The organism is Mycobacterium sp. (assembly GCF_052145595.1).
In the GTDB taxonomy this organism is placed as follows: domain Bacteria; phylum Actinomycetota; class Actinomycetes; order Mycobacteriales; family Mycobacteriaceae; genus Mycobacterium.
Map to the genome: position 1 here is coordinate 57672 of NZ_JBKQOI010000133.1, position 47487 is coordinate 105158.

The window sequence follows — 47487 nt, forward strand, 5'->3', positions numbered from 1 at the left end:
TCCGAAACACCTTGGAAAACGCGGCGCTGCGTCGCAAAGTCGCTATCTCAACCCGCTTTTCGACCGATTCGCTCGAAGTGTCGAAGTGCCTCGTCGGGGCGGGACTCGGATACGCGGTGATGCCGCTGGCGGCGTGTGTCGCCGACGCCGAAGCGGGCCGACTGCGCTACGCACCTATTTATGAGCCCCAAATCACCCATCAGATCGGGGTGGCCGCGACCACTGCGCTGGAGCTTCCCCGCGAGCTTGCCACGAAAATCGGCGTCCTCATGCGAGAAGAGGTCGAGAGGCTCACCAAATCTGGCTTCTGGCCCGCAAGCTTCGCGCCGGCGTCGTCGTGGGATCCGAACTTCGCAGAGCCCCCCACCGTAGGTCAAGCGTAGCGTCGGCGTGGCGCTGTAGGACTGCCGAGGAGACATCATGGATGTGACTGTCGTCGATGCGGGACCCCACCAAGTGAGCCGGTCGGTCGAAGTCGCCGCGCCGGCCGCGGAGCTGTATGCGTTGGCCGCCGATCCCCGGCGCCATCGCGAACTGGACGGATCGGGCACCGTTCGCGACAACATGAGAATTCCGGCGGAACTGGTTGTGGGATCGAAGTTTTCGACGAAGATGAAAATGTACGGCCTGCCGTACCGCATCACGAGTACGGTAACCGCCCTAAAGCCGAACGAGGTGGTCGAATGGCGCCATCCCGTGGGCCACCGCTGGCGTTGGGAATTCGAGGCGCTCTCACCGACGCTGACGCGAGTCACCGAGACCTTCGACTACAGCAACGCCGGTGCGATCAAGAACAGGCTGAAGTACTACGAACGGATCGGTGCCCGCAAGGCCAACGCGTCCGGCATCGAGGCGACGCTGGCCAAGCTGCGTGATCGCTACGCCGGGCGGTAGGTGATCACCCGTCGGTTGGGTCGGAGGCATCCCAGTCGACCAGGCCCGAAACCCAGTGAGTCACTTCTTCGGCTTGGTCGTTGCGGTGCAGGTGGCGCGGGGGCTGAGCGAAGGTGGCGTAGGGACGGCAGCGGATCACGACACGGTTTTCTCGCTCCGACATTTCTTTTACGTAGGGGCGTGCCTCCTCGCCGAGTGGTTGGCCGGACATCCGACCGGCAACCGCCATCATCACGTCGACCACCAGATCACGGTCGTGGTCGAGGGTCGCGTCCGCGTAAACCTGCAGGTAGGCAAAGGGCCACCGCTCATCCAGGACGCACAGACTGACCTTGCCGTCGCGCTCGACGACGCGGGCTTTGCCGCGGCCGGCCATGGTGGAAACCAACAGCTCGTCGGTGTCGGTGGGGATGTAGTAGACGACCGACATTGCGGGTCCGTCGTTGCGGCGGCGGTAACCGAACACGCACGTGCGGTGGGTACGGACGAATTCGCGTCGCTCGGAGGGAAGCATGTCGCGGTCGGTCGGAGCCGTGTAGGGCTCTGATGCCAGGGGCAGGAGCATGGCGGGATGTCCTTGCTATCAGAGGTGTTGACCCAGGTTACAATTAATGACTACAGTGTGTCCGTAAATGGGTCAGGTGTCAAGGCGGCGAGTGTGCACGACTTCGGAGGTTCTCTTGAGCGATGTGACCGGACAGCCGCCGTCGGGCCGCTCCCGCGGGCGTCCGGCCCTGCCCCTGGACCGGATCCTCGCGGTAGCCCTCGAACTCGTTGACGAGCACGGGGCCGACGCACTGTCGATGCGTTCCCTGGCGCAGCGCCTGGAATCAGGAACCGCCACGCTGTACCGTCATTTCGCCAACCGATCGGAATTGGTGGCCAAGATGGTCGACCGCATGCTCGGTGAAGTCGCCCTCGACCCGCCGACAGTTGCGGCGCTGCCCTGGCAACAAGCCTGTACATCGTTCGCGCAGCATATGTTTGACGCGCTGGGCCGCCATGGCAATGTCGCACCCTTATTGATCGGGCACGTGCCGATGGGGCCCAACGCGCTGGCCCAGCGTGAACAAATTCTGTCCGTCCTTCTCGACAACGGATTTCCACCGGTGGTCGCCGCCCACGCCTACGCAACACTGGCCCGCTATGTACTCGGCTTCGCGATCCAACTCTCCGGCTCGCCGGCGGCCGGACAGGACGCCGAACTAGCGGCCGCATTCCATGAGCTTGATCCGTCCCGCTATCCCGCGACGGTCGCGGTCGCCGACGACCTTCCCGTTCCGTTGGAAGATGAATTCGCTTACGGGTTGCGACTCATCGTCGCCGGACTCGAGCGATTGCGTGGCTGAACGCGATCGCGGCGTCAAGCCGGAAATTCAGACCCCGCGCCGCGTCACGTTGAGGAGGACCTTATCGGTCAGCAGGTGCAGGCTGGCCCAGCCCTCGTCGATCGGAAGGCCGCCGATGAGCGGGTTCATCACGACTTCCTTTCTGCCACCGCGGATCTGGTCGATCAGCTGTTCGGGGGTGAGGATCTCGACACCGTTGAGACGGCGTAGATCCTGGATCGAGGCGGCGGCGGCTTCATTGGGCCGAGGTACGCCGGTGCGCTTCCAGGCGCTGTATTCGGCCGCTTCGTTCATGATGAAATCGCCGTAGCGAGACCAAGCTTCGTCGGGATCGGGGTGCAGCAAGGTGACGGTGCTCCCGTTTTCGGGGTGGTAGACGAAGCCCATCTTTCCATGCCTGCGCAGCTCCTGCTCATACATCGCTTCGACGTCGGGCATGGCCATCGGCGGAGAGAACGGTAGTCCGAAGCGCGCCGCGCGCCGGGCCGCCGCAGCGGTCATACCGCCGACGAAAAAGATCGGATGCGGACGCGTATGCGGCTTCGGCGTGACGTTGATCAGCGTGCCTTCGTGTTCGAAGGGCTGATCGCTCCACGCCTTGAGCAGCACCGTCAAACATTGGTCCATCAAAGCGCCCCGCTGTGCCCAGTCCTTGCCGGCCGCGTGGTACTCCTCGGGCCGGTAACCCATGCCGGCGACGAAACTGAAGCGGCCGAGGGCGAGGTTGTCCAGCACGGCGATGTCCTCGGCGAGCCGAACCGGATCGTAGAGCGTGACGATCAGCGCGTTAATGCTGATCCGCACGTTGCGCGTTCGCCCGGCGATCGCGGCGGCCAGAATCAGTGGCGACGGAAGCCAACTCGTGGCCGCCAAATGATGTTCTTCTCCGCTGACGGCGGTGAATCCGTGCTTATCAACAAACTCCGCCATGTCCAACGCGGCCAGGTAACGGCTCCCGTGGCGCGCCGTCGGATCGGCGATGTTGGTCATGTTCAGCCGCAGCGCGGTGAGCAGGCTCATCGTGGTACGCCGGCCGCGCGCACGAACAGCGTTCCCCTGATCAATTCCTTGGCCGAGCCCAATGTGGCCGCGTAGGCATTCGGTGGCAGGCTGGCCGCCCGCTCCGTCAGACCGCGGGTCAGCGCGTAGATGGCATCGACGGCGGCGCCCGGGTTGGTGTCGGGTGGCAGCGCACCCTGCGATCGAGCGTCCTCGATGATTTCATTTATGATGTCGCGCAACGCTTTTAGCCCGGCGTATTTCGGCCGGCCGCTGCGCGCGGTGCTTTCGGCGCGGACCGCCCGGTCGAACGCGGCCAGGTGGGGATATTCGTGCATCAACCGGTCCGACTCGTCCAACACCGCCGCGATGCGGTCGACGACGTCATCGGCTCGCGCCGCGGCGGCCCGCAGCCGAGGGAATGCAATCTCGTCGATCTCGCTGACGGTCGCGTTGAGCAACTCGGACTTGTTCGCAAAGTAGTGATACAGGCTGCCGCTGGTCATGTCGGCGGCCTTGGCGATCTCGCGGATCGTCGCCTGCGAGTAGCCCACCTCGGCCACGCAGCGCATGGCCGCGGTGATGATCCGAGCGCGGGTCTGCTCACCATTGGCGCCCACCGGCCGGCCCAACTGAGACGGCGTGACGGTCATGCCGCGCGGTACCCGCCGTCGGTCTGTGGACGTCGCACCGCACACCTCCGCGCCAAAGGCAAAAGCTAATTGATCGCTCGATTATATTCGATCGTGTCGGTGACGTGCCGTCGCGGGCATCGAGGGCCGACGGACAGGACGCGCGAGTGAGGACAACGCAATGCCGCGGGCGCAGCTAGGTCGCCCGGTCGGCGCCAGCGGCGAGGAGACCCGCCAGCGGATCATCGTCGCCACCATGCGCTGTGTGGCCAAAGTGGGGTACGCCCGGGCGACCATCCGTGAGATCGCCCGCACGGCAAAGGTGACCAGCGCCAGCCTGTACAACTACTTTCCGAACAAGTCGGAGCTGATCAAGGCGGCGATCGCGGCGAGAACCGACGTCGCCTTGCCGCGGCTGCGTGGGGCCGCCGCCCGCCCCGGCGACGTCATCGACCGAATCGAAGCGGTGCTCGACGAATCGGGCCGGTTGATGCGCGAGTACCCCGACCTCGCCGCCTTCGAGTGGGCGATCCGGGCCGAAGGCGCGGCCGCCTTCGATTCTCAGCTGGCGGGCAGCACAGGGTTTCAGGCGTTCCGCGCAATCATTGAGAGCATCGTCGACGATGCCTACCACCAGGGCGATCTCGCTGACCGCCCGGATCGGCGGGGCGCTGTCGAGGCGATCTATTCGCTCATCTACGGCTTGACGGAGCTGGCGGCCACCCTGCCGCCGGAGGACTACCAGGCGGCGCTCGGCTCGGCCAAGCACCTGGTCCGGGGAACGCTGTTCGGCCGGTCATAGCGACCACCAGGCGGATCATGAGCGGCGCATTCCCTTGATATGATCAAACGATTGATTATATAGTCGGGGTCGCGGAGAGGAAGTCGAGACCTTGACCGAGACCGTTGGCGTGACGTTCGACGTTGACGCGCTGCGAAGCAAGTACGCCGAAGAGCGGGAACGGCGCCTGCGCCCGGACGGCATCGCGCAGTACGTGGAGACGACGGGTGCGTTCGCCCGGTACGCCGAAGACCCTTGGTTAGACGGGGACTTCACCCGCGGACCCCTCACCGACGAGATTGACGTGGCGATCGTCGGCGCGGGTTTCGGCGGGCTGTTGACCGGAGCGCGGCTACGTGAGCTCGGTGTCGAAAGCGTGCGATTGATCGACAGGGCCGCCGACGTGGGTGGCACCTGGTACTGGAACCGGTATCCGGGGATTGCCTGTGACGTCGAGTCTTACGTGTACATCCCATTGCTGGAGGAACTCGGCTACATTCCCGCCGAAAAATACGCCAAGGGATCGGAGATCTTCGCGCACTGCCAGCGCATCGCGCAGCACTACGACCTGTACCGCGACGCCTGTCTGCGCACCGATGTGCATGAAATCCTTTGGGATAGCCAGGATTCCCGCTGGATAATCCGCACGAACCACGGCGACGAGATGCGGGCGAAATTCGTCTCCATGGCAAACGGGTACCAAGCCAAACCCAAGCTGCCCGGCATCCCCGGTCTCGGCTCTTTCCGCGGGCAGACGTTTCATACCAGCCGGTGGAACTATGCCTACACCGGCGAAAGGCTGGAGAACCTGGGCGGTGAGCGCGTTGGCATCATCGGCACCGGTGCCACGGCGATCCAGTGCGTGCCCCACCTCGCCGCGGCGGCAGAGCACCTCTACGTCTTCCAGCGCACGCCGTCATCGGTAGACGTGCGAGCCAACCGGCCCACGGATCCGCACTGGGTCAACACGTTACAGCCGGGCTGGCAGCGCAGGCGCATAGAGAACTTCCAGATCCTCACGGCCGGCGGGCAGGCCCAGGAGGATCTCGTCGCGGATGCCTGGACCAGCATCACCCGCAAGCTTCCGGTTATGCGCCACGACGGCGTCGCCTCACCGGCTCGCGACATTGAACTCGCCGACTTCGCCAAGATGGCGGAGATCCGCGACCGAGTCGATGAGATCGTCACCGATCGCGCCACCGCCGAGGCGCTCAAACCCTGGTACGGCTACTTCTGCAAGCGGCCCTGCTTTCACGACGAGTACCTGCAAACGTTCAACCGGGACAACGTCACGCTCGTCGACACCCGCGGTCGCGGGGTGGAACGCATCACCGAGGCGGGCGTGGTCGTCGACGGAGTGACCTACGAACTGGACTGCCTCATCTTCGCGACGGGTTTCGAGGTGGGCACCGACTACTGCCGGCGTACCGGATTCGAGCTGATCGGCCGCGACGGCGTGACGCTGACCGACCGGTGGCACGACGGCGTGCGTACGTTTCAGGGCCTCTGCGCCAACGGTTTTCCGAATTGCTTCATCGAAAGCATCGCGCAGGCCGGGCTCACGGTGAACTTCCCGTACCTGCTGGACGTTCAGGCAAGCCACGTCGCATGGATCATCGCATGGGCGCTTGCGCGCGGCGTCACAGAGGTTGAGGCGTCACCCAGCGCCGAAGCCGCGTGGGTGGACACCGTTGTGGCCCGGTCGGCCGCAACCGCCGAGCGGGCCAGCACCTGCACCCCCGGCTACTACAACCGCGAAGGGAAGGCCGACGCCAAGACCCGGCAGGGCAGCTTCTTCTTCGGTGCGCCAACCGAGTACGCCGACATCCTGCAGGCGTGGCGGGCAAAGGGCGACATGGAAGGGCTCGAGATCCGCGCTGCGGGGGCCCGTCCGTGACGAGCCGTCAGGCCCGTCGTCGCTACGCCGCCGGCCGGCTGCGAGCGGCGACGCGACGTAGGCGCCCACCGAAGGTGGCAATCATCGGCGCCGGCTTCGGCGGGCTGGGCGCCGCGGTGGCGCTGCGCCGCGCCGGCATCGAGGACCTGGTGGTCATCGAGGCCGACGACGGCGTCGGAGGCACATGGCGGCGAAACACCTATCCCGGGGCCGCGTGCGACATCCAGAGCCACCTGTACTCGTTTTCGTTCGCGCCCAACAAATCCTGGAGCCGCACCTACGCCCGGCAGCCCGAGATTCTGGCCTACCTCGAGTCGGTGGCCGACGACTTCGATCTGCGCCGCCATCTGATGCTTAACACCAGAGTCGGCTCGGTCCGGTGGAACCCGGACACCTGCAGCTGGGATTGCCAGGTAGACCGTGCCGGGCACGCGGAGACCGTGACGGCTGACGTCGTCGTCTGCGCCGTCGGGCTATTCGGATCGCTGAAGCTTCCCGATATCGCCGGCCTCACCGACTTCAGCGGCGCGCTCATGCACACCGCGCAGTGGGATCACGGCGTCGACCTGGCGGGCAAAAGGGTGGCGGTGATCGGCACCGGTGCCAGCGGAGTCCAGGCCGTTCCGGAGCTGGCGAAGATCGCCGAACGCGTGACGGTCTTTCAGCGGACACCGCCGTGGATGGTGCCCAAGGACGACCGGCCCTACAGCGCAACCGAATTGGCGCAATTCCGGCGCTATCCGTTGGCGGTCCTGCGCACCCGCTGGCAGATCTGGAAATTCCAGCACGACAACACCGCTACTTTTGCCGACGACCCGATTGTCACCGCCCGCAGTCAGTTCGCGACGTCGTTTCTGGAACGCACCGTGCCCGACGAGCGGCTTCGTCGCATGCTGATACCGGACTATCCGTTCCGCTGTAAGCGGGTGCTGTTGGGCGACGAGTATTACCGGGCACTGCAACAAGACAATGTCGAGCTGGTAACCGAGCCCATTGACCGGATCACCGAGACCTCGATCATCACCGCCGCCGGTCGGGTGGTCGACGCCGATGTGATCGTGCTGGCCACCGGATTTGAGACCTCGCGCTACCTGTCCGGGATCGACGCCATCGGGACCGGGGGCCAGCGGCTGCACCAGCGCTGGGGCGACGACCCCAGCGCCTACATGGGCGTGGCCGTCAGCGGGTTCCCCAACTTCTTCATGCTCTACGGCCCCAACACCAACCAGGGCGGCAACTCGATCGTCTACATACTCGAGGCCGGCGCGCGACTGGTGGCCAGCGCCGTGAGCCGGCTGGCGCGTCGAGGCGGATACCTCGATGTGCGCCCGGAAGTCGAGAAGCGGTACAACGAGGCTCTTTCCGCGGATCTCGAGCGCACCATCTGGACCCAGTGCGACAGCTACTTCCGTTCTCCTACGGGTCGCATCGTGACCCAATGGCCTTACACCGAGCTGGAATACGCTCGCCGGACCTGGCGGCTGCGGCCGGGAGAATGGCTTCACCACACCGGCATGACGCCGGCAAGTGGGCGGCCGGCCAAGGTGACGCAGGACGCGCTTGCCAGGAGAGCTGACTAGCCCTGGCCTAAATCGATTACGCCGCGGATCAATCGGCGAGCGGCCGGGGCGGCGTAGGCATCGTTGATTGATTATGGCCGACTCGCTATCGGACGGGATCTTCGGCAACATCGATATCACCGCCTGCGGCCGCTGCGCGCAGTTGGTGAAAATCGTCGAGCGACTTGTCAGCGTAGGCGTAGGACCACTCGGCGACCGCGTCGTGCAGGGCGTCGTTGGTTCCGGCGTATCCCCGCAGTATCGACGCATTGGCGCTCTGCGAGTGGGCCCGCGCCAGCAAAACCGCACAGGCCGTGACGTATTCGCGGAATGTGGAGGCCGACATGCCTTCGGTGTCGACGGTGCCCTTCATGTCGTGGAACTGACGAACGTAGTAATCGCGGCCGTCCTTGCGTGTCGTTCCGAGGAATACATCCGACATCGCCTGCAGGATTTGCTGCCCATCAGTGACGCGGACGCCCTGGCCTTTTGCCCCGACGGCCGCGGCCAGCGTATCCGGCTGGCGCCAACCGCCGTATTCCTCGAGCACCGATCGAACGGCCTCTTTGATCTGCAGGATCAGCGGCGTGTCGTTGGGGCCGACCAGGATGACCAAGTAACAGCGGGTACCGACACTGCCGACGCCGACTACCCGCAGGGCGACATCGGTGACGCGAAAGTGCGACAGCAAGAGCGCGACGTCGGCGGGAACTGCGGCCAGATACTCCTGAATCGACTCCACCAACGGGGCTTCGGTTTCCTCGTCGACGTGCTGAAGGACGGGAGGCGCTTCGCGCAGGCGCGGGGTTCCGTCCGCCCCAATCTCCATGATCTGCTTGAAGACCCGTGCTGACGTTCGAGTGCGCGCCCGGGAAATCGTTTTCTGAGTCACGGCCTGCAGCCCCTTGGACACCTTCCCGGTGTAGTGCTCGGGCTCCACCCGCAGGTAGTAGCGATCCAGAACATTCATCTCCTCGAGCATCGCCTCAAGACTGGTTTGATAGCCCACCAGTGCTTGTTCGACACATCGTCGGATGGCCTTGGCCGGGTATCCGGCATGGCGGCCCCCGATGATCGCGCTGGTGATCAGGCGTTTGACGTCCCACTCCGCGGGTGCGACCGCGGCCTCATCGAAGTCGTTCAGGTCGAAAACGATCGACCGATGCGGGGCGGCGTACAGGCCGAAATTCGAGACATGAGCATCACCGCAGCACATGATTTCGATCCCGCTTGATGGGCTTGCGGCGAGGTCGGCGGCCATGACCGCCGCAGAACCTCGGTAAAAAGCGAACGGGTCCGCGAGCATCCGGGCGAACCGAAGCGGGACGAGTTCGCTTAGCCGCCCAGCATTTTGGGCGACGAGAATTTCCGTCGACGTTCGCGCAGAGGGGGTCAGCTGTCCGAGGGAGCGCCGCGGGACCGTCTTTCGCAGTGACCGCCCGCGCGCCACATCCTCGCCCGGAACTTCGAGCTCGATCAGGCGGTCACGCAACACCCGTTGCGCCATCTGGTCAGCATACGCAGGGGAGTCGCGGCTGCGAGGGACTTTCGATGCTTCCACCACGGTGTTATTTATCATCAGAGTGATTCTCATGGCTGTGGCCAGGTGGCCCGTTCGTTAACATCTTTGAAAATGTTGAGTGCCAGACGAAATAGTCCGGAGTATTGCCGTGAGAGGACGCCTGGATGCTAAAGGGGCGTCCGACACTCAAGCGTTCCCGCCCCCTGTTACGCGTTAGCTGGCTCAGCGTCGTTGGCGTTGTTGCCATCGTCTTTGCCGTAACAGCGATCGTCATCAAGAACAGTCCTGGCGCCGGGTCCAACCAAATCCTGAACGTCTCCTACGACCCGACACGCGAGTTATATGCGGCGATCGACAAGGCGTTCATCCCGCAATACCGCGCTCACACCGGAATCGGCTTGGACATCAAAGAGTCTCACGGCGGTTCGGGGCGCCAGGTAAGCAGTGTTCTCGACGGCAGCCAGAAAGCCAGCGTGGTGTCGCTGGCGCTGATCAGCGATATCCAGACCTTGAGCAAGCGGGGGCTCATCGCCCCCAACTGGCAGCAGCGTCTACCGAACAATTCGGTGCCTTACACGTCGACCATTGTCTTTGTCGTCCGGAAGGGCAATCCCAAAGCCATCCACGACTGGCCCGATCTGATCAATCGTGACGTCGCCGTGGTGACACCCAATCCGCGCACCTCCGGCAACGGCCAATTGAGCGTCCTTGCCGCGTGGGGCTCGGTCACGACGCGCGGCGGCAGCCAGGCCCAAGCGGCCGGCTACGTTAGGACGTTGTTGCAGCACGTGGCGGTCTCCGACGCCGGTGCCCGCGGCGCGGCCACCAGTTTCGCTCTGGCGAAGATCGGCGACGTCCAGCTCACCTGGGAGAACGAGGCGCTGCGCGAGGTCGCGGCCAATAAGGACGAACTTCAGCTCGTCTATCCACCGGCGAGCATCCTCGCCGAGCCGGCGGTGGCCTGGGTCGACGCAAACCTCACCGAACCCAAGACGGCGACCTACGCCAAGGCCTACCTGAACTACTTGTTCACCGATGCCGCACAGGAATTGGTAGCGCAATATGGATATCGGCCGTTCAAGCCGGAAATCCTTGCAAAATATGCCGACCGGCTGCCCCCTCTCGCGCTGTTCCCGGTGACGGCGATCGCGAGGGACTGGAGCGACGCGCGCGAGCAGTTCTTCGGCGCCAACGGAATCCTCGACATCATCTCCGCGCCGCCGGCCGCGGCGTAGGGAACCTGGCGAAAGTCTGATCACAACGTGGGCCTTGCTCTGAACTACGACCTGGCGAAAGGGCGGCATGATCTCATCGCCGGCCTCACCGTCGCCGCCATCTCCTTCCCACAGGCGATGGCTTACGCCCTGATCGCCGGCGTGGATCCCAGGTTCGGTTTCTATTCCGCAATCGTGGTGACCGCGGTCGCCTCGATATTCGGTTCGTCGTCGCATCTGATCAACGGGCCGACGAGCGCCATATCGTTGCTTGTGTTCACCAGCCTGGCGTTCATCGATTCGGAGAACACTGGTGAACTCTTCGAGGCGCTGTTCCTGCTCGGTGTGCTGGTGGGTGCGATCCAGATCCTGATCAGCTTGCTCAAGCTCGGCAACCTGACCCGCTACATCTCCGAATCGGTCATCGCCGGATTCATGGCGGCCGCAGCGTTTCTGCTCGCCGTGGGACAGTTGGGCAACGCGCTGGGCGTGCGCGACAAGGGCAACGGTCACATGCAGGTCTTGCATCGCGTATGGCTGACCTTGTCCCACGGCGATCCGATCAACTTCCGCGCCCTGGCGCTCAGTGCGGCGACGGTGCTGTTGGCGGTCGCTTTGCGTAAACTCGTGCAGCGCTACCGATGGCCGCAGATCGACATGCTTGCCGTGCTGATCATCACCGCCCTGATCGCCTATTCCGCTGGATGGTCGATCCCCGGCGCCGGCGGTCACACCGCGGTGTCGGTGGCGGCGAACATCCCGCGGAGCCTGCCCGGTCCGCATATCCCCGACGCTCACATCGGTTGGCTGCCCCACCTATCGGAGGGCGCGCTGGCCATCGCCTTCGTCGGCATTATCGAAGCTTTGTCGATCGCCAAAGCGATTGCCTACCAGACCCAACAGAAGATCGACTACAACCGGCAAATCATGGCCGAGGGCCTGGCCAACCTCACCGGCGGCTTCTTCCAGAGCTTGCCCGGCTCGGGCTCACTGTCCAGATCGGCGATCAATTTTCAGTCCGGTGCCGCAACACGATTCTCGGGGATCGTCTCGGCCGCAACGGTTGCCGGGGCGCTGCTCCTGTTCGCGCCCTTACTGCGCTATGTTCCGCAGCCGGCACTGGCCGGACTGCTGCTCGTCACTGCCGCACGCCTCGTCGATTTCAAGCGTTTGATCTACACCCTCAAAGCGTCGCGGTATGACGCAGGTTTGGTGATCGTCACCGCATTCACCGGGGTGGCAATCGATCTCGACAAATCGGTTCTGCTCGGCGTGATCCTGTCGATCCTGCTGTTCGTGCCACGCGCGGCGAAGCTGAAAGCCAAAGAACTTGTCGTCGCGCCCGAACGAGTGGTCCGCGAACGTGTTCCCGGCGACGTACCGGACCCGTCGATCGTCATCTACGACCTGGAGGGTGAGCTGTTTTTCGGCGCCGCACCAGAATTGGACCGCTACCTCTTGGAACTCAGACAGCGGATCGAGGCCGACGAGATCAAGTTCGTGGTCTTGCGGCTCAAACGCGTGCGCCACCCGGACGTCGTCTGCATCGAGCGCATCGAGCACTTCCTCCGCGAAGAAACCGCACGCGGGGTGACCGTGCTGCTGGCCGGGGTGCGCCCCGACACGCTTGCCGTCGCGCAGAACGTCGGGTTCCAAAACTGGTTCCCCGCCGACCATATCTTTCCGGAAGAAGACGAGGAATACTCGGCGACGCTCAAAGCGGTGCGCTACGCGCGAAACGAGCTGGCTGCCCGTGAATTCGATGTTTCGCTGACCAAATCAGCCGACGATCACCCGGGCTTCTACTACCTCGTTTGACGTTTGCGCCTAGCTCGGGGGGCTTCCGGCTTTAATCGCCGCGATGACGCCCCCGTCGACAAGCAGGTCGGTGCCGGTGATGAAAGACGCTTCGGGGCCGAGCAGGAACGCGGTGGCCGAGGCGATGTCTTGAGGAGTTCCGAGGCGGCCCGTCGCGGACATGGCGACCATCGCTCGCATGCCATCGCCGACAGGCGAGGCGAGTTCCTGCTGACCCATCGGAGTGGAGATGATGCCCGGGCTGATCGAATTGATCCGCGCACCCCGCCGGCCCCAGTGCGCGCTGGCAGCACGGACTCGAATGTGGTTGGCCTGCTTTGCAATTGGATAGGCAAAGTTCGGGTCCGTGATACCGCTGATGAAGTCCAGCTGCAACAATTCGCCGGGCGGGTTGTGAGCCAGCGCTTTTTCTTGTTCGCTGCTCAGCGGGGGGAACATGTGCCCGGCCATGCTGGCGATCACGACCCCCGCGCCGCCCGGCGCGATGACCTCGCCGAATTCCTCCAGCACGAGCGCGGTACCCAGAAGATCGACGGCCAGGATCGCTTCGGCGGAGGCCTGCGCCGGGGACAGGCCCGCGGTGTGCGCCACCTGGGTGACGGGGCCGAGTGAGGCCGCGTGTTCGGCCAGCGTGCGCACCGATTCCGGCGACGAGACGTCTACCCTGCGGCCATCTACCCGATGGCCATCTGCCGTCAGCGCTTCGGCCACCGATGCCAGCGTGGCCTCGTTGTTGTCGGCCAACAGCACCGTCTTGCCGGCACCAAGGCGGTGAGCAATCGCCTGGCCCATACCGCCCACACCGAGGACGATCAACACTTCGCGAGCCACTGGGCGCTCCACTTCCGAGACGGTTCTGGTCAACTCGCGATGTTATACAAGCCATCCCGACGGCTACGTCGGGACGGCGGTACCGTCTTCCTCATGATGCGGGCGACCGCTGTGACGGATCGCCCGCCCGACAAACGGTGCCTTGACCGTGGCGGCCAGGTAGCGGCGGTTGATGATCAGCCAGACGATGGCCACCGTGGCGTAGACACCGCAGAGCAGCAGCCGCCCGTGTGTCGAGTTGAGCGGAAACTGCACGAGGAATAACGCCAGCAGCGCCCAGGCCGCGGCCCGGCGGAAACGCAGCCCCAGAATCAGCGCAACCCCCATCAGGGTTTGGGTAGCCGTGAGCAGCACTTCCTCGATCTGGCGTGAGTCGAGCGCCAGGGACGGCGCGCCACCGCCGAGCACGTGGGCCACCGGCAACGATCCGATCAGCAGCGTCCACTGGTTGACCTTGGAGGAGATCAGTGTGGCCATCGCCGCCGCGCCCTTGCCGCGGCTGGCGAAGATGGTCGCGATGATGAACTCGGGGGCTTCGGAGGCCAGTGGGGCCAGCCACTGGACCAGCAAGAACCGATCGATGCCCAGCTCGGTACCCGCGGTGACCAGATTGTCGGCGAACGGTTTGGCGCACAACAGGATCACCGAGCCGGACGTCGCGAAGAGACCGACGACGGCGATGCGCCGACTGCGATCGGGCAGCTCGCCGAGGGCGGCGGCGGTGCCGATGAGGTCTGGCTCCTCCACGTCGCCGTGGCTGACCTTATAGAGGTAGAAACCGAACCACGCCAGCAGCGTCAACCCGAGCGCCAGGTGGATTTGACCGGTCGCCGGTATGACGAATGCGACCAGGCCGGCAATCAGCAGAAACCCAAGTTCGACGCGATTGGCGGGCTGCAACACCAAGGCGGAGGGTTTGTTGGCGCCTGCCTTTCGCGCCACGATAATGCTGACCAACACCACGACAGGCCAGCCCAAGCCCATCAGCAGCCGATTCGATCCGGTCATGTTGGCGGCGGCGTATTGGGTGTAATCCGGATTGCGGCCAGACACGTACGCGAAGTAGAGGTCAACGGCGTATTCGGGCAGGACCGCGACCAACGCGAGCACCGCGATCGCCAGCCCGCCGGAGACATCGATCTGCGCGGCTTCGGCGGCCCACGCCAACAGGAAGCTGGCCGCGACCACCGCGGCCCCAAAGATCAGCAGGGCCGCCACCGGGTCCGGGTGCAGGCCGACACTGCGGACCACCACCGCCGGGGCGATGAATATCCCGGTGATCAGCGCCGAGCGGGTCAAGGTGCGTCGTCGGGCGCGTGATGCCGTCGAGACTGCGGCAGCGGGTCTGTCTATGCCGAGCATCTCGTCCTTCAACTCATCGAGGGGTGCCGATCATTGGCGCCGGTTCGGCTCGTGGGCCGGGGTGAACTGGTTAACCAAGGCTACCCTTCCGTCTCACCTTCCAGCAACGTGGTGGATCGGCAATGTAAAGGAATCCTCGAGCTTGTTTTTGCTGGCACGAAGAGCGATCTCATAAGTTTGGGTTGGCTGATCTGAAACTTTGGCAAACCTTTCATTGCGTTGTGGTGGCGTTTTGGGCTGGCGTAACGGCGGCTTGGGCAGCGGGCAAGGCGGGCCGCGCGCTTGGTTGACGCACCGGGGGCGCGGATCCAGAGATAACTCGATTGGTTTCGGCGGAGTGTCATCCACTACGACGCGCTACTGGAGTCCAAGGTTCCGCTCGGCACTGATGTCCGCGCCGCGCGCCCGGCTAGCCGTCGGGACCCATCGCCACGGCGGCGGCTTGGGTGAACAGTTCGACGATCTGATTGCGGGTCAGCGAAGCCATCATCTGCGCGGCGGCGCGCAGGTCTTCGCCCACCATCCAGGTCGGGCCATTAGTCAGGTTGTCGAACGCCTCCGCGATGACATCCTCCACGGCGGCGGCGCCCGGCGGCACGTCGTCGATCGAACCTATCTGGCCGCGGCTGTGTTCGAGTTGTCGCAACGCCGGCGTGTTGGTCTTGCCCAAGATGAGGCCCAGGACGTCGACACCTTTGTCATGCAGCTCGGCCCATAACGCTTCGGCGAAGACCATGTCGAACGCCTTGGAGGCACCATAGGCCACCATGTTGGGTCCGCCTCCCAATCCGGCGCCGGACCCGAAGATCACGATTCCGCCGCTGCCGCGCTCGACCATGGCGGGAGCGAAATGGTGGCACAGCTGCATCGGCACCATGCAGTTGCGGGCCACCATCGCTTCGGCCGCCTCGATCGGACTGGCAAGGAACGGCTTGAAGTTCGGGTCGGCACCCGCGCAGTACACGACGAAACCGATCTCGAGATCGCTGGTGGCCGCCGCGATCGCCGACGCCGCGCCCGGATCCGTGAGATCGACGGCGAGCGTGCGGGTTTGGGCGGACGTCCCGGATTCGATTTCGGCCGCAACCTGATCCAGCACCGCCTGCCGGCGGGCCAGCAGCACGACGTTGACACCGCGCTCAGCGAGTTCCGTGGCGAACGCGGCGCCCAGACCGTCGGAAGCGCCGGCCACCAGCGCCCAGGGTCCGTACTTGGTTGCGAATGTCACAGACATGCCCCTGCTCCGCTCACGGCTCGCCGACCGTAATCAGGCGCACCTGGGTGTACCGGCGGCGCGCGATGCGCCACCCGTCGTCGGTACGGACGATCTCGTCGTCGTAGAAACCGATGGCGTTGACGCCGGATTTGTTGTCGTCCATCATGATCAGTCCGTCGATGTAGGTTCGGGCCGTGGCATTGTCGCCGTCGACGGTGATGGCCTGATTGCTCAGCCGGTGCATGGTGTGCCCCGCCATCGCGTGAACCTGCTCCATGAAGTCCGTCACGGCGTCGGCCCCCTGCCATGCGCCGATCTCGCCATAGTCGAGTTCGCAGTCGTCGGTGAACACCGTTCGGAATAAGGGCCAGTCGCGTCGGTCGATGCCGGTGGCGTAGCGGACCAACAGATCGGAGATGTCCTGGCGGTCATCTCGCTCACTCATGCGACTTCTCCGTTCGGATGAACCACGATGCGCGGTGGGCCGTCGGACCTGCGGGCAAGGTCGAGGGCGTCGGGGACTTCGTCGAGGCTGATGATCTTGCCGACGCTGGGTAGCGGGTCGAGCCGTCCCGACGCGATGGCATCGAGCGTTCCATACCAGTCCTGTGGGTGCGGTCCCCCGCCGAATTGGATTGTGACGCCTTGGCGGGTGGCGGTGGTGATGTTCAGCGTGTCCCCGGTGTACCAGCCGCCCGCGCAGTAGATCCGGGTGGCCATCTCGGCCGATTCGACTACGTTCTGGATCAGCCCGGCGGCACCGACGCACTCGAATACCACGGCCGGGCCGGGCAATCCACGTTCGGCGCGCACTTCCCTGAACGTGTCGAACGGCGCCTTCTCGGCGGGATCGACCACGACATGCGCGCCGAAGCGATCACGGGCCAGCTCGCGGCGGTCGGACTTGTAGTCGGCCACGATTATCGGTTCGATACCGCGGCCGGCCAACGCGGCGACGGCCGAGAGACCGATTGCCCCCGCGCCGATGACGATGGCAATCTCGCCCGGTTGCATCCGCGCCGACCGCACGTAGAACTCGCCGACGGCGAACGCATCGGTCAGCGCGACGGCGTCACTGGAGACGCCACCCGAGACCGGTTTGGCCGCGACCTCCGAAACCACCAGCAGCTCACCGAAACTCCCCTGGGCTTCCGGGTGCTGACCGATGATCCGCATGCCGCCGGCACCGCCGTCGACGAGGCGCAGCGGCATCGCCGTCACCCGCGAGCCGACCGCGAACTGATCGCTGCAGCCGGGTCCGTGCCCGACCACCTCGCCGACGAACTCATGGCCCAGCACGATGTCGCGGTCCGCGTCATACAGCGAGCGACCGGTCGGATCGTCGACGGCCAGTTCCGGGTGGTCCATGAAGTGCACGTCCGACGCACATATCGCGGTGCTCAGGGTGCGCAGCAGCAGTTCACCCGGTCCGGGCGCGGGATCCGGAGTCTCGCGGACCTGTAGCCGGCCGTCCCTCAACACAACAGCGCGCAATGCGTCAGCCCCATTTATTTTCTCGAATAATCGATATAAAATCTCGAATGATCGGCTCAACTGTATGAACCCCGCCGCAAAGGAGTCAAGCTATTCGCGGATCGACGTCAGCACCGACTTCCCGGGTGCTCGACGTTGTCGAGCTTCTGGCACGGTCCACGCATGCGCGGCTGCGATTCTCCGACATCGTGCGCGAGCTGGACCTCACTCAAGCGACGGCGCACGCGATCCTGAAGACACTGTGTGACCGCGGATGGGCCAGCCGCGATCCCGTCGAGAAGACTTTCTCCCTCGGCCCCGCGCTGTCCCTGGTGGCCGCGCGGAACGACACCGCCCGCCCAGTCGCGCATGCCGCTCGTTCCGCGGCGCTGCGACTCTCCCGCGAGTTCGGCTATGCCGGCTCCGTGGTCGAGCGATTCGGTGATTCGTTGGTGGTCACCGCCTTCGAGGGCGACCCGGTCACCCAGCCGGCGGGAATACCGGGTGATCGCATCCCCTACGCTCCGCCGTTCGGTGTCGCACTTGCCGCCTGGGACACCGAGGAGGAGCAACGGGCGTGGATCCGCCGCGGTGCGGGCAACAACGCCAATCGCATTCAACGTCTCGAACGTGTTTTGGAGCGCACGCGCGAGCGTGGTTTCGACGTCGACTGGACGACGCCCGCGCTCGCACAGGCCGTCCAGGCGGTCGGCACGCTGGATAGCGACGAGATGCCGACTCCCGTGCGGCACATCCTGGACCAGTTACTCGTCGAGTTCACCACCATCGGCTTTCTCTCCGACGACAACCCCGGTCGCCGCAAACAGCCCGTGGTCACCATCGCCGCACCGGTTTTCGACCATCGGCACCAAGTCGCCCTGATGGTGGCCGTGCATCCGCTGTGCCCGCTCAGCTCGCGGAGAATTCGGGTCATTGGAAAAAGGCTCACCGACGAAACGGCGGCGATATCAAACGCGCAGCAGCAAGCGGTGGGTCGCGCCGTCTAGCCGCGCACCGGCGGTGGATCACGACCTGCGGTAGGAACTTCGATCGAGCACTGGTAAGAGGTTGCTCCTGGACGGCAGGTCGCTGTGGCGCTTGGGTGGGAGGTGTCGACGGAAGGACAAAAGTCATGGCGGCTAACTACGTTGTGGACGATCTTGCCGGCTTCGTCGTCGGCGCTGTGCCGGCGGACCTGAGCGGGCGCCCCCGGGCGTTGCTGAAACGCAACGTGCTGGACAGCGTTGCCTGCGCCGTAGGCTCCCTGGACGGTGAGCTCATTGCGACGATTCGCGAACACACCGACCAGTTCAGCGGGGTCCGCACGGCAACCCTCGTCGGAGGCGGGCGCGCATCGGTGGATCAGGCCGCGTTTTTCAACGCGGTCCTGGTGCGCTATCCCGATCTTCTCGACACCTATCTGACGGTGGGAGGACTGTGCCATCCCGCAGACAACTTCGGTGCGATCCTGGCCGTAGCCGAGCACGTCAACGCCGGCGGAGCGGATTTCCTGTTGGCCCTTGCGGTCGCCTACGAGATCCAATGCCGGTTCAGCGCGCAGGTTCCCGTCATGGCGCGCGGGCTCAATCATGCTCTGCAACTGGCGATGTCGGTCGCAGCGGGGTCGGCGAAGCTACTTGGGCTGGATGCCGAGCGCATCGCTAACGCCATCGCGGCGGCCGCGGCTGACAATGTGTCCCTCGCGGCCGTGCACGCTGAACCGGTTTCGAATTGGAAGGGCATTTCGCCGGCCATCACCGGCATGCGTGCGGTGTACGCGACGATGTTGGCCGGCCGCGGCGTCACCGGGCCCAAGTCATTGTTCGAGGGTCCGCACGGCTTGGTGCAGCTCTTCGATCAGCCAATTGATTTCCACACCGCCGACCGAGGACTCGCCTGCGTCGAGCAGACCTACCTGAAGCAGTACTGCTCACTTATCCACGGGCAGGTCATCATTGACGCGGTCCTGGCGATTCGTGGCGACAACAACCTAAGGGGCGACGACGTCGCGCACGTGAACCTCGAGGTCTTTCAGGGGGCGTATGACTTCGCCGGCGGGGGAGCTTACGGCGACAAGGAACATCCGCTGACCAAGGAGCAGGCCGACTACAACCTCAAATACCTGACTGCGGTTGCATTACTTGACGGTGGGGTGGGTCCCGAACAGCTTGAGACCGAACGGGTTCTACGCAGCGATGTCCAGGACTTGTTGGCGCGGGTCGACGTCAAGCCCGCGGCCGACCTGACCGCGGACTATCCCCGACGCACGGCGGCCCGCGTGCACCTGGTTACCCGCGACGGGCGGGAATTCTGCCGCGAGCAGTCCGATTACGAGGGATCACCCACCCGGCCGATGTCCTGGGAACGCGTCGTCAACAAGTTCCATTGGCTCGCTGAACCCTTCTGCGACGGAGCGCTGCGCGATGACATCGTCGCCGCGGTCGACCACCTGGACGAGATCCACGTCACCGAGCTCGCGGGCCTGCTTGGCGCGGTGAGTTCCACCGCCCAACGTCCGCGCAGCAAGGCGCGCTTTTGACATCAGACCGCTTTCGATCGCGGTGTGCGCGTCCTCTTGCGTAATTCGCAGCCCGCACTGAATGATCGGCACGTCCCAGTGTCAAAGGAGCGCAGGCGGCCATGCACAAAGATCGCGGCATCAACCGGTGGGAGTTGGTCACCTGCGCATTCGCGGGACACGTGACTTATGCGCCCGACGAGGAGGCACTCGCTGACCGGCTCAGCGGCACCACCGGGTTGGGTGAAGTGTGGCGTTGCCTGCGCTGCGGCGAATTCATCGTAGGCGAGCCGCATCGGCGTGGCTCCGCCGAGGACGCGCCGATGATCATGCGCGGCAAGGCTTTACGCCAGGCCTTCATCATCCGCATTCTCGCGGTCGAGCGCTTGCTCCGAGCGGGGGTGATCGGACTCGCGGCTTATGCGGTGTGGAAGTTTCGGGGCGCGCGCGGCGCAATCCAAGCCACCCTCGACCGCGACCTGCCGATCTTTCGCGCCGCCGGATTCAAGGTCGATCAGATGACGGCGGTCCACGAGCTCGAAAAGGCGCTGGCAGCCAGACCATCGACGTTGGCCCTGCTGACCTTGATGCTGGCGGCCTACGCGCTGCTGGAGGTCGTCGAAGGCGTCGGCTTGTGGTTGCTGAAGCGCTGGGGCGAGTATTTCGCGGTGGTGGCCACCTCGGTCTTCCTGCCGTTGGAGATCCATGACCTGACCAAGGGCATCACGATGACCCGGTTGGTCACCTTCACGATCAATATGGCCGCCGTGGTCTATTTGCTGATCTCGAAGCGGCTGTTCGGTTTGCGGGGTGGCCGCAAGGCCTACGACGAGGAGCGACGGGGTGAGCAGCTTCTCGATGTCGAGCGAGCCGCCACAACGACCTGACCCTGTAGCACGAAAGCGGATGGATCGTCGGCATGATCGATAACGCGCGCATTGTCGCTTGCCCGGCATCCAGTGGCTGCACCTGCGGCTCCGCCAGGCTGACTCCCGGGACTGCACACACGGCGACGTTTAAGTGTCGCGTTGATCGTCAGGCTTGGGGTGGATGAAAACGCCCTCGGCTTCAACGGTGACGCCGTCCTCGTCGGCGAGGTGGCCGACGGCGAACGTCTTGACCCCTTCGGTGCGCTCGACATGAGCCTGCGCGCGCAACGGCCGTCCGAGTTGTGTGCGGCGCCGGTAACGCAAGGTAAGAGTGCCCGTATAGGCGGGCCTGCCGGGCCGATGGGCCGTGGCACCCAGCACATGGTCGAGGATCAGGGCGCACACACCCCCATGGACGTGCTCCGGCGGACCTTCGTACGCCGCGCCGAGAACGAATTCGGACCACACCAGCCCGTCGGGTTCGTGATGCATGACCAGGGGTGGTGCCACCGGGTTGCGCAATCCGATTACGACGTTGCCCCATGCGATGGTCTCGCCGTCGGGCGTCAACTGCACGCCGAAGGACCCCGGGTGCAGCGTGTCGCTCAGTTCGTCTGCGATACCGTCGATTTTGGATTTCGCCGCCGCGACCACAGCCGGATCGGCTTCGGTGCGGATGCTGACATCGATGAGTCGGCGGATCGATTCGGCCAGCGGCCCGTACACCGATCCGAGCCGGCGGTGGTCGATGCAGAGCTCTTGGTCGGACATGTAGGCAACCTAACAGTGCGTCGATGGCGCGCAGACCGGCACGTCGGATAAGCCCCCGGGGCCCGACCGTTGGCGGATACTGCGGCACAAGGAACGGAGATTTGATGGGCACCTATGCGATCAGCGGATCGGCCTCCGGGATGGGCCGCGAGACCGCGCGCCGGCTTCGGGGTGACGGGCACACCGTGATCGGTGTCGACGTCAAAGACGCCGACATCATCGCGGACCTGTCGACGACGCACGGACGCGAAGAGGCCGCCGACGGCGTCCTGGCGGCCTCGGGTGGCAAGCTCGACGGTGCGGTGCTGGCCGCCGGCCTGGGGCCGAGCCCGGGTCGGGATCGGCCCCGCCAGATCGCTCAGGTCAACTATCTCGGGGTCGTTGACCTGCTCGTCGCGTTGCGACCGGCATTGGCCGCGGCCGAGCGTGCCAAAGTCGTCGTCGTTTCGAGCAACTCTTCGACGACGGTGCCCGCGGTGCCGGGACGAACCGTGCGCGCGTTGCTCGCGCATGACGCCGACAAGGCGGTGCGGTCGGTGCGGCTGCTGGGCCCAGCCGCCCCGACGATGATGTATGCGGCATCGAAAATCGCCGTCAGCCGTTGGGTGCGGCGGCATGCGGTGCTGCCGGAGTGGGCGGGTTCCGGTGTGCGCTTGAATGCCCTCGCGCCTGGCGCCGTCATGACGCCGCTACTGCAAGAACAGCTGTCTGACCCGAGACAGGCCAAGGCGGTCCGGTCGTTCCCGATTCCGGTCGGTGGCTTCGGCGACGCTGCGCATATGGCCGACTGGATGTGTTTCATGCTGTCGGATTCGGCCGACTTCCTTTGCGGCAGTGTAGTGTTCGTCGATGGCGGCACCGATGCGTACTTCCGGGCCGACGACTGGCCGAAGGCGGTCCCGGCGCACCGGCTGGTCGGTTATCTGCGCCGGTTCAGAGCATAGTGCCGTGACCGCGGGATGTGACGAGGCGGACATAGCGACTCGATTGTGCCCGACGTCACAGCATCGATTTTCGTGACGTTTACCGCGTCGCTGTACCCGCGCAAAACAACCGCGGTGCAATTCATTGAGTCGGCTCACCGGCCGAACGGACAAGGGATTGAAACTGTGGAAACACTTTCGGACTGGATCAGCCAGGGCCCTGCCAACCTCGACGTAGTTACCCCGATCAAGGCGCGCGCGTGCGATGCGTTGCAGGCCGTGCTGAAAAGCAAGCCGCGCCGAGTGGTCTCTGACCCGCGGCTCATGCCCAGGGGTGCCGAGCGCTGCTGATGGCGCTGCGCGGCAGCCAGGCGGCAATCATCACCTGCCGCCGCGCGAAACACTGCGAAAGCGCGCCGATTGCGCGGGCGCACAAAGGAACTGGGTCGTCGCGGCGGCTTTCAGACGCCGAGGCGCTGGCTGGGTTAGCCTGAGTTTTGTGCCGCGCGGTCACGCTCGCGTCGACGGGCCCGGGAAGCGCGCAAGTTCGCAGCGTTGCCGCACGTCTTCACGTTGTGCCATACCCCGCTGTTGTTCTTCGAGCGGTCGTAGAACGTCGACGCGCACTGGTGGTTGTGACACCGCTTGATCCGCCGCCAAGTGCCGTCCTGCTGGCTGAGCAGAATCTCTCCCCAGAGCGCGGAGGCCAGCCAACGCCAGCCGGTACCGGCGGGTTCCAGCCGTACGTCGCCCGTCTTCGACAGCGCAAAAGACGCGGAAATGGCGTCCGCCCTTCGCCCGGTCGGTGGTTCGCCCGCGACCAACTTCGCGATTGTGTCGCGCAGGGAGCGAAGCTTCGCTACATCCGCATCGTCGAGCGGCGGCGACTGCACGTCCAGGCCGCGCAATGCCGACCACGTGCGCACCGCGCCCGCGGCCCAATCACGGGCGAGCGCGGTATCGGCCAGCAGGTCCGGTCCGTACCCCTCGATACCCGTCGTATTGAGGAAGTCCTGGACCAACCCCAAGCCGCCGGGTGCCGGGGCCAGCTGATACCGCTGTGACGCGGACCATGACGATGACATATTCAAATAATACTTGACTATGTCACGGCAGTCAATTATGTTGACAGATACAAAACTATTTCACCTACGTCATTGGGAGCGCATCATGGTTAATGTCAAAGGGTCGACGGTCGTGGTTACCGGCGGCCAGCGCGGACTCGGCAAAGCCGTCGTGGAGGAGTTGTTGGAGCGGGGTGCGGCCAAGGTGTACGCCACAGCGCGGGCGCCCAGGCCCAGCCACGACCCTCGTGTGGTGAGCGTCGAACTGGACGTCACCAAGCCGGATTCGGTTGCGGCGCTGGCTATTACGGCGTCCGATGCTGACATCGTCGTCAACAATGCCGGTATCCTTGGTGCTCCGAAGTTGCTCAGCAGCGACATCGAGGAAGTGCGGGCGGTGTTCGAGACAAATTACTTCGGTGCGCTTCGGGTCGCCAAGGCGTTCGCGCCGATCCTCGCCGACAACGGTGGCGGAGCCCTGGTCGACATCCATTCCGTCTTGTCCTGGGTGGGCGGCTTCGGCGGTTACGGTGACTCCAAGGCGGCTTTCTGGTCGGCGACGAACTCGCTGCGGATCGAGCTCGAGAAGCAGGGCACCGTGGTCACCGGGGTACACCTGGGCTACACCGAGACGGACATGACATCCGGCTTCGACGTGCCCAAGAACGATCCCCGCCAGGTGGCACGGGAAATCGTCGACGGCATCGAGCGGGGAGACGCCGAGGTGCTGGCCGACGACGACACCCGCTATGTCAAAGCGGCGCTGTCCGGACCGGTCGAGGCACTTCGACTGGGGTAAGCGCCATGCCTGATGGCTCGAGGTGCCGGCGACCACGTTGTCGCCGGCACCTCGGCCGCTATCTCCGACAAGTTGTAGAGGTCTGTCCGAAGGCAGATCCCCGTCTTCAGACGGTGGGTCAAGCAGGCCGTGGGGGCCTCACCCAAAAATGGGCTTGCCGCATATCGGACAGACCACCGGGTTACCCCGGTGAAGACCACGATCGCAGCCATCAGAGCACGCTTCGACGGTCAAAGGTCCTCAGCACGTCGGCCCAAGGTCACATCCGTACCGGCGCGGCGCGATTAGGCGCACCCCTCGGGCGACGTGTTTGGATAGCGACATGGAACCTGAACCCCAGGAACGCATTGTGAGCGCCACCCGCGTGATCTCGGCCAGCGCCGATCGGATTTTCGAACTGATCGCCGACCCGTCCCGCCAGCCGAGTTGGGACGGCAACAACAACCTCGCCTCGTCCGCTCCGGGTCAGCGCGTCCACCGGGTCGGTGACGTCTTCAAAACGACGTTGACCAGTGGTGCTGTGCGGGAGAACCACGTCGTGGAATTCATCGAGGGCGCCAAGATCGCCTGGCTTCCAGCGGAACCCAGAAAGCAGCCGCCCGGCCACCTCTGGCGCTGGGAGCTCAACCCGGTTAACGCCACACTCACCAGCGTGACCCACACCTACGACTGGACCGCGCTGACAGACAGGACCCGGCTGGAGAGGGCTCGTTCGACGACGCCCGACATGTTGCGCGAGTCGATGGACCGGCTTGCAGTGCTCGCACAGGCCTCCGATGGAGGGTCGTAGCTATGGCTCTCCCACCACCGGGTAGCGACCGTGCCGCCATCGTCACCGGCGCTTCGTCGGGCATCGGCGAACAGTTCGCCGAGATACTCGCCCGGCGCGGATACCAGGTGGTGCTGGTCGCCCGCAGCGCCGATCGCCTCAAAGAGCTCGCCGAACGGTTGGGCCCGCAAGCGCACCCGCTACCCGCCGACCTGTCTGATCGAACCGCCCGAGCGGGTCTGCCCGACGGCATAGCGGCGCTCGGCCTGGTTCCGGACATCCTGATCAACAACGCCGGGCTGTCCACGCTCGGGCTCGTCGCGAAATCGGTTCCGGAGCAAGAACTTAACCTGGTCGAGGTCGATGTGGCCGCGGTGGTCGACCTGTGCAGCAGGTTCCTGCCGGGAATGGTCGACCGTCGTCGGGGCGCCGTGCTGAACGTGGCGTCGATGGCCGCGTTCGGTCCCGTGCCGGGCCAGGCGGCGTATGGAGCTGCCAAGGCGTTCGTGCTGTCCTACACCCACAGCCTGCGCGGTGAGCTGCGCGGCACCGGGGTCAGCGTGACCGCGCTGTGTCCGGGGCCGGTTGACACCGGATTCGGCGAGGCGGCCGGGTTCACCAAGGAGGAAGCCGACGCGGCCCTGCCGCGGGTCATGTGGATTCCCGCCGAAAAGGTGGCGCAGGCCGGAATCGACGGTCTGGCGGCCGGAAAGGCTGTCGTCGTCCCTGGTCGTGTCAACCGGGTCGCGTCGGCCTTTTTCCGGGTAGCGCCGCCCGAGCTGCTATTGCCGGTGCTGGCACGAAACCACCCGGCCATGAAACGCGCGTAGGACTCAGCCGTTTTTGCCGCGGACCCACTGAAACGTGCCGTAGTTCTTGACCCGGACGCTGACGAATCCGTTGTTTTCCAGGGTGTCGCCGATTTCGTCGTCGTCGAACACGTGCGCTCCGACATTCGGCAGCTTCTGCCAAAACTGGGCGGCCCGCCCGACGGTGGGGACCATGATGGCCAGCCTTCCGCCCGGTCGTAATACCCGTGCGATCTCGGCGAGGGCGGCGGCCGGGTTCGGAACCAGTTGCAACACGGCGGTCGAGACCACGGCGTCGACGGTGTCGTCGCGCAGCGGAAGTCGTTGAGCATCCGCCCTGATGAAGCCGACCTGCGGTCCCGCTTCATTGCGGACGGCGCGTGCCAGCATGGGCTCGGAGATGTCGACGCCCAGGGCCAGTCCGTCCGGGCCGGCCGCGCGTGCCAGCGACGCGGTGACGTTGCCTGGACCCGAGCCGACGTCCAGTGCCACTCCGCCCGCCGGGATGTCCAACCACTCGAGGGGCAGCTGCCATGCGCTGATCAGGCGGCGCGAAAGGGCTTGGGCGTTGTCGTAGAGCATCGACCCGATCGGTGATGCCCACGCCGCCTGGATCGGGCCGGTGTTCTTCGGCAGAGCTTCGTCTGCGGCCGGTTCAGTGCCGAGCAGATCGAGATAGCCCTTGCTCACGTCCGGGTCCGCCGGTGGATCAGCAAGCAGATCCAGCGCCCGGCGCAACGCGGGAGGCAGCGAGATGTGCACGTCGGTCACACGTACTCCTTCGATCAAATACCAAGCTGTAAGCCAGAAATCGGAGTGGGAGTTTCGCGCGCCCTGGCTCCGACGAGTCCCTTGGCAGCCTACGCCGTCCCCGGGGGCCTCGACCGTGTCGAGGATGTGGGGTTCGTTACCGCCTGACGGCGGCGTGCTCGCGTACCAGGGCGTACAGGCGCCACTCACCCGGCACGCCTTTGAGGGCGCTCTCGCCGCGGTCGGCGAACCTGTGTCGCGATCCGGTGACAATGTCGCGCACCGTCGAGGACACCAGTACCTCGCTGGGTCCAGCCAGCGCCGCCACCCGCGCACCGATGTGCACCGCCATGCCCGCGACATCGCTCTTTAAGGTGCCGCGCACCTCGACCTCGCCCGCGTGAATGCCCACCCGCACCTCGATGCCGAGCACTTTGACCGCGTCGACGATTTCGTCGGCGCACGCCAGCGCTGCGCTGGGGCTGCTGAACGTCGCGACGAACCCGTCACCGGCGGTGTTGACTTCCCGCCCACCGAATCGCTGGAGTTGGTGGCGAACGATGCTGTCATGGTTGTCCAGCAGGTCGCGCCACCGGTCATCACCGAGCAGTGCGGCCCGCTCGGTGGAGCTGACGATGTCGGTGAACACGATCGTCGTGAGCAGGCGCTCGGCATCGGAACCGCCCCGCACGCCGGTAATGAACTCCTCGATCTCGTCGAGCATCGGCGCGGTGTCGCCAACCCAGTACAGCGCGTCTTCGCCCGGAAGCTCGACGAAGCGCGATCCGGCGATGCGCTCGGCGAGGTAGAGGCCATGGCCGACCGGGCTGAAGTCCGGGTTGTCGCGATGCAGGATCAGCGTCGGCACGGACACGCGGTCTAGTGTGTCGCGGACATCGGCGTCTCGGATCTTCTTGATGAAGGCACGGGCCATGCTGGGTGACGCGGCCCGGTTGCCCGCGTGATCCCACCACGCGCGAAACGCGTCGTCGTCGGCTACCGCGGGAGCGATGATGCTGAGGACGTCGAAGCCCCGCTCGACGGCATCCGGCTCGATCCCGACCGTCGTGAAGGGATCGGTGGTGTCCACCTCGGTGCCGATCGGGTAGTCGTCAGCACGAAGCGTCCGTGCCGCGCCGTTGAAGATCACCAGGTTGCTTATCCGCTCGGGGAAATCGGCCGCGAGAACGAGTCCGGCCAACGATGTGAAACCGGGGGCGAAAATCGTCGCGCGCTCGCATCCGACCGCGTCCAAGACCGCGATGGCGTCCTGCGCCCACGACTTCGGCCCGATCATGTCCACCGAGGGGACCCGCGACGACAGGCCGATCCCGCGCTGGTCGAACCGGATCACCCGGGCAAAGGACGCCAGACGTCGATGGAAGCGGTACATCGACGGCTCGAGGTCGACGCAGTCGATCGGGATTAATGGCCCCGGCAGCACGAGCAGGTCGATCGGGCCATCGCCGAAGACCTGGTAGGCGATGTCGATCTCGCTGCAACTGGCGTACCGGGTCCTCAGAACCCCAGAAAGCCCAGCCACGGCTCCAGGCTAAAGCAGCTCACCGACAGATCGGGCACGCGCTAGCGGCCGATGATCGGGACCAGATAGCGGGACGCGTAGTCGCGAGCGGCCGCGTGGTCCGACGTGTCGAGGCGGTCGGTGGGAAACACGATGATGCCGAGCGCGACACGCAGCAGGATGTCGGCGATGTTGGCCAGGTCCTGCTCGGGGATGTCAGCCCCGCATCGCCGCAGGGTATGGGCGATGCCATCGGCGAATTGGCCGATCGGGAAGACGTGCGATCGCGAGAACATGCCGAACAGCTCGGGCTCGCTTTCCGCGATCCGGGAATACAGCGGCGAGTCTTGGACAAGGCGCACCCCGAGCGCGAACGCCTCGATCACGGCCTCTCGCGGATCACATCCGGTGGTGGCCTGGTCCAGCGTCTTGAAGAAGAGTTCGGCCTCGCGGCGCACCACGCGTTCGAACAACTCATCCTTGGTCGGAAAGCGTCGGTAAATGGTGCTGCGGCTCACCCCGGCGCGGACCGCGACGTCCTCGATATTCGCCCGGCGAACGCCGTAGGTTTCGAAGACGGTTCGCGCGGTGTCCAGGATGGTGTCGTCGAGATCGGCGGTCGACGCGGTCCCGTTAATGCGCACGTCGGAGCCCATCTCGGACTTCATGATTGGCCCCGTCGTATCCAACTCCACCTGCTTTGCGGACGCACCTAACCCCTTGCTACCTTGGAACAAAGATACTGCTTTGTGTCATTGCTTCACCAACTGAGTGTGTCGCGAGGAGATGGCATGACCGCCCAGCACGACCGGTTGGCCGGGCCGACCGCGGGTGCCCGCTTCGACAGCGGTGTTCGCGAAGCGGTGCCGATGCCCGTCGACGACCCAGAAATCGCGGGCGCCTCGCCGCGGCTGGGGCCCGAGTCCCTGATATGGAAGTTCTACGGGGACCACCGCACGCAATTTTTCGGGTTCCAGCGCACCGCCGGCGTCGAGAACTGCATCGAGCAGCTCGCCCAGGGCGTGCTCGATCACTCGGTGATTTTCAGCGACACCCTGGGCCGGGCCAAGCGAACCGCACCGCCCCTGATGAAAACCGTCTACTCCGAGGACCCGCACGCGTGGGGCCGCAAGGTGCGGGATTTCCACAAGCCGATCAAGGGCACCGTCAGCGACGGCTCGAGGTATCACGCGCTCAATCCCGAGTTGTTCTATTGGGCGCACGCCACTTTCGTCGACCAGGTCCTCTACACCACGGACACGTTCATCCGCCGGTTGTCCCGCGCGGAAAGGGAGCAGATCTTCAACGAGGGCAGGATCTGGTACAGCCTCTACGGGGTCAGCGACCGCGGCCAGCCGCAGACCTATGACGAATTCGTCGCCTATTGGGACGAGATGCTCGACCGGTTCGTCCCGCACAAGACCGTCCTGTACGGCACCGGCTACATCAGGAAAGGCATACCGGGCCCACGTTGGGTGCCCAAGCCGATCTGGAAGATCTTGTCCGCTCCGCTCAACGCCTACACCCGCCTGGTCCTGGTCGGAACCCTGCCCCCGCAGATGCGCGACGTTTGCCAGCTGGAGTGGGATGCCAAGAAGGAGAAGCGATTCCAGCGGTTCGCCGCCGTCATGCGCGCGCTGAATCCGCTCATCAACCGGCTGCCCCTCTGGTTCGTCTACACCCCCTGGGCGGCCAGGGCGTGGCGCCGCGCGGGCGTCGACCCGCGCCGGCTCCACAACCGTGCCGCCGCTTAAATCCGCAGCAGCCGTTCGGCGTTGCCGTGGGCGAGCTTCTCCCGGTCGGCGGCGCTGAGCGTCGTCCGCTCGAACCTTGGACCGCGTCGTAGGAGGACTCGTAGGGGTAGTCGGGCGCGAAAATCGGTGGTTAGCCGTCTCGCTGAAAACCGGTTAGCCACAAAGAATTCGCCGCGGAATAAGACAACGTTCAGTCGTTGTATGCCCGGCACCCCGCAGCACGGTTGTCGGGCCGGTCCTGTGACAGGATCGGTGCATGGCCTCCGTTGATTCCTCGGTCGATTTTTCGCTCTTGGACGTTCCCAGGTCGGTGCCAGTTGACGACCCCGAGGCCTACCTACGCGCGGCGATGGCCTGGCACTTCGGTGAGGACACCGGTTCCCCGTTCTGGTTGCGCACTGCCCGGACACTGGATTTCAACCCGATGACCGACGTCAACACCTTCGCGGATCTGGGCCTGTTTCCCAACCTCGTCAATGAATTGCGCGCTGTGCCGGTGGAGGATCTCATTCCCCGCGGTTATGGATCACCTGCGCCGCTGCCCCAGATATTCGAATCCGGCGGCACCACCGGGGCTCCGAAACGGACCGTGCAGATGCCGGATTGGGTCGCGCAGGTTGTCGAATGGCAAACCGAAGACTTCGCGACCGGTGGCTTTGTGCGGGATCACGGCTTCCTGTGCCTGATGCCGAGCGGCCCCCATGGTGTCGGCTACTTCTCCCGCTTGGTCTCCGAGCGCCTTGGCTCGGTGTTCCACCCGATCGACATCGATCCCCGCTGGGTCAAAAAGGTCGCAGCCCGCAATGTCGCCACGGACGTCGCGGCCTACGTCGACCACGTCCTCGACCAGGGCGTGCACATTCTCCAGACGCAGAATGTGGCGAATTTGCACACCACTCCGCCACTGCTGGAGGCCATCGCCCGCAATGACCACGTGGTTGAATTGGTAAACAAGAAGATCCGCTACCTGCTGCTCAGCGGTGCGCACGTGGATGCCGACACCCTCGACCTGCTTCGGGAAATCTTCCCGGCGACGACGATCACCATGGCCTTCGGCAGCACGATGGTGCTTTCGCAGGCGGTCACCCGAACCACCGATGACGGCTCGTTCGTCTTCGACCCGCGGACACCCTATGTCGCGTTCTGGGTGGTCGATCCCGACACCGGAGAAAGGGTGCCGTACGAACGCCAGGGCCGGGTGGTGATGAACCACATCAGCAGGGGAATGTTCATACCGAACAACCTGGAGCGCGATTTGGCAATCCGGATGCCCGGTCCGGCAGGGCAACTCAGCGATTCGGTCAGTGCGGTGCGGCCCGTGACCACCTTCGAGGGCGAGGCCGTCATCGAAGGCGTGTACTGAATATGGGACGCGAGCGACCAAGTGTTACAGCCGATTTGGTGTGTATCGATGCACTCGGCGTCGGCGGCGAGTACCGCACCCGCAACCGCGAAGTCATCATGAGTACCGGCGGTATTGCTCTCGCCGACCTCAGTATCGTCCCGCCGCTGTATGTTTCGCGCACCATCGACGCACAGCGCCACGTCCGGCCGCTGCCGGTTGCGCAGCGCCAGGCAGCGCTGGCCGATGCGGCCGATGTCTTCGCGAACGCCGTCATCGCAGGACTGGACTTCGAAAGCTATGTGCGCCTGGCCAGCCGGATTTCGGGGCTGCCCATCGCGGTCACCCGCGCCGGGGCGCGCGGCGTGGCCGACGCCGTCGCCTCAGCATTCGATGCGGTGCGGCCGGCTCGGCCCACGGGCGCCGCGCTCGGCTGGCGCGAGGAGCGCACCCGCGACGGCAGTGCGGTGTGGGTGCGGCGCGGTGAGGTGTTCGCGGTGCATGCGGCCGGAAACGGCCCGGGCGTGCACGGCCTCTGGCCGCAGGCGCTCGCGCTGGGCTACCGGGTGGCGGTGCGTCCGTCGCGCCGCGAGCCGCTGACTGCGCACCGGCTGGTAAAGGCCCTGCGCCAGTCGGGATTTCGTCCTGAGGATGCGGCTTACCTGCCGACCGACCATGCGGGCGCCGACGAGATCATCCGGTCGGCCGACCTTGCCATGGTGTACGGCGGTCAGGACGTGGTCGACAAGTACGCCAACGATCCGACGGTGATGGTGAGCGGACCCGGCCGCGCCAAGATCCTGATCACGGCCGACCAAGACTGGCGGGACTACCTGGGCCTCGTCGTCGACTCGATTGCCAACCTGGGTGGGATGGCGTGCGTCAACACCACCGCGGTGCTCTACGAGGGTGACCCCGCCCCCTTGGCGCAGGCGATCGCCGAGCGGTTGGCGGCGATCCAGCCGTTCCCCATCGAGGACGAGCGAGCCATCCTGCCCACTCAGCCGGTCGAGAAGGCGGAGGCGCTGGCGAAGTATCTGGAGGTAAAGGCCGCGGGAACGACGCCGGTGCTCGGTGCCGATCAGGTGGTCGCCACCCTGGGCGGTAGCTGTGCCGCGCTGCGGCCGGCTGTGCACCTGATGACCGCGCCCAGCACCGACAAGCTCAACATCGAGTTGCCGTTTCCGTGCGTGTGGGTGTCGTCATGGTCGCGCGAAGCCGGCATGGAGCCGCTGCGGCATTCGCTGGTCGTTACCGCGATCACCGGCGACGAGGAGCTGATCGACGACCTGCTGGCCGAACCGACGGTCACCAACGTCTACTGCGGCCACCACCCGACCCATTACGCAGCACCGCAAATCCCACATGACGGGTTCCTGGCGGACGTGCTGATGCGCAACAAGGGCTTCATCAGGGACTGACAAGAGCGCTCAGTCGCCGAAGCCTCCGCTTGGAGCCGCGACGACCGTCGGTGGAGCACCGGGACCGCTGGGACCGTTGGGACCGTTGGGACCGTTGTCAAGACGACCGGCCGCAAAAGTCGCTCCCCGGTCGATCATCGCCCCGTCGTCTGCGTACGTGTCGTGCGCGGCGAAATTCATCCCGTCAGAGCAAACCGGGTCCTCGGCAGCGCACACCTTGATGGTCTTCTGCTGATACAGCGGGCCGATCGCGACCGGCGGCTCGCCGAGGAAGTTCATCGCCCGGCCGTTTGGCATCCCGAAGAGGACGACCGAGGTGACGTGGTTAGCAACGTCGGGGTCCATCGGTTTGGGTACGGTCGCAGGATCGACGCCATCCGGGATGGCAGCCGAGGTGACGAAGCCCATCACGGCCGCGCCCTGAGAATATCCGCCGAGCACCATCTTGGTGTTGGGGCAGTCCTTGGCCATCGAAACGACATGAGCGCCCGCGTCTCTGATGCCGTCGAGGCCGGTGTCCCACTCGTTGCTGGCGGGGTAGTTCACCGGATATACGTCGAACGAATGTGCTCCGACGCGCGAGCGCAGGTCGTCGACGAATGCCTGTCCGGTCGGGCCAACACCGGGAGGCTCACCGGTACCGCGGGCGAACACCACCTGCACGTCGGGGCACGGCTCGGCGGAGGCGGACGGGACAGCAGAGGCAAGGACGCAGCCGCTGAGGCCCGAGGCCGCGACTACTGCAGGACCAAGGAAACGAGCGATGTGTCGAGCGGTCATGTGCAAATTGTGCCCGAGTATAAGGTTGGCTAAACAGTGATTTTCCTGGCAATTATTGCACGCTCGTTAAATGCCCGCGCGCCATGACACTTCGTATCTTGTCGCGTGTCGCGCGACTGTCTGGGGGCCCCGACGTCGGTACCCGCGGGTGGTGGCGCGCCGACGACGCCGCGCCGGAGCGCGGGCGGGGACTCCGATGTGGTCTGCTAGCTGTAGCCCGAGTCGAGGCGCGCGACAAAGCCAGAGCCGCACTTGCGGCGTGCAATTCGAAAGTGAATGCGGCAGTCAAGGTGAACGTGATACCACAGGCCTTTAAGCAGCCCTTGGCAGCGGCTACCGACCGATTCGCCAATCCCGCACGGGTGTCGGATCCCGACAAGCTGCGCAGCGCCGCTTCCGGCAAGATCGTGCTGGTGACCGGCGCGTCTTACGGAATCGGCGAGGCGACCGCCCGCAAAATGGCCGCCGCGGGAGCCACCGTGCTGGTTGTCGCCCGGTCGGCGGAAAGGCTCGACGACCTTGCGGCGTCGATCAACGCAGGCGGCGGCCACGCTTTCGCCTACCCGACCGATCTAACCGATGAGTCCGCCGTCAGCGCGCTGACGAAGCAGGTCACCGAGAACCACGGCCCGGTCGACATCGTGGTGAGCAACGCCGGCAAATCGTTGCGTCGCTCGCTGCATCGCCAGTACGACCGTCCGCATGACTTTCAGCGCACGATCGACATCAATTACCTGGGACCGATCTGGCTGCTACTGGGGCTGCTGCCGGCCATGCGCGCAAACGGCGGCGGCCACATCGTGAACGTTTCCAGTGTCGGCGTGCGTGTCGTGCCCGGTCCGCAATGGGGCGCCTACCAGGCCTCCAAGGGGGCTTTCGATCGCTGGCTGCGCAGCGTGGCACCGGAGCTGCACGCCGACGGGGTGGACGTCACAGCGGTCTACTTCGCGCTGGTCCGCACCCGCATGATCGCGCCCACGCCGATCCTGGCTCGACTCCCCGGCTTGTCCGCGGACGAAGCCGCCGACGCGATCGCCAAGGCGGTCATCGAGCGGCCCCGCACCAACGAACCGCCCTGGGTGTGGCCGGCCGAGCTGGCCTCGGTGCTGCTGGCCGGGCCCGCCGATCGCGCGGCCCGGTTATGGCACCGGCGCTTTTTCGCCGATTCCGAGCGCCACGAGGCCCAACGATGACCGCTTTTGTGTCCGAGGATGGCGTGCTCGCCACCGCGGCCCGGGCGTTGCTCCGGTCCGGATTGCTCAGTCCGCCTTCCCCGGTCGCGGGGTTCCGGCTCATTCGGGAGGCGCGCCGGGGCGGTACGAACCCCTACACCCTGTTGGCGGTCACGGCGACCCGGTGGCCACACCGGGCGGCGATAATCGACGATGACGGCGCCCTCGGCTATCGCGAGCTGCTGTTGGCGACCGAATCCCTGGCCCGTGAGTTGTCCGACGGTGGCGTTGGACCCGGTCAAGCCGTGGGGGTCATGTGCCGCAATGGACGGGGCTTCGTCAAGGCCGTCTTCGCCGTCGCCTTGGTGGGCGCCGACGTCGTGCTCGTCAACACGGATTTCCGCATCGACGCGCTGGCGGCCGCGTTGAGCGCACACCAGATCACGACGATGGTCGCCGACAACGAATTCGCCGCGCGGGTGCGCGCCGCTGACGAATCGGTCGCCCTCCTCGACCCGGCGAAGGTCATTGCACACGAGGGTGATCCGCGACCCGGCGTGACCGCACCCGGCCGGATCGTCCTGCTCACCTCGGGCACCACCGGCAAGCCGAAGGGTGTGCCGCGCACACCGCAGCTGCGTTCGGCGGTGGGCGTCTGGGTGACAATTCTTGATCGCACCCGGTTGCGTGCCGGCTCGCGAATCTCGGTGGCGATGCCGATGTTTCACGGGCTGGGGCTGGGCATGCTGATGCTTACGGTGGCCCTCGGCGGCACGGTACTCACCCATCGCCATTTCGACGCCGAGGCCGCGCTCGCGCAGGCATCGCTGCATCGCGCCGACGCGTTCACGGCGGTGCCGGTCGTGCTCGCGCGCATCCTCGACCTACCCAAACGCGTGCGGGCGCGAAACCCGTTGCCGTCCCTGCGAGTAGTGATATCCAGCGGCGACCGGCTCGATCCCAGCCTCGGGCAACGGTTCATGGATGCCTACGGCGACGTCCTCTACAACGGCTACGGCTCCACCGAAGTCGGTATCGGCGCCCTGGCGACACCGGCAGACCTGCGGGACGCTCACGAAACCGTCGGAAAACCGGTGGCCGGCTGCCCGGTATGCATCTTCGACAAAAAGGACAGACCGGTCGGTCCGCGCGTCACCGGGCGCATCTTCGTCGGCGGCGAGCTGGCGAGTGAGGGTTACACGGGCGGCTCGGATGTTGGGGAGGCCAAAGCCGTCGTCGACGGTATGACCAGCACGGGCGACATGGGCTATCTCGACGATGCCGGCCGGCTATTCATCGTCGGTCGCGAAGACGACATGATCATTTCCGGCGGTGAGAACGTCTATCCGCGCGCGGTCGAAAACGCACTCGCCGAACATCCCGACGTCGCCGACAACGCGGTCATCGGTGTTCCCGACGAGCGATTCGGTCATCGGCTGGCCGCGTTCGTGGTCTTGCAGTCGGGGAGCGAGATCGAAGTGCCGACTTTACGAGAGTATCTGAAGGACAAAGTCTCTCGCTTCGAGGAGCCCAGAGACATCCAGATCGTCGACAGCATTCCCCGCAACCCCGCGGGCAAGGTCGTGCGCAAAGAGCTGTCGGTCTGAGGGCATGGCCGCCCGGCCGCGCCGACCATTACCAGAGGTCGCCTATTGGTCCTCTTTGGGTTCGAGCGCGGCGACCCGCTTGGCCAGCCAATTGGGTGCCAGCACCGAGACGGCTGTCGCGCCTGCGGTGGCGCTGATCACGCCCGACCAGGCGACCGGTCCGAGCGGGGTGCAACCGAAGAAATGGCTCACGCCCGGAGTTTGGACGATGGCGACCAACACACCCGCGCTGCCCAGCGCTGTCCCCAGGACGAGCGGGCTGTGGCGGCGCGTCAACAGGGTTTGTGCGAGCTGCGTCGTCACCAGCGCGGTGAGTCCCATTGTGGACGTGCGGCGTTCGGTGCCCGGAGTCCAACGCCCGATGGCCCACGCCGCCGTCGCGCCGGCGGCCGTGACGGCGCCACGGGTGATGATCTGTCGCATGAGCGGTGCGTCGAGTGAAGGCGCCGGTTCGGACAGCGTCGCACGCTGGAACGCACGGTGCAGCTCTTCGGCGTCGCGGTCGACTCCGGCACCGGCCTCTTCGGAAGTCTCTTCGGGCTGGGGGTACTGCGGGGTGACGGCAACCGCAAGCGCGGGAAACATGTCGGTGAGCAAGTTCACCAACAGCAGTTGACGGGTGCCCACCGGCGCTCGGCCGGTGCCCAACGCGGTCCCGATGATGGTGAAGAGCACTTCACCCACGTTGCCGCCGACCAGGATGCTCACCGCGTCCCGTACGCCGCCCCACATGCCGCGGCCTTCGACCAGCGCGTCGAGCAGCACGCCCAGATCCGTGTCGGTCAACACGATATCGGCGGCCCCGCGTGCGGCCGACGAACCGCGACCGCTCACCCCGATGCCCACGTCGGCCATCCGGATTGCGGCAGCGTCATTGGCCCCGTCGCCGACCATCGCGGTTACCTGCCCGCAGGCCTGCAGCGCCGCGACGATCTGTACCTTCTGTTCCGGGCTGACGCGGGCGAAAACCTGTACGTCGGCAGCGACTTTGGCGCGAGCGTCCTCGTCGAGGGCGGCGAGTTCGGCACCGGTCACCTCTTGTGCATCCGATGGCAGCCCCAATTGATGGGCGATCGCCCGTGCGGTCACCGGATGGTCGCCGGTGATCAGCACCACCCTGCGTCCGCACTCCACCAGCGCCTCGATCAGTGGCCGCGCCGATGCTCGCGCGGTGTCGGCCAAACCGACGTAGCCGATCAACTCGAGGTCGTGCGCGGCGGCGTCGACGGCGTCGGCGTCGGTGTCCTCCTCGCCCATCCCGTGCTCCCAGCGGCGCTGCGCCACCGCCAACACCCGCAGTCCCTGCCCGGCCAGGCGCAATACCAAAGACTCCGCATGGTCTCGGTCGGCGTCCGGATCGGCAAAGCGGCAACGCGGCAGGATTTCCTCCGGAGCACCTTTGGCTATCAGCATCGGTTTTGCCCTAGCGCTCAAGGTGCCGATCGCGGCGGAATACCCACGACTGGACTCGAACGGTACCTCCGCCAGCACGTTCCACTTCGAAGCCCATTGGCCGTCAATGGAATTGGCCGTCGTGAGGATTGCCTCGTCGGTGGCATGCGCATGCCCCTGCCCGTTATGGGGCTGGGTGCTGCTGCGGGCGGCGGCCTGCAACACCTCTGCGGCCCTCGGGTCGGTCGCCTTGGGGAATGGATCCGCCGCACTGGCCCCGTGCGGCACGCCACACACCACGCGCAGATGGTTTTCGGTGAGTGTGCCGGTCTTGTCGAAACACACCGTCTGGACGCGGCCCAAGGCTTCCACGGCACGTGGCGTGCGGACCAGCGCTCCACGCCGCGACAGCCGCTGGGCGGCGGCAAGCTGGGCCAGGGTGGCCACCAGCGGCAGGCCCTCGGGCACGGCCGCCACCGCAATTGCGACGCCGTCGGCGACAGCCTGACGCAGCGTCGCGCGGTGCGCCAAGGCCAAGCCCGCCACCGTTGCGCCGCCGGCAAGCGTCAGCGGAAGGACCTTGCCGGTCAACTCGCGCAACCTGGCCTGCACACCGGCCGCCGACTCGACGTCGGCGATCGCCGAAATCGCGCGCTGCGCAGCGGTGCCGGCACCGGTCGCCACGACGATCGCCCGGGCATGCCCGGCGACGATGGTGCTTCCCTCGAACAGCATGCTGGCCCGATCGGCATCGGCGACCGCGACCGGCTCAACCTGCTTGTCCACCGGCAGCGACTCGCCGGTGAGGAACGATTCGTCGACTTCGAGGTCTTCGGCCACCAGCAGGCGCGCATCCGCCGGTACCACCTCCGGCGCGGCCAGGTCGATGATGTCACCCGGGCGCAGCGATTTCGCGCTCACCGTCACCGTTCGCTCGGTGGTCCGGGCCGCTTCCAGCCGGCGGTGCGCCGTCGCCACCGTGGGGAGAACCACGCGGCGCGCGTGTTGGTCCTGTTCGGCGAACAGCTCGGCGACCGCGGCCTCGGCCCGCAACCGTTGCAACCCACCGGCCAGTGCGTTGGCGGTCATCACGCCCGTGACCAGCAACGCGTCGACGCTGCTGCCGACGATCGCCGAGGCCGCCGCTCCCACGGCCAGGATGGGGGTCAGTGGATCGGCGAGCTCGGCCCGCGTCGCCCCGAGCAGCCGACCCACTTGGGTTGCCGGTCCGCGCAGCGGCGCCACGACAGGGTTGTAGGACAGGTCGTCCAGAAGCTGTCGCCAGGGCGCGCCACCGGGTTCGACGGCCAGGGGACGCGTGCGGCTGGCCAGCCGGGAATAGACGATCTCGGGGTCCAGGGCATGCCATGCGGTCACCGGCTGCGGCGTGGGATCGGGCAGCCGGAGCACCCTGGTGGCCGAGAAGGTTCCCTGTATCAAAGCGGCCGCGGCGGCGGCGTTGACCGGATTGAGCCAACGCTGTATCGCGAACGGGCTGGCGGTGCGCGGGTCACCGGTGACCAGCAGCAGCCCGGCCAGGGTGCTGCCGCCCTTTGCAAGACGCACCGCCGATTCCGTGGCCTCCCGGGCTACCGGCAGCGCCGACAAAATCCGCACCGCCGCGGCCAGGTCGGTACCGGTGATGATGTCCGCTGACCACGGTGTCGCGGCTTGCGGATCGTCGAGTGCCACCCCAACGTCGGCGATGGCCAGCGCCGCCAGCGTGTCGGTCGATGCGAAGTCCCGGTGCACTGCGGTGATCAGCAACACGGGTCCGCGATCCGTCCGCAGGTCACGCACCAACTTCAGCAACGGCGTGCCCGCCGGATGAGTCACCGCGACGCTGGCGGTCAGATCCTCGGTCCCCGCAACGTGGCGCAAAACCACGCGGGCTCCGGTTCGGTGCGCGATCTGCAGCAGCGGGATCGCGAACGGGTCGACCTCCCATCCCACGTCGACGCTGCCCACGCGTTCGCCATCGACCACCAGGTCGGCATGTTCGAGACCCTGCGCGGGCGCCGCCGACGGCTCCTGCGCCCGAATCCAGCGCAGGCGAGCTCCGGTGGCCGGTAGCTCATCGGGGTCGGGCTCGGGTGCCTCCTCACCGTGCAGCAGCGCGTCGGCGACCTCATAAACCCGGTCCTCGTCCCAGCCGGGTACGTCTCCCCGCGCCTCCAGCACGGCGCGGTTGTCGCCGCGCAGCGCTGCCCCGTCGATGACGACCACCTTCACGCGATCCAGCCGGCGCAGGGCGCCCGGGTCCAGGATCAGTTGTCCGGCGTTGGCGAGCCCGCGGCCCAGTACGGCGGCGAACGTCTGCCGGCCCACGTGCGCCGCTCTGGGCACGCCGGCCAGCAGCGCGCCCGCCGCGTCGTCGGGGCCGCCTCCGGCCAGCAGAGCACCGGCCGCCGCAAGCAGCGAGGCGTTCGCGGCCTGACCGGCATACTCCTCCACCGGCCCCGCCATCGATCCCTTCGCGGTGTCGATTGCGGCGTCGATGGCCCCACCGACCACGACGTGGGAAGCGTCACCCGCGGCCGCGGCCGCCCAGTTGTGCCGTGGTTCCTGCGACTTGGGTCCGGCCGACGAGATGACGGGGACCACAGGGGCTTGCGGCCGTTTAGGCGAGGCCAGTTCCGGCTCGCGCTCTCGCCATCTCTGGCGATGAGCCGCCGCCTCGGAGACCTGAAGGCTGCGTTGCGCCAGGTCCATCAGTGGTGTGCCGACCGCCTGGGTCAGGCCGTTGGCCAAGGCGGTCGAAGCGCTGAGTGCGATGTCGGTGCCGACTCGACCCAGCCGTGACTCCAGCACGGCCACCACCCGCGGTTGGTGATTCAGCAGAGCGGCCGCAGCACGGGCGCTTCGCGGCGCGACGGGCAATCGGCCCAGCCAGCCGGTGACCGCGACGCCGATCGCCATGGCGTCCATCGCCGCAGCGGAGAACGGGACGAGAATCGCCAACGGGTTGCCCGGGTCGGCGAATGGTGCGGTCCGGGGCGCCGACTTCGGTCCCGTCGTAGCCAGGTCGGCGGCCACTTCACAAACCGTTTCCCGCACCTCGTCCAAGACGCGGCCACTGTCCGCTCCGCTCTCGAATTCGACGACAAGCCGGCCAAGTGAGCCCTCGACGTGGGCCGAGGCCACCCCGGCAATCCTGCGGACCGGTTCCTCGACTACCGCCGCATGCTCGTGCCAGCGGGGGAACGGCAGCAGTGGATCCAGGTCCAGATGCACGCGCCGCCCGCTCTGCCAGCGCACGGGCGGCGTGACGCCGTTTGAGGAGCCGTTCGAGGAATTGCTTATCCCAATCGCGCGCCCCGTCGTTTGAGCCATCGACTGCATCACCGGGTTGGCGAGCTCCACGACCGGGCTGGCCAGCATCTGCACGGCGCCCGCCGCGCCGGCCGCGGTGGACACGCCGGCCCGCACTACCTGTGCGGCTCCGCCGGTCACGCCCGCGACGACGCTGGCCACACCCGGAATCTTCACTCCGTCACCCTTCGATTGCATCTAACGCGCCTAATAATCCTGGCGTGTCAGGGACCTGTCCATATATGGGCAGGAAGAACGGCCGTGCGATGACACCAGTGACGCTGGCGGCTCGGGATTCGCTCAAGTTAGCCGGGGTGCAATCGCTTCCCTGGCAGAAAGGTTACCGGGTTAAGGGCACAACCAAACGTGCTGAACGAGCGTGCGTCGCGGAAGACGGTGGTCGCGGTGACTCAGCGGTCAGGGCGTTGCGTGGGTTCGGGGGTGCGCGGCCGCACGACCAACCCACGACCAACCCTTGGAGGCCCGGGGCACACAACGACCGGAACACTCCGTTGTATTTATCCGCCGAACAATTGGTGTTCTCGGCCGCGGCTTCGCATTTGCAGAAGTCACTGCGTACGCCGAATAGCGTGAATGCGTGGTAGCCGTCGATAGGCCACGAATCGCAGTGTTGTTTTAGAAAGTCCTGCTACAAAATTCGGTGGTGTGCCCTGCCGAAGTGGTACCCGGCGGGGAAGGATTTCTCGATGACTTGCAGCTGATGGTCCACTCTGGACTCGAGTTCGAGGACCACGCAGCTGTCGCCGACGGCTTTCGACTCGAGCACTATGTACCGCTGACCGCCACCGTTGACATCGGTGATGGGGTCGCCTGAGTGCAATTTTTCGACGGGCACCAATTCCGGGGTTCCGTGTGACTCCACCCATGCCACGTTAGGTCAATTCCGCGAGTGAGGGAATAGTTCGCTTACCGGGTGCGAATGTCGTGAACCATCTGATCGCCGCGGAAATCGTGCGGCACCGCTAGGGCGTGGCGGCCCCACGCTGCTTGAAAAACACGCTGACGTGAGAGATCAGGCCGTCGTTGCCCTGCTCGAAGAGGATGCATTCGGGCCAGGTTGCGGGAACGCCGTCGATCTCGAACGTCTCAGTCAACTCGACGTATGACACCCGCGAATTCACGTGCGACACTCGCTGAACTTCCACCCGGTGGCCCATGAGATCGGTAAGTACCTTGCGCAGGTAGGCGACGTAGTGCCGCTTGCCCTCGACGACGTCGCAGAACGGTCCCTCGCGGGTCAAGCCTTCGTCCGCGATCGTTGCGGCCAGGCCATCCCAATCGTGCGCGGCCAGGCACTCCAGGTAGCGCTCAACCGTGCCGGTGCCGGCCCCAGTCACATCGGTGACTCCACGGAAAACACAGTAGGGCAACGCAGCGGTCGAAGGAAACACCAGGAACACCTTCGATAAAGCGCCGCACGGCGGCGGTCGACGGGGGCAACAATGGTGCGATGAGTGCACCCAGCGCACCGCAGTCGCCGCCCGCGGCGCCGACCTGTTACCGCCATCCCGGCCGCCAGACCTACGTCCGCTGCAACCGCTGCGAACGGTACATCTGCGCGGACTGCATGCGCGACGCCGCGGTCGGTCACCAGTGTGTGGAGTGCGTTGCGGCGGGTGCCCGAACGGTTCGACAGCCGCGGACGCGTTTTGGCGGGCGGCAGCGGTCGGCCACGCCGGTGGTCACCTATGCGCTGATCGCGATCAACGTCATGACTTTCGTCGTGGAGATGGCGTCGGGGGACCTGGAGAAGCAACTAACGCTGTGGCCACCGGCCGTCGCCGACGGTCAGCTGTACCGACTGGTGACCGCGGCGTTCTTGCACTACGGCGCAACGCATTTGCTGCTGAACATGTGGGCGCTGTATGTCGTGGGTCCGCCGCTCGAGATGTGGCTGGGCCGACTGCGCTTCGGCGCGCTGTACGCGTTGAGCGGGCTGGGTGGCTCGGTGCTGGTCTACCTGCTGTCGCCGCTCAACACCGCGACGGCGGGAGCTTCGGGCGCAATTTTCGGCCTTTTCGGTGCCACATTCGTCGTGGGAAGGCGGCTGGCCCTCGACGTCCGCTGGGTTGTCGCAGTCATCGTGATCAACTTGGTCTTCACCTTCGTCATTCCGGCGTTCAGTTCGCAGCAGATCAGCTGGCAGGGACACGTGGGCGGGCTCGTTACGGGCGGGTTGGTCGCCGCGGCCTACGTTTATCCGCCGAGGGAAAGCCGGAACCTGATCCAGGCCGCGGTGACGATCGGCTTCCTGGCCGTGTTTGCCGGGCTGATCTGGTGGCGCACAGCCGATCTCCTCGCGCAGTTCGGCGGGCCGCTCAACCTGGGCTGACCGGCGTTGGCCGGGTTGGGTTGCCGGGTAGGTTGTCTTCCATGAGTTGGTGGGTCGCCCACGCCGAACGGACGCTGTCCGAAGAGGTACCCGCGCCACCGGGCGACGTCCGCGATTTCTACGTGGATCTGGACAACATCAAACTCGTGCACCCGCTGATCGTGTCCGTGCAAGCCACGTCGCGTACCGAGACGCCGGACGGCTACCTGCAGAGCTACCGGGTGATAGATCGGATTCCGTTGGGGCCGTTCACTATGCGAATCACCTACCGGGCGCGGCTGCACGTCCCCGCCGATGGTGACGTGATCACCGAGGCCGACCAGTCCCCCGGGGTGCACCTGCGCGGAACCGTGAGTTTTGCGCCGACCGACGGCGGCACCCGTCTGACCGAGCGGATACGGATAGCCGCGCCCAGGCCGCTGGCCCCGATGACGACGCGCGAGGCGGTCAAGGCGCACATCGCGATGCTGGCGGGCATCCGGCGCCACTTCGAATCCGCGTGAACGGCCTGGGTTCGACGCTCTAGCATGACCGCCGTAGCCCGTGTGCGGTCCCTGCGCCCGTTTGGCCGCACACCATCGTCAAGGAGGTTGCAATGAAGTGTCGTGCCGCTGTGCTGCGCGGGGTCGGCAGGGACTGGGAGGTCCGCGACGTTGACCTTGACCCGCCGCACAGGGGTGAAGTCCTGGTACGGATGGCCGTTGCCGGAATTTGCCACTCCGATGAGCATCTGTTCACCGGCGACGTGGTGCCGACCCCCGAGGTGCTGGCCGCAAGCGGTCTGCCGGCGCCAGACTGGTTCCCGCTGCTCGGTGGTCACGAGGGCGCTGGTGTCGTCGAAGATGTAGGTCCGGCCGTGACGACGGTGCAACCGGGGGACCGAGTGGCGATGTCGTTCATTCCCGCGTGCGGTAATTGCCGATTTTGTGTCAACGGTCAGAGCTACATCTGCGATGCCGGCGCGAGTCTGTTCGTGAAGGAGATGCCCACCGACGGAACGTGTCGCCGGCATCTCGGCGATGAAAACCTGTTGGCTTATGGTCAACTCGGCACGTTCGCGGAGTATGCGGTGCTATCGGAACGGTCCGTCATCAAGATCGACGACGCGATCCCGTTCCATGCCGCCTCGCTGGTCTCGTGCGGTGTCAGCACGGGCTGGGGCTCGGCGACGGTCTCGGCCGGCACCGAACCTGGCGATACCGTCGTCGTGATCGGCATCGGCGGCGTCGGGATGAACGCCCTGCAAGGAGCGCGCGCAGCCGGTGCAACCTATGTGGTCGGAGTGGATCCCATTGAGTACAAGCGGGATTCGGCCAAGATCTTCGGTGCCACGCATACCGCCGCCTCCGCCGAGGAGGCGATACCGCTGGTAAAGGACATCACGGCGGGCTTGATGGCCGACCGCGTGGTTGTGACTCCCGGCGTTGTGCATGTGGACTTGATCCCGCTGGCGATGACGCTGCTTCGGAAGGGCGGGACGTGCGTGGTCACCGGCATTACCCCTTTCACCGAGCCGCTGGTTCCGCTGGTCCTGCAGGAGATGGTGCTGTCGGCCAAACAACTCAAAGGAGCGCTCTACGGCGGGATGAATCCCCGCACGAGCGTGCCGATGCTCTTGTCAATGTATCGGGCCGGCGCTTTGAAACTCGACGAGTTGGTCACCCGCCACTACACGCTCGACCAGATCAACGAGGCGTTCGCGGACCTGCGGGAAGGCCGCAACATTCGCGGCATTGTCGATTTCGCCGGCCTCTAATCAACCCGGCTCAACCCAGTCGGTGGAGGGAAGTCCAGCGCCGCAAAGAGATTTACCGCGCGATCCACTCCGATGACAACGCGAACTCGGAAAGATACTTCGTCGAGCTCCACCCGCCGTCGACAACGATCGTTTGCCCATTGATGAAACTTGCGCCCGGCGAGCACAAGAACGCGACGGTGCTGGCAGTGTCATCGATGGTGCCCAACCGCTGATGCGGGGTCATCTCGGTGTTGATCTTGCGGAATCGCTCATCCTTTAAGCGTTTCTCGACCATCTGTGTCAGCGTCACACCGGGCGCGACTGCGTTGCAGCGGATGCCGGATGCCCCGTATTGGCAGGCGATGTGGGTGGTCAGCGCGGTCAGCCCGCCCTTGGCCGCGGAGTAGGCGCCGCCGCGCAGTCCGCCGATGACCGCGAAAGTCGATGTGATGTTGATGATCGCCGATCCGGGTCCCATATGTGGCAGCACGTCGCGCGCGAGCCTGAACGGCGCGCGGAGCATCAAATCCAGGAAATGGTCCAGTGTTTCGTCGTCGGTTTCGTGTAGCGGCTTGGGGTTGCCCACTCCGGCGTTGTTGATCAGGAAGTCGATGTGACCCCACCGGGCGACCGCGAGGTCCACGATGCGTCGCGGCGCGTCGTCATGGGTCAAGTCGACAGCGATTGTTGCGACGCGATCCGGATCGCTGATAGACCCGACAGCCTTTTCCAGCCCGGCCAACCGGTCCTGATCGCGGCCCGTGCCGACGACCGCCATGCCCATCTCGGCAAGTTTTGTTGCACATCCGAAGCCGATGCCGCTGCTTGCTCCCGTTACGATTGCGACCTGCATCTCACCCATCCGCCTTTGTCTCCGCCTGTGTTAAAGCCGCTCGGATTCGATGCTTCAGCACCTTACCGGCGTCGTTCTTCGGCAACGTGTCCCAGATGACCACTTGTTCTGGCGCCTTGAATTTCGCGACGCCCTTGCTCTTCAGCAGCGCAAGCAGGCTCGCGACGTCCGGCCTCGCCGTACCCGCGGGCACGATCACAGCGCAAGCCCGTTCTCCGGTGCGCTCGTCGGGCAGCCCGATGACCGCGATTTCCGCGATGCCGGGGTGGTCGGCGAGCAGGTCCTCGACTTCCTTGGCCGAGATGTTCTCACCGTGGCGGATGATGACGTCCTTGGCCCTGCCGGTCACGACGAGATACTGGTCATCGACCCAGCGCCCAAGATCTCCGGTGCGGAAAAACCCTGCGGCATCGAAAGAATCGACGTCGTCCTCGGGATGCCGGTAACCCAGCAGCATCTGCGGGCCGCGCACACAGATTTCACCGTCACCGGCCGGCGCGGCTTCGTGTGCGACGAGTCTGATCTCGGCGATGCCGGGCCTTCCGTCGGTGCCCGCGGCGTGGTCGGCTTCGTCTCGCCGAGGTGCGCCGATGGTCGCGACGGGCACTTCCGTGCAGCCGTACACCCGGGTGACCACCGCCTGGTCGAAATACTGTGCGGCGCGGTGGATCAGCGAAGGCGACACGGACGCGCCGCCGCAGATGAACACCTTCAAGTCGGGCAGGCGGGTGCCAGCGCGCTCGGCGGCGGACAACAGCTGCTGCAGAAAGGGTGTGGCCCCGGCCATGTGGGTGCACCGCTCGCTGTTCATCAGCGCGATGGCCGCTGACGGATCCCACCGGTCCATCAAGACCGCGGTCGTGCCTAGCAGCAGCGGGCATTCGAACGCGTAAATCGATCCGCCGATGTGGGCGATCGGCGACGGGACCAGGAAGGTGTCGCCCGGGTCGACCATCCAGTGGTCGCGGATCTGGCGGATCAGCGCATGCATCGAATTATGGCTGTGCAGGACGCCTTTGGGGCGGCCTGTGGTGCCGGATGTGTAGAGGGCCATCCGGACGGCGTCGGGATTCAGCGCCGGCAGCTGCGCGCCATCCAGCCGATGCTGTAGCAGCGCCGGGTACGGCGTGTGTGGACCAGCTTCGCCGCGCAGCACCACGACTTTGGGCGCCGGCGTCATCGACGTGGTCACGCGTGCGAGCATCGCCGCGTAGTCATGGCCGCCGAATTGGTGCGGCACGAAAATCACCGCGGTTCGGACATCTTCGAGGATGAAGCGGACTTCTTGATCGCGCAGCGACGGCAGGATCGGGTTCACCACCATCCCGGCGAGCGTCGCGGCCAGGTAGATGACGGCGGCCTCGTGCCAGTTCGGCAGCATGAACGACACGACGCTGCCGGCCGGCATGCGCGCCAGCAGGG

44 protein-coding genes (1 of these 44 cut by a window edge) are annotated in these 47487 nt (G+C 65.7%); 24 read left to right on the plus strand and 20 right to left on the minus strand.

Going from position 1 to position 47487, the window contains the following annotated elements; translation table 11 throughout:
- A protein-coding gene (locus tag ACLP4W_RS11960) for a LysR family transcriptional regulator (protein ID WP_442386334.1) crosses the window boundary here: on the plus strand, positions 1-383 show its end. 595 nt of this gene lie to the left of the window's left edge; 383 of the gene's 978 nt are visible here — the last part of the coding sequence; the start codon falls outside the window, past its left edge; it ends in the stop codon at positions 381-383.
- A gap of 37 nt (positions 384-420) precedes the next feature.
- On the plus strand, positions 421-894 hold the full coding sequence (locus tag ACLP4W_RS11965; RefSeq protein ID WP_442386335.1) for an SRPBCC family protein: 474 nt from the start codon (positions 421-423) through the stop codon (positions 892-894).
- Between the two features lie 4 nt (positions 895-898).
- On the opposite strand, the gene ACLP4W_RS11970 is transcribed toward ACLP4W_RS11965, so the two are convergent.
- Positions 899-1459 carry a pyridoxamine 5'-phosphate oxidase family protein gene (locus ACLP4W_RS11970; protein WP_442386336.1) on the minus strand — a complete coding sequence of 187 codons (561 nt, stop codon included), beginning with the start codon at positions 1457-1459 and terminating at the stop codon, positions 899-901.
- 175 nt (positions 1460-1634) lie between these two features.
- Between ACLP4W_RS11970 and ACLP4W_RS11975 the strand changes: the two genes are divergently transcribed.
- The gene (locus ACLP4W_RS11975) at positions 1635-2243 is read left to right on the plus strand and encodes a TetR/AcrR family transcriptional regulator (protein ID WP_442386375.1); all 609 of its coding nucleotides are present in this window, start codon (positions 1635-1637) and stop codon (positions 2241-2243) included.
- A 27-nt stretch (positions 2244-2270) separates the two neighbouring features.
- On the opposite strand, the gene ACLP4W_RS11980 is transcribed toward ACLP4W_RS11975, so the two are convergent.
- Together ACLP4W_RS11980 and ACLP4W_RS11985 are read right to left on the minus strand one after the other, a co-directional pair.
- Complete coding sequence (locus ACLP4W_RS11980) at positions 2271-3263, minus strand: LLM class flavin-dependent oxidoreductase (RefSeq protein ID WP_442386337.1); 993 nt, start codon at positions 3261-3263, stop codon at positions 2271-2273.
- Positions 3260-3895 carry a TetR/AcrR family transcriptional regulator gene (locus ACLP4W_RS11985; RefSeq protein WP_442386338.1) on the minus strand — a complete coding sequence of 212 codons (636 nt, stop codon included), beginning with the start codon at positions 3893-3895 and terminating at the stop codon, positions 3260-3262. The genes ACLP4W_RS11980 and ACLP4W_RS11985 overlap by 4 nt, the downstream gene beginning before the upstream one ends.
- A gap of 160 nt (positions 3896-4055) precedes the next feature.
- Between ACLP4W_RS11985 and ACLP4W_RS11990 the strand changes: the two genes are divergently transcribed.
- The 3 genes from ACLP4W_RS11990 to ACLP4W_RS12000 all read left to right on the plus strand — a co-directional run bounded on the left by ACLP4W_RS11990 (position 4056) and on the right by ACLP4W_RS12000 (position 8132).
- A complete protein-coding gene (locus ACLP4W_RS11990) occupies positions 4056-4676 on the plus strand; it encodes a TetR/AcrR family transcriptional regulator (RefSeq protein ID WP_442386339.1) in 621 nt (206 codons plus the stop codon).
- Between the two features lie 91 nt (positions 4677-4767).
- A complete protein-coding gene (locus ACLP4W_RS11995; RefSeq protein ID WP_442386340.1) occupies positions 4768-6552 on the plus strand; it encodes a flavin-containing monooxygenase in 1785 nt (594 codons plus the stop codon).
- A complete protein-coding gene (locus ACLP4W_RS12000; RefSeq protein ID WP_442386341.1) occupies positions 6549-8132 on the plus strand; it encodes a flavin-containing monooxygenase in 1584 nt (527 codons plus the stop codon). The genes ACLP4W_RS11995 and ACLP4W_RS12000 overlap by 4 nt, the downstream gene beginning before the upstream one ends.
- Positions 8133-8217: 85 nt before the next feature.
- Here the strand turns inward: ACLP4W_RS12000 and ACLP4W_RS12005 are convergent, their stop codons facing one another.
- Positions 8218-9618, minus strand: coding sequence for a DUF2252 domain-containing protein (locus tag ACLP4W_RS12005; RefSeq protein ID WP_442386342.1), 1401 nt, complete (start codon positions 9616-9618; stop codon positions 8218-8220).
- A 179-nt stretch (positions 9619-9797) separates the two neighbouring features.
- Between ACLP4W_RS12005 and ACLP4W_RS12010 the strand changes: the two genes are divergently transcribed.
- Both ACLP4W_RS12010 and ACLP4W_RS12015 read left to right on the plus strand, forming a co-directional pair.
- On the plus strand, positions 9798-10868 hold the full coding sequence (locus tag ACLP4W_RS12010; protein WP_442386343.1) for a sulfate ABC transporter substrate-binding protein: 1071 nt from the start codon (positions 9798-9800) through the stop codon (positions 10866-10868).
- Positions 10869-10895: 27 nt separating this feature from the next.
- Positions 10896-12665: a SulP family inorganic anion transporter gene (locus ACLP4W_RS12015; RefSeq protein ID WP_442386344.1), complete on the plus strand. Its 1770-nt coding sequence runs from the start codon at positions 10896-10898 to the stop codon at positions 12663-12665.
- Between the two features lie 9 nt (positions 12666-12674).
- On the opposite strand, the gene ACLP4W_RS12020 is transcribed toward ACLP4W_RS12015, so the two are convergent.
- The 5 genes from ACLP4W_RS12020 to ACLP4W_RS12040 form a co-directional block, all read right to left on the minus strand.
- Positions 12675-13496, minus strand: coding sequence for an SDR family oxidoreductase (locus ACLP4W_RS12020; protein ID WP_442386376.1), 822 nt, complete (start codon positions 13494-13496; stop codon positions 12675-12677).
- 63 nt (positions 13497-13559) lie between these two features.
- Entirely contained in the window at positions 13560-14858 is a 1299-nt protein-coding gene (locus tag ACLP4W_RS12025; RefSeq protein ID WP_442386345.1) for a sodium:proton exchanger, read from the minus strand.
- Between the two features lie 409 nt (positions 14859-15267).
- Entirely contained in the window at positions 15268-16086 is an 819-nt protein-coding gene (locus ACLP4W_RS12030) for an SDR family NAD(P)-dependent oxidoreductase (protein WP_442386346.1), read from the minus strand.
- Positions 16087-16105: 19 nt separating this feature from the next.
- The gene (locus ACLP4W_RS12035; RefSeq protein ID WP_442386347.1) at positions 16106-16519 is read right to left on the minus strand and encodes a nuclear transport factor 2 family protein; all 414 of its coding nucleotides are present in this window, start codon (positions 16517-16519) and stop codon (positions 16106-16108) included.
- Positions 16516-17568, minus strand: a complete 1053-nt coding sequence (locus tag ACLP4W_RS12040; protein ID WP_442386348.1) for a zinc-binding dehydrogenase — start codon at positions 17566-17568, stop codon at positions 16516-16518. Before ACLP4W_RS12040 ends, ACLP4W_RS12035 begins: the two co-directional genes overlap by 4 nt.
- Positions 17569-17693: 125 nt before the next feature.
- Between ACLP4W_RS12040 and ACLP4W_RS12045 the strand changes: the two genes are divergently transcribed.
- The 3 genes from ACLP4W_RS12045 (at position 17694) to ACLP4W_RS12055 (ending at position 20952) form a co-directional block, all read left to right on the plus strand.
- Positions 17694-18554, plus strand: coding sequence for a helix-turn-helix domain-containing protein (locus tag ACLP4W_RS12045; protein ID WP_442386349.1), 861 nt, complete (start codon positions 17694-17696; stop codon positions 18552-18554).
- 143 nt (positions 18555-18697) lie between these two features.
- Positions 18698-20086, plus strand: a complete 1389-nt coding sequence (locus tag ACLP4W_RS12050) for an MmgE/PrpD family protein (RefSeq protein ID WP_442386377.1) — start codon at positions 18698-18700, stop codon at positions 20084-20086.
- Between the two features lie 101 nt (positions 20087-20187).
- Positions 20188-20952 carry a DUF2127 domain-containing protein gene (locus ACLP4W_RS12055; protein ID WP_442386350.1) on the plus strand — a complete coding sequence of 255 codons (765 nt, stop codon included), beginning with the start codon at positions 20188-20190 and terminating at the stop codon, positions 20950-20952.
- A gap of 129 nt (positions 20953-21081) precedes the next feature.
- Here the strand turns inward: ACLP4W_RS12055 and ACLP4W_RS12060 are convergent, their stop codons facing one another.
- On the minus strand, positions 21082-21705 hold the full coding sequence (locus ACLP4W_RS12060; RefSeq protein ID WP_442386351.1) for a PaaI family thioesterase: 624 nt from the start codon (positions 21703-21705) through the stop codon (positions 21082-21084).
- 104 nt (positions 21706-21809) lie between these two features.
- Here ACLP4W_RS12060 and ACLP4W_RS12065 point away from each other — a divergent pair, with 104 nt between their 5' ends.
- Positions 21810-22649 (plus strand): SDR family oxidoreductase, encoded by an 840-nt coding sequence (locus tag ACLP4W_RS12065; protein ID WP_442386352.1) that lies wholly within the window; start codon positions 21810-21812, stop codon positions 22647-22649.
- 165 nt (positions 22650-22814) lie between these two features.
- Positions 22815-22979 carry a hypothetical protein gene (locus ACLP4W_RS12070; RefSeq protein WP_442386353.1) on the plus strand — a complete coding sequence of 55 codons (165 nt, stop codon included), beginning with the start codon at positions 22815-22817 and terminating at the stop codon, positions 22977-22979.
- Between the two features lie 134 nt (positions 22980-23113).
- Here ACLP4W_RS12070 and ACLP4W_RS12075 read toward each other — a convergent pair whose 3' ends face one another.
- Positions 23114-23713, minus strand: coding sequence for a CGNR zinc finger domain-containing protein (locus tag ACLP4W_RS12075; protein WP_442386354.1), 600 nt, complete (start codon positions 23711-23713; stop codon positions 23114-23116).
- Between the two features lie 85 nt (positions 23714-23798).
- Between ACLP4W_RS12075 and ACLP4W_RS12080 the strand changes: the two genes are divergently transcribed.
- The 3 genes from ACLP4W_RS12080 (at position 23799) to ACLP4W_RS12090 (ending at position 26090) form a co-directional block, all read left to right on the plus strand.
- Positions 23799-24491, plus strand: a complete 693-nt coding sequence (locus ACLP4W_RS12080; RefSeq protein ID WP_442386355.1) for an SDR family oxidoreductase — start codon at positions 23799-23801, stop codon at positions 24489-24491.
- A 322-nt stretch (positions 24492-24813) separates the two neighbouring features.
- Complete coding sequence (locus ACLP4W_RS12085; RefSeq protein WP_442386356.1) at positions 24814-25281, plus strand: SRPBCC family protein; 468 nt, start codon at positions 24814-24816, stop codon at positions 25279-25281.
- A gap of 2 nt (positions 25282-25283) precedes the next feature.
- Positions 25284-26090, plus strand: coding sequence for an SDR family NAD(P)-dependent oxidoreductase (locus ACLP4W_RS12090; RefSeq protein ID WP_442386357.1), 807 nt, complete (start codon positions 25284-25286; stop codon positions 26088-26090).
- Between the two features lie 3 nt (positions 26091-26093).
- Here ACLP4W_RS12090 and ACLP4W_RS12095 read toward each other — a convergent pair whose 3' ends face one another.
- From ACLP4W_RS12095 to ACLP4W_RS12105, 3 genes are all read right to left on the minus strand, one after another.
- Positions 26094-26840, minus strand: a complete 747-nt coding sequence (locus ACLP4W_RS12095) for a methyltransferase domain-containing protein (protein ID WP_442386358.1) — start codon at positions 26838-26840, stop codon at positions 26094-26096.
- A 136-nt stretch (positions 26841-26976) separates the two neighbouring features.
- Positions 26977-28362 carry an adenylate/guanylate cyclase domain-containing protein gene (locus tag ACLP4W_RS12100; RefSeq protein ID WP_442386359.1) on the minus strand — a complete coding sequence of 462 codons (1386 nt, stop codon included), beginning with the start codon at positions 28360-28362 and terminating at the stop codon, positions 26977-26979.
- Between the two features lie 41 nt (positions 28363-28403).
- Positions 28404-29009: a TetR/AcrR family transcriptional regulator gene (locus tag ACLP4W_RS12105; RefSeq protein ID WP_442386360.1), complete on the minus strand. Its 606-nt coding sequence runs from the start codon at positions 29007-29009 to the stop codon at positions 28404-28406.
- 123 nt (positions 29010-29132) lie between these two features.
- Between ACLP4W_RS12105 and ACLP4W_RS12110 the strand changes: the two genes are divergently transcribed.
- The 3 genes from ACLP4W_RS12110 (at position 29133) to ACLP4W_RS12120 (ending at position 32858) form a co-directional block, all read left to right on the plus strand.
- Entirely contained in the window at positions 29133-30095 is a 963-nt protein-coding gene (locus ACLP4W_RS12110) for an oxygenase MpaB family protein (RefSeq protein WP_442386361.1), read from the plus strand.
- A 256-nt stretch (positions 30096-30351) separates the two neighbouring features.
- A complete protein-coding gene (locus tag ACLP4W_RS12115; RefSeq protein WP_442386362.1) occupies positions 30352-31458 on the plus strand; it encodes a phenazine antibiotic biosynthesis protein in 1107 nt (368 codons plus the stop codon).
- A gap of 35 nt (positions 31459-31493) precedes the next feature.
- Entirely contained in the window at positions 31494-32858 is a 1365-nt protein-coding gene (locus ACLP4W_RS12120) for an aldehyde dehydrogenase family protein (protein WP_442386378.1), read from the plus strand.
- 9 nt (positions 32859-32867) lie between these two features.
- Here ACLP4W_RS12120 and ACLP4W_RS12125 read toward each other — a convergent pair whose 3' ends face one another.
- Positions 32868-33638 carry a cutinase family protein gene (locus ACLP4W_RS12125; protein WP_442386363.1) on the minus strand — a complete coding sequence of 257 codons (771 nt, stop codon included), beginning with the start codon at positions 33636-33638 and terminating at the stop codon, positions 32868-32870.
- Between the two features lie 290 nt (positions 33639-33928).
- Between ACLP4W_RS12125 and ACLP4W_RS12130 the strand changes: the two genes are divergently transcribed.
- On the plus strand, positions 33929-34831 hold the full coding sequence (locus tag ACLP4W_RS12130; RefSeq protein ID WP_442386379.1) for an SDR family NAD(P)-dependent oxidoreductase: 903 nt from the start codon (positions 33929-33931) through the stop codon (positions 34829-34831).
- On the plus strand, positions 34828-36417 hold the full coding sequence (locus ACLP4W_RS12135) for an AMP-binding protein (protein ID WP_442386364.1): 1590 nt from the start codon (positions 34828-34830) through the stop codon (positions 36415-36417). The genes ACLP4W_RS12130 and ACLP4W_RS12135 overlap by 4 nt, the downstream gene beginning before the upstream one ends.
- 42 nt (positions 36418-36459) lie before the next feature.
- Here the strand turns inward: ACLP4W_RS12135 and ACLP4W_RS12140 are convergent, their stop codons facing one another.
- The 3 genes from ACLP4W_RS12140 to ACLP4W_RS12150 all read right to left on the minus strand — a co-directional run bounded on the left by ACLP4W_RS12140 (position 36460) and on the right by ACLP4W_RS12150 (position 42479).
- Positions 36460-41298: an HAD-IC family P-type ATPase gene (locus tag ACLP4W_RS12140; RefSeq protein WP_442386380.1), complete on the minus strand. Its 4839-nt coding sequence runs from the start codon at positions 41296-41298 to the stop codon at positions 36460-36462.
- A gap of 472 nt (positions 41299-41770) precedes the next feature.
- The gene (locus ACLP4W_RS12145) at positions 41771-42004 is read right to left on the minus strand and encodes a hypothetical protein (RefSeq protein WP_442386365.1); all 234 of its coding nucleotides are present in this window, start codon (positions 42002-42004) and stop codon (positions 41771-41773) included.
- Positions 42005-42104: 100 nt separating this feature from the next.
- Entirely contained in the window at positions 42105-42479 is a 375-nt protein-coding gene (locus tag ACLP4W_RS12150; RefSeq protein ID WP_442386381.1) for a nuclear transport factor 2 family protein, read from the minus strand.
- 113 nt (positions 42480-42592) lie between these two features.
- Between ACLP4W_RS12150 and ACLP4W_RS12155 the strand changes: the two genes are divergently transcribed.
- The 3 genes from ACLP4W_RS12155 (at position 42593) to ACLP4W_RS12165 (ending at position 45230) form a co-directional block, all read left to right on the plus strand.
- On the plus strand, positions 42593-43474 hold the full coding sequence (locus ACLP4W_RS12155; protein WP_442386366.1) for a rhomboid family intramembrane serine protease: 882 nt from the start codon (positions 42593-42595) through the stop codon (positions 43472-43474).
- A 41-nt stretch (positions 43475-43515) separates the two neighbouring features.
- Complete coding sequence (locus ACLP4W_RS12160) at positions 43516-43977, plus strand: SRPBCC family protein (protein ID WP_442386367.1); 462 nt, start codon at positions 43516-43518, stop codon at positions 43975-43977.
- Between the two features lie 92 nt (positions 43978-44069).
- Positions 44070-45230: an NDMA-dependent alcohol dehydrogenase gene (locus ACLP4W_RS12165; RefSeq protein ID WP_442386368.1), complete on the plus strand. Its 1161-nt coding sequence runs from the start codon at positions 44070-44072 to the stop codon at positions 45228-45230.
- Between the two features lie 52 nt (positions 45231-45282).
- Here the strand turns inward: ACLP4W_RS12165 and ACLP4W_RS12170 are convergent, their stop codons facing one another.
- On the minus strand, positions 45283-46074 hold the full coding sequence (locus ACLP4W_RS12170) for an SDR family NAD(P)-dependent oxidoreductase (protein ID WP_442386369.1): 792 nt from the start codon (positions 46072-46074) through the stop codon (positions 45283-45285).
- On the minus strand, positions 46067-47487 hold a 1421-nt coding region (locus ACLP4W_RS12175; RefSeq protein WP_442386370.1), incomplete at its 5' end, for an AMP-binding protein. The genes ACLP4W_RS12170 and ACLP4W_RS12175, both read right to left, overlap by 8 nt.

Coding starts and splice junctions, on each gene's coding strand:
- ACLP4W_RS12170 (WP_442386369.1), bottom strand. CDS start 46,074: ATGGGTGAGATGCAGGTCGCAATCGTAACGGGAGCAAGCAGCGGCATC.
- ACLP4W_RS12085 (WP_442386356.1), top strand. CDS start 24,814: ATGGAACCTGAACCCCAGGAACGCATTGTGAGCGCCACCCGCGTGATC.
- ACLP4W_RS11990 (WP_442386339.1), top strand. CDS start 4,056: ATGCCGCGGGCGCAGCTAGGTCGCCCGGTCGGCGCCAGCGGCGAGGAG.
- ACLP4W_RS12025 (WP_442386345.1), bottom strand. CDS start 14,858: ATGCTCGGCATAGACAGACCCGCTGCCGCAGTCTCGACGGCATCACGC.
- ACLP4W_RS12125 (WP_442386363.1), bottom strand. CDS start 33,638: ATGACCGCTCGACACATCGCTCGTTTCCTTGGTCCTGCAGTAGTCGCG.
- ACLP4W_RS12060 (WP_442386351.1), bottom strand. CDS start 21,705: ATGTCCGACCAAGAGCTCTGCATCGACCACCGCCGGCTCGGATCGGTG.
- ACLP4W_RS11965 (WP_442386335.1), top strand. CDS start 421: ATGGATGTGACTGTCGTCGATGCGGGACCCCACCAAGTGAGCCGGTCG.
- ACLP4W_RS12165 (WP_442386368.1), top strand. CDS start 44,070: ATGAAGTGTCGTGCCGCTGTGCTGCGCGGGGTCGGCAGGGACTGGGAG.
- ACLP4W_RS11980 (WP_442386337.1), bottom strand. CDS start 3,263: ATGAGCCTGCTCACCGCGCTGCGGCTGAACATGACCAACATCGCCGAT.
- ACLP4W_RS12105 (WP_442386360.1), bottom strand. CDS start 29,009: ATGAAGTCCGAGATGGGCTCCGACGTGCGCATTAACGGGACCGCGTCG.
- ACLP4W_RS12010 (WP_442386343.1), top strand. CDS start 9,798: ATGCTAAAGGGGCGTCCGACACTCAAGCGTTCCCGCCCCCTGTTACGC.
- ACLP4W_RS12065 (WP_442386352.1), top strand. CDS start 21,810: ATGGGCACCTATGCGATCAGCGGATCGGCCTCCGGGATGGGCCGCGAG.
- ACLP4W_RS11985 (WP_442386338.1), bottom strand. CDS start 3,895: ATGACCGTCACGCCGTCTCAGTTGGGCCGGCCGGTGGGCGCCAATGGT.
- ACLP4W_RS12155 (WP_442386366.1), top strand. CDS start 42,593: ATGAGTGCACCCAGCGCACCGCAGTCGCCGCCCGCGGCGCCGACCTGT.
- ACLP4W_RS11970 (WP_442386336.1), bottom strand. CDS start 1,459: ATGCTCCTGCCCCTGGCATCAGAGCCCTACACGGCTCCGACCGACCGC.
- ACLP4W_RS12090 (WP_442386357.1), top strand. CDS start 25,284: ATGGCTCTCCCACCACCGGGTAGCGACCGTGCCGCCATCGTCACCGGC.
- ACLP4W_RS12055 (WP_442386350.1), top strand. CDS start 20,188: ATGCACAAAGATCGCGGCATCAACCGGTGGGAGTTGGTCACCTGCGCA.
- ACLP4W_RS12160 (WP_442386367.1), top strand. CDS start 43,516: ATGAGTTGGTGGGTCGCCCACGCCGAACGGACGCTGTCCGAAGAGGTA.
- ACLP4W_RS12135 (WP_442386364.1), top strand. CDS start 34,828: ATGACCGCTTTTGTGTCCGAGGATGGCGTGCTCGCCACCGCGGCCCGG.
- ACLP4W_RS12080 (WP_442386355.1), top strand. CDS start 23,799: ATGGTTAATGTCAAAGGGTCGACGGTCGTGGTTACCGGCGGCCAGCGC.
- ACLP4W_RS12110 (WP_442386361.1), top strand. CDS start 29,133: ATGACCGCCCAGCACGACCGGTTGGCCGGGCCGACCGCGGGTGCCCGC.
- ACLP4W_RS12075 (WP_442386354.1), bottom strand. CDS start 23,713: ATGTCATCGTCATGGTCCGCGTCACAGCGGTATCAGCTGGCCCCGGCA.
- ACLP4W_RS12005 (WP_442386342.1), bottom strand. CDS start 9,618: ATGGCGCAACGGGTGTTGCGTGACCGCCTGATCGAGCTCGAAGTTCCG.
- ACLP4W_RS12035 (WP_442386347.1), bottom strand. CDS start 16,519: ATGAGTGAGCGAGATGACCGCCAGGACATCTCCGATCTGTTGGTCCGC.
- ACLP4W_RS12115 (WP_442386362.1), top strand. CDS start 30,352: ATGGCCTCCGTTGATTCCTCGGTCGATTTTTCGCTCTTGGACGTTCCC.